This window comes from Shewanella sp. TB7-MNA-CIBAN-0143 (genome assembly GCF_040310065.1).
In the GTDB taxonomy this organism is placed as follows: Bacteria; Pseudomonadota; Gammaproteobacteria; order Enterobacterales; family Shewanellaceae; genus Shewanella.
Window position 1 is genome coordinate 1 of sequence record NZ_JBEOPL010000021.1, and the last position, 57,671, is coordinate 57,671.

Sequence of the window (57,671 nt, forward strand, 5' to 3'; positions counted from 1 at the left end):
AACTGCGTCACGAGAAAACGGTTTGCGGATTATTGTTGCATGCTGAGCGTAGAGTGCTCAACGTCTGGAGATTAAAAGCCTAGGTACTAGAACGCTTCGCGGCTAGAGACTATAACTGCGTCACGAGAAAACGGTTTGCGGATTATTGTTGCATGCTGAGCGTAGAGTGCTCAACGTCTGGAGATTAAAAACCTAGGTACTAGAACGCTTCGCGGCTAGAGACTATACCTGCAGTTATCCAGTTTAACTCTACCTAACTGAAACTAGCCAACGACTTTCCCAATAACCCGCTCTTATAGCCGCGTAGCGAACTAGTAGGACGAAGTCCGCCCTAGCATCTAGGCTCGTTCGCTCTTATCGCCCTCACCTTCTTTTGCGTTTGTTGCCCTTAAAGACCAAATTCCAGACGTAAAAAAGCCCCAACATAAGTTGAGGCTTTTTTACACCACTCTCGATTGCTAGAGATTATAATGGTACCCGAGGCCAGACTATTCTTGATAAAAAGAGTGGCACGCTTGATGTTCAACAAGAGCGCGAGAGATTTTATTTTTCGATGTTATTTATTAAATTTTAGACGTAAAAAAGCCCCAACATAAGTTGAGGCTTTTTACACCACTCTCTATTGCTAGAGATTATAATGGTACCCGAGGCCAGACTTGAACTGGCACGCTTATTCAGCGAGGGATTTTAAATCCCTTGTGTCTACCGATTCCACCACTCGGGCAAACTGAGCGTGTCTTGATAACAAACATCAAATCACTTAATTCATATTTGCATAAGATAAACAGGGTTACTTTCGCGTCCCGCTTAACTTGATCAACACTTTACTGTTTTTTTTTGGCCAAGCAACTAAAATATTCATCACATCGAACTGAACGCTTCAAAAAACGTCAATCCGATGTAAAATCCAACAAAACAAGATGCTTAGCACAAAAATGATTAATTAGCTCTAACAGGGGTTAACCCTTTACTGCGATTGGTGACAGCTTCCTCAATTTCAAAACCTGCTTCGCTCCACACTTGTGCTTCTTCAACATTAAACGATTCTTTAGCCCAAATGGTCGCAGTATCTAAATTGAAGTTGGCTTTTATCCAACCATCAGATTCTGTAGGGCCAAAACCTCTTACGCGCCAATTTTGCGCTTGGGTTGAATCAAAGCCTATCGCTTTCCATTGGCTGATCTCACGTTCAGACATTCCTTGCCAGCTAGGAGCTGACGCGCATGCTACCAATAACGATACTAACAAACCTAACAATAATTTTTTCATACAGTCCTAATAACCAATGTAAATGCTGCGGCGCATAAATCGTCGAAAAACAGCACAATAAGTCGTAAATTTTGAGAATCATATCTGAGAAAAAACTTTTGACAAGTAGGTGAGCAATAATTAATTTTCATCGAAAAAAACTAACAAAAAAGGCCGCATCCGCGACCTTCTATAAAGTAACCTAAATATCAATATTAGCTACGCTGACGAGTTGGTTTACCGTGATTACCAACCACTTTATGCTTATGAACTGCACGGCGGATTTTAGCACTTTTAACTTTAGAACGAGCAACACTGTGTTTATCCGAACCTAAAACAGATCGTGTTTCAGCTTCTAAACCAGCAAGTTGGCGTAAATAGTTAACTTGGTCCATTGGCAACTCAATCCAACCACCACGCGGTAATGTTTTTGGTAACTCAACTTTGCCATAACGTACGCGGATTAAACGGCTGACCTGCACGTCTTGTGATTCCCACAAACGACGAACTTCACGATTACGTCCTTCGCGAAGAGTGACATGCCACCACTGGTTTATGCCTTCGCCACCAGCAGCTTTAATGGTATCAAACTGTGCTGGACCATCTTCTAAAGTCACGCCGGTACGTAAACGCTGTACAGCTGCTTCTGGCACTTCACCAAATGTACGCACAGCATATTCACGCTCTACTTCATTTGAAGGATGCATTAAACGGTTAGCTAATTCACCATCACAGGTAAATAACAGCAACCCTGAAGTATTAATATCTAAACGCCCTACCGCAACCCAGCGAGCATCGCGCACTTTAGGTAAACGTTCAAACACGGTAGTACGGCCTTCAGGATCTTTGCGCGAGCAAATCTCACCTTCAGGTTTATGGTATGCCAGTACACGACAAATAATGTCGTCAGCTGATTTTAATGAAATAGCACGGCCATCAATACGTATTTTGGCGTCAACCTCTACACGATCACCTAAACCAGAAATTTCACCGTCAACACTAACTCGGCCTGCAGCAATCCATGCCTCCATCTCACGACGGGAGCCATGGCCTGCACGGGCCAAGACTTTCTGCAATTTTTCACTCATTAGCGGGGACTCTTTAAAGAAATTTTATAAAAAACAAAAGGTTAATTACTCTTGCTTTATTGTCTTTTTAGGATTGTACCCGCCAATGGCGCATACAATTAGAAAAGTGCGTAGATTATACGCTGAATGGGGCTTGTGAGCAAAAAATACCATCACTAAGCTTAACTCAGGATAACAGATGCCATAAACGCTTAGAAATCAGGCTGTTTAACCTGAACTCGATGTATGGACTCCTTTTGTTTTAGACTCCACCAATCTACGACCGTAGAGTGGTGGAGTCCATACATTGAGTTACGATTGCTTAATACTTTTATCAGCCTGCCTAACCCAAGCTAATAGATTTATTCAGCCCATAAAAAAAGCTGCTAACATTATCCGTCAGCAGCCTTAATCACTTAATAAACAACTCGATATTACGATTAAATATAAAACGTAGCGCTTAGCGAGTCACGTTAAGGTTAAACACAAGACTATACATTACCGGCAACACCACTAAGGTGAGTAGAGAAGCAAAGCCCAAACCAAAAATGATGGTGATGGCCATAGAACCAAAGAAAGCATCGCTGATTAATGGGATCATGCCTAACATAGTGGTAATAGCCGCCATCATCACCGGGCGAACACGGCTCACACACGAATCAACCAGTGCGAATCCAGGTTCTTTACCTTCTTCAAGTTCGAGATTGATTTGGTCCACTAATACAATGCCATTTTTAATCACCATTCCAGAAAGACTCAATAATCCAAGTAGCGCCATAAAGCTGAATGGGGCATCGAACAACAGTAATCCCGCAGAAACACCGATGACCGCTAATGGTACAGTGAACCAAATAACTAAAGGCTGCCTAACTGAATTGAACAGAAATACCGTGATTAAAAACATGGCTAAATAACCCATTGGGATCGAGCTAAAGACAGCGGTTTGAGCTTCTCCTGCTGATTCAAACTCCCCGCCCCACTCTAAGCGATAACCTGCCGGCAGCTGAATGTCCTCCACTTTACTTCTGACTTTTTTATGTACCGAGTCTGCGGTTTCATTAGATCCCAATTTGGGATCGCCCAATACTGCCAACATACGAATTCGGTCACGGCGCATCACGAGAGGGTTTTCCCATTCAGTGCTGAACTCACTAACAACTTGTGTTGCGGGTACAAATATATTGTTCTCTGTGCTCCATATTTGCATTTTCCACAAGCTATCAGCTTGAAGACGTTCGGCTGCAGGTGCACGAGCAACAATCGGTAACAGATGGCTAGTTTCACGATACAAGCCAATTTGTTTACCACTAAAATTAACCAGCAAGGCATTATCTAAATCTTGCTTACTGATGCCAGTTTCACGCGCTTGAGCATTTTGCAGTTGCGGGCGAATGAGTGGCACTTGATTGCGCCAATTATGGCGAACACCATCCATTGTCGACTCATTTCTAAAAACGATTTCAGCTTGTGCGGCTAAATTGCGCAGCACTTGAGGATCTTCGCCATAAAAACGGGCTTCAATTTTAGCCGCTGGAGACGGACCATTTTCCATATTTTTTAAGCGATATTGTGCTTGGGGGAAATGGCTATTTAACAGCTGTTCAACTTGCGGCATATAAGCCTTAACGGCTGCTAAATCACGCATTTCGACGATAAGCTGAGCAAAAGCTGGATAGCCTTTTTCAGGCTGATAAGGTAATACAAAGCGCTGGGCACCCTGGCCGATGACAGATGTCAGGTGCACTAAACCTGTGTCATTAAGCTCATTTTCTTGCAGTAGCTTTTTCTCTATTTCGCCGGTAAAACGTTCAGTTGCTTTAATGTCTGTCCCTTCTGGCATCCATACATCAACAAAAAATATTGGCGTATTAGATGCGGGGAAAAATACGTTTTTAATATGACCAAAGCCTATCACTGCTGTGACTAACATCGCCAACACCACTGACAATGTAACGAGGCGAAAGCGCAATACAAAGTACAGAAAACTGCGATAAGTGGTAAATAACCAGCCTTTATAAGGATCTACCTGCTCAGCTTGTGGCGAGGTCTCTTTGAATAGCAAATTACAGAAAAACGGTGTTAAGGTGATTGCCGTTATCCAACTGATAAACAGTGAAATCATCAACACTTGGAACAATGAACGACAAAATTCACCGGCAGCATTTTGTGACAAACCAATGGGTGCAAAAGCAATAATGGCAATCACAGTGGCACCTAACAATGGCCACTGCGTTTGCGATACCACTTGCTTGGCCGCTTCAAGACGGGTTTTACCCCGTTGTAAGCCAATCAAAATACCTTCGGTCACCACAATGGCGTTGTCGACCAACATGCCTAAGGCAATGATCAGCGCGCCTAGAGAAATAAGCTGCAATTCAATGTCTAATACTTTCATCACAATGAAAGTACCTAGAATCGTTAGCAACAGAATTAAGCCCATCAATAACCCAGAACGAAGGCCCATAAACAATAACAATACCGCGATAACAATCGCAATCGACTCTAAAAGGTTAATCAAAAAACCTTGTACAGTATTATCGACAGCTGAGCTTTGGTTATAAACGGTATCAAGGCTCATACCTAACGGTCGTTGTGATTCAAGCTCAACTAAGCGTTCACTAACACGTTGACCCACATCGACTACGTTTACGCCGCCAGAAAACGCAATACCTAACGATAACGCCGCCTCACCACTATTGTGATAAAGCACATTGGGAGTGTCGTCATAGTCTTTTTCAATGTTGGCAATATCCCCGAGATAAATAAGCTCAGTGCTGCCAGGTGAGCTCACCACTAAACGAGACAATTCCTCTACCGAACTAAACTCACCGGTAGGATGTAAACGGATACGATTATCACCAATGACGATACTGCCAGCATTAGACACCACGTTCTGATTGTTGACTAATCCATAGATGTAATTTTGATCTAAGCCTAGCGCTGACAATTTTTGTTGTGAAATCTCAATCACCACTTGCTCTGTCACATCACCCACCACAGAGACTTTTTTTACCCCGGGAACAAGCACCAGTTCGCGGCGTAAATAATCTGAATAGTTGCTCAGTTCTCGGTTACTAAAATCGTTACCTGACAAGTTAAGTAAAATACCGTAGACATCACCAAAATCATCAATCACTTGTGGCTTTGCGGTACCGGGTGGTAAACGCCCTGTAGTGTCATTAACTTTTCGACGCACCTCATCCCACACTTGTGGTAATCGATGTTTGTCATAACTGTCTTTAATCTCAACCTGAATTTGTGATAATCCAGCACTATTGATAGAGGTGATATGTTTAATACCATCAAGCTGCTGTAAAGCATCTTCAAGCGGTAATGTCACCTCTTCTTCTACTTGTTCAGGCGACGCACCAGGGTAAGCGGTGATCACCAAGGCTTGCTTAATGGTAAATTCGGGGAATTCTAATTGTCCTAAACCAGTAAACGCCACACTGCCGCCAATAAGCAGTAAAAACGCAAACATCCAGCTAATGACTTTGTGATGAATGGAATACTCAGCAACATTCATCAATTACACTCCTCGTTGCCAGCGTAGAGGCTTCACTTTCATGCCTTCAGATAATTGCGATAATCCTGCTGCAACAATAGCATCGCCTTTTTGGAGTCCAGTTAACACTTCGACACCGTCAGTACTCACCCGCCCGAGAGTCACTTTTACCGGACTAACATCTCCACTATCTGGCTGATAACGCCATACGGTTACATCACCATTTTGGTCTTGTTTGTCTACGGCTGAAATAGGCACTATGGTACTAAAGCCTTTTTGGGAGTCATTTAGCGTCGCTAAAGTTAATTCGGCACTCATGCCTGGCAATAGTTGTACATTGTCAGGTTGTGGTAATGAAAACACTACTTCGTAAGCTTGTGTGCCTGGCGTCACTTGAGTTGAGTATTCTTTAAATTTTGCATCAAACACCATGTCATCTAATGCGCTAAAACGAACTTTTGCAGCTAAACCATTGGCAATATCTTGAGTTAATACTGCCGCCATTGCTTCAGGTACCTGAATGCTGACATCAAGTAACTGATTATTTTGCAAGGTCATCACACCTTGGTTTGCTTGAACAATTTGGTGGTTATCTACCAAACGTTTTGCAATGGTGCCGCTAAATGGCGCTTCTAAACGGGTATAACTGACTTGATCATTGGCAGCAGCTAACGCTGCTTTAGCCGATTTAAGTTGGGCTTTACTGCTGTCAAATAGCGCTTGCGAAATTAATTTACGTTCTAATAAGGTTTGATTACGGCTAAAGTCTGCGAGCAACAAGTCATACTCGGCCTCACGAGTCATTAAATTATTATGCGCATCGCGATCGTCTAATTGAGCCAGTAAAAAACCTTGTTTAACATGTTGGCCTTCAACAAGATCCAGTCTAACAAGTTGGCCTGAAATCCTAAATGATAATTCTGCACGGCTATTTGCTTCGACTCTTGCAGGAAACTGACGAATGGTATTGCCTGATGACTGTGTCACATCAAACAATTTTACTGGGCGCACCAGTACATCTTGTACGGCGCTTTCAACAGGCGTACAACCGACTAAAATAAGAGAAATAAGCAATGCCAACGGCAACGTTGAGTGATATTTCATCGACTATGATCCTTGGGAACTAAGCGTTAAAAAGACGTGGTGACAACAATATTTCCCTTTTCAGGGATAACAGTTAATTCACAATTGGGCCGAACAATACCCTGAATTATAGTTGCAATAAATGGGTTTATTTGGGAACATCAATCCCATTATTTGAGTTTGACTTATTTGCCATAATCAGAGCAATCCACATGAAAACCGAAGACATTGCATTATTTCATCGAATTGTCGAAACCGGCAGCATACTTGAAGCCGCTAATTTGTTGAATTTACCTAAATCGACGGTCAGCAGACGCTTACAATCGTTAGAAGAGTCATTAAATTTAAAGTTGTTTCATCGTCAAAGTCGCGCAATAACACTGACCTCTGCAGGCAGTCATTTCTACGAAAAAACCTTGGTGATGTTAGCTGACTTAGATCGAACTCTTGCAGATATTACCGACAACAAAGCAGAGTTGACTGGCCACTTACGGATTTTGATATTTCCTATCCCGCAGATAATGGATATCGTGAGTAAAATATTTGCCTTTATGGATGAAAATCCTAAGTTTTCGCTTGAGATCATTACCAGTACCGAGCCCTTAGACATGGTGCGTAACAATATTGATATCGCATTTATGGTGAATGAAACGTTTAGTGAGCTCGACATGGTGGCAAAACCGGTTATCAGTGAAGATATGTGTTTCTTTGCCAGCCCAGAATACTTAGCCAAAGCTGGCATGCCTGTCACCTTGAGTGATATTGAACAACACAACTCAATTTTATTTCGCTTCCCAAATGGTAAAACCTTCAGTGAAGTGCCACTCGCCAATGACGCTATGCAGGCCGTAAAAGGCAATTTATGCACCAATAGCATTCAACTGGCTTATGAAGCCACAAAATTAGGCCGAGGGATTGGTTATTTACCCAAAAAATTATGTCAGGATGACGTAGAGCAAGGGGCGTTAGTGCGTTTATTTAATGATTTAGCGCCTTATACTGGCGTGGTATTTCTAGTGTATCCGTCAAGACGATTTTTAAGCCTAACGGGTCAGCGCTTACTCGATTACATGCTCGCCCAGCTCCCTGTTCAAACTAGCGACAAAGGGGCGGCAAACAATACTAAAGTGTGGATTTAATGGGTTAGATTTTGGCTGTTTTTAACAATATCGACCGTTTCGTCGTCTACATCATCAAGTTCATTTGTGGTTGTATCACTGCTGTTTTCGCTATCGTTTTGCTCGTCATTGACTTGTTGACCATCGTCTTGGTGATCATCGTCTTGGTCATCAATATTACTGGCATCATCTGTAGGCTCATCGAGAGCAACTTGCACTTTATCAAATAACCCTTGCAGTGATGCGGCATCGGTTAATGCAGGTAAATCGGCAAGTTTTGTTAAATTAAAATAATCCAGAAATGCAGGGGTGGTCGCATACAATGCTGGTTTACCAGGTACTTCCTTATGGCCAACCACTTTAATCCACTGCCGATCCGCTAAGCTTTTTATGATATTACTGCTAATCGCAACGCCTCTAATATATTCAATATCACCACGCGTTACTGGTTGCCGATATGCAATCACCGCCAACGTTTCAAGCGTTGCACGAGAGTACTTAGGGGATTTGTCTTGCCACAGAGGTTGTAAATAAGGGCTGAGTATTTCTTGAGTTTGAAAACGATAACCACTAGCGACTTTAACTAGCTGTACGCCCCGCTCTTGATAATCTTGCTGTAATTCATCAAGCGTTTCCTGAATGCGCGTGCGCGATACACTAAAATCAGCTAACACCGTTTCTTTAATGGCTTTTACCGACAACGGCTTAGCTAAGACAAACAAACTGGCTTCAATAAGCTGTTTTAACTGAATAGGATTAATGGGCTTCATGGATCTCTTCGAATATCGTTAATTAATACGCTTTTACATAGATGGGTGAAAACGGTTCATTTTGCACTAACTCAACGAGTAACTCTTTAACCAGCTCCATGAGTGCCAAAAAACTCACCACTACACCAGCTCGACCTTCACTGACATCAAACAAACACTCAAAACCAATGTATTCTGTACTGGATAATTTAGCTAAAATTTGGCTCATGCGTTCACGGGTAGATAAATGTTCACGCTTTACATGATGATCTTCGTTGGCATCAATGCGTTTTAGCACTTCGCCAAACGCACGAGCTATATCCACCAGCGAAACATCTGGCGGTACCGTCACCGGTTTAATGTCTGGGGCTGCGCTAACAGATGCTTGAAACACATCTCGTTCAATCCGCGGTAACGTATCAATATCCACAGCAGCTTGTTTGATCACTTCATAGGCTTTTAATTGCCGTATAAGCACCACGCGAGGATCTTCTTCCTCATCATCTTCACTGGCCATTTTAGGTAACAATAATCGGGATTTAATCTCCGCTAATGTTGCCGCCATCACAAGGTAGTCGGCAGCCAGTTCAATGCGCGCTTCAGTGAGAATTTCAATATAGAGTAAATATTGTTGGGTGATTTGTTGAATAGGCAAATCAACCACATCTAATTTTTGTTTGCGGATTAAATATAATAATAAATCTAATGGGCCTTCAAAGGTTTCAAGAAACACTTCTAAGGCCTCAGGCGGAATAAACAAGTCTAGGGGCATGCTATTAAGCGCTTGGCCACGAACCATTGCTAATGGCAGGCTTTGCTGACTGCCTGGCATGTTTATCTTAGATGATTCGTCTGCGGGTATCACGTTGGTTTATTCAAATGCACTGGTATCGCCAGCACCATGACGTAATATCACCATCTCATCTTCAGACATATCAATCACTGTCGTTTGATTTTCAGGTAAATAACCACCGTGAATAATACCGTCTACCAAGTTATCGAGTATATCGCGAATATGTTCAGGGTCAGATTCAGCAAATTGCTCATTTGGCATCACTAAACTGGTTGTCATCATTGGTTCACCCAATGCTTCGAGTAACGCGAGTGCAATGACATTATTAGGCACGCGAATGCCAATGGTGCGCTTTTTGTCACACTGTAAACGACGTGGCACTTCTTTAGTGGCTTTGAAAATAAACGTATATGGACCAGGCATACAGCTTTTTAATAAACGATATGCTTGGTTATCAACGCGGGCAAAATTGGCCAGCTCAGAGAGATCACGACACATTAATGAAAAATTAGTGTCATTTTCAATCTGGCGAATGCGCGCCATACGCGTCATGGCATTTTTTTCGCCAATCATACAACCCAATGCATAACCTGAGTCAGTGGGATAAACAATGACTCCACCTTGTTTAAGAATCGCCACAGCTTGGTTAATTAATCGTGCCTGTGGGTTCTCATCATGAATATACCAAAATTGACTCATGCTCTTTTCGTCCAATGTTGTGATTGCCAAACCCATTCCACACCTTGTGGTTGGAATAAGTTTTTACCTAACTCGATCCAATTACTCGGGAAGTGAAAATCGCTCCCCACAGAAGCAAGTAGGTTATTTTGCTTACTTAATGCGATAAGGTTATTACGGTCGTCTAATGTTTGCTGGCCTAAAATAACTTCCATCGCATCGCCACCGGCCTCTGCAAATTCACGCACTAAGCGCTTAAGCCATTTGGCCGATAATTTATAACCGCTAGGGTGAGCTAATACTGCAACACCACCGGCTTGATGAATATGCTCTATCGCATTGGCCATATCGCCCCAATTATTGGGTACATAACCTGTTTTGCCACGAGCTAAAAAGCGTTTAAATACACTAGGCATATCAGTCGCATGACCATTATCGGCTAACCATCTAGCATAATGGCCACGACTCAGCGCTGCATCGCCGGCAATAGCTTTAGCACCGTCATAGGCACCCTCTATCCCCGCTTTAGCTAAACGTTCACCAATTTCTTGGGCTCGGATTTCACGCAACTCACGTTGATGAGTTAAAAAATCCAATAATCCCGTGTGAGCGATATCCAAGTTTAATCCGACGATATGAATATCAAAACTGTTCCAACGAGTCGAAATCTCACAACCATTAATTAATACTAATGGCGTGGCATGGTTTTGATTAGCAAGATGCGCTTCCGCTAACCCTCCAACAGTATCATGGTCAGTAATAGCAAACATCTCAACGCCTTTTTCAATAGCGCGAGTTAATAATTCTGTTGGTGTTAATTGACCGTCTGATGCGGTCGTGTGGCTGTGAAGATCGGCCAAGAGAGTCTCTGTAATCATGTGGTTATTGTACTAGAGTGGCGATTAAAATACTGCTTGGATTTATGAATAAATGATGGCAATTGATGAATTATTTATGCATAAGTTAGTTAGAGGGCTTAATAAGTAGACTAGATTTGTCCATATTGCCACTTTTTGTTAGCTTTTGAGAAATATTCAATTGACATTAATCTCCAGCTGGGTTTTCCTATAGGCATTAAACACAGACACAACATAGCGATTAACAATGACACACTCTTTAGCTTCATTACACATTACTTGGTGGTGGCACTTCCCAAATTAACGGGTGGTGTGAAGCGTTGTGCTCATTTTTAAGAGACAAGATTTTACCAAAAAGCCCGCAGAGATGTGGGCTTTCTTGTTATTTGGCCCACTCACTTTAGTCACTCGGGTTACATAATATTAAAGGCCAACAGATGATAAACAAACATGATACAAGGAGCGGCGACATAGTGATGACAACAGTGACCACACCAAACCAACTCGCTCAGGTTACCACGCAAAAGCAGGCATTAACCTACCATACTGATCCACTAAAATTGTATCAGCAAGTGACTAATAATGCGCCGCATACCATGCTGTTAGAATCAGCAGAGGTCGAAAGTAAAGACCATTTAAAAAGCATCGTACTCACTCATGCGGCAATGATGATACGTTGCGACGGTTATCAGCTCAGCTTCAGCGCATTAACTCAAAATGGTGCAGCGTTATTAACGCCAATAGCCAACTTCTTCAGCGATACACAGCAACAACGAGATAATAATACTCTCATCGTGACGCTGCAAAAGGCCACCGAGTTACAAGATGAAGATGCACGTTTAAAGTCAACATCTCCTCTTGATGGCTTAAGAATGTTTATTAAACACATTCAAACCAATAATCCGCTTAAATTTGAAGATTTATTTTTAGGTGGTGTATTAGCCTATGACTTAATTGATACTGTCGAGCCACTCCCTGCAGCGCCCAACGCTCACAATGATTGCCCAGATTATTTATTCTATCTTGCTGAAACACTTATTTTAATTGACCATCAAACTCAGCAAGCCGAGATTGTTAGCCACCAATTCGGTCAAGATGAAATGATTGCACAACAATTAGTTCAGCAACTGCAACACGTTATCGAACAATGTGCCGATCTAGGTGATATTGCTCAATTAACACCAGTGACAACCGACGAAGAAGTTAACATCACCGACGAGCAATTTAAGCAAACCGTGATTGATTTAAAAGAACACATTGTCGCCGGCGATATTTTCCAAGTAGTGCCATCTCGTTGTTTCAGCTTACCTTGCCCAAATACGCTCGGGGCATATCGGGCTTTGCGCTTAACCAACCCTAGTCCGTATATGTTCTATTTTAGAGGTCCTGATTTCACCTTATTTGGTGCGTCGCCAGAAAGTGCCCTGAAATACGATGCGGCCAGTAACCAAGTTGAAGTGTATCCCATTGCTGGCACGCGTAAGCGCGGTAAAAATGCTCAAGGTGAGATTGATTTTGACCTAGACAGCCGTATAGAGCTCGAGCTGCGTTTAGATAAGAAAGAATTGTCAGAACATTTAATGCTGGTCGATTTAGCCCGTAACGACATTGCTCGCATCAGCCAAAGCGGTAGCCGTAAAGTGGCCGAACTGCTAAAAGTTGATCGTTACTCGCACGTGATGCATTTAGTCAGTCGCGTCACTGGTCAATTACGTTTAGATTTAGATGCCCTGCACGCTTATCAAGCTTGCATGAACATGGGAACCTTAGTGGGTGCGCCAAAAGTGCGTGCATCGCAATTAGTTCGCCAAGCGGAGCAAGCTCGTCGCGGCAGTTATGGTGGCGCAGTGGGTTACCTCAATGGTCTCGGCGACATGGATACCTGCATTGTTATCCGTTCAGCGTTTGTTAAAAATGATGTTGCTCATATACAAGCAGGTGCTGGAGTAGTGTTTGACTCAGATCCACAAGCCGAAGCAGATGAAACACGTCAAAAAGCCCAAGCGGTCATTTCTGCGATAAAAATGGGAGGTGGGCTATGAGCACCGCAACCACACAAAACGATCAACGGATGAAAATATACTTACTCGATAACTTCGATTCGTTTACTTACAATCTAGTCGATCAATTCCGCAGCCTTGGCTGTGAAGTTGTCATTTATCGTAATGATGTCAGTGCCGATTATGTTGCTGAAAAACTCATGAATGAAACGGGTAAAAAGGCATTAGTGCTATCACCCGGACCTGGAGCTCCTCACGAGGCTGGCTGCATGATGGAACTCATTGGCAAAGTGGCTGGTAAAGTCCCGATGCTTGGCATTTGTTTAGGTCATCAAGCCATGGTTGAATATTATGGCGGCAAAGTAGAGCGAGCGCCGTTTGTTGTCCACGGTAAAGCCAGCCCGACCTTCCATAATGGTCAAGGCGTATTTGCAAACTTACCCTCACCATTACCGGTGGCCCGTTATCACAGCTTAGTTGCGACTAAGGTACCTGACTGCTTAGACGTTATTGCCACCACAGATGACATGCCAATGGCAATATTACATCCACAACATCAAGCTATGGGCTTTCAATTTCATCCAGAATCAATTTTAACCACCCTAGGCAGCCAGTTACTCACGCAGACATTAGCGTATTTAACCCAAGACCATGCCTTTACTGGAGGAGAATAATGGATAATCTGCAAACGTTATTCGACCATCTGTATCAAGGTAAGCCATTAACTCGTGAACAAATGGCACAAGTGTTTAGCGCTATTATTCAAGGTGATATGCAACCTGCAACCATGGCGGGTATGTTAGTGGCGCTAAAAATGCGTGGCGAAACCATTGATGAAATAGCCGGAGCGGCTGACGCATTGCGCCAAGCAGCTAAACCCTTTCCACGAAGTGATGCCTCAAAGCAAACTGGCATTGTTGATATTGTCGGTACTGGCGGCGATGGCCATAACACCATCAACATTTCTACTACTGCCGCTTTTGTTGCAGCAGCAGCAGGCGCAAAAGTAGCTAAACACGGTAACCGCAGCGTCTCAAGCAAGTCTGGCTCTTCTGACTTACTGTCACATTGCGGTATCGCGCTCACCATGGCGCCAGACGCAGCAAGCCAGTGTTTAGATAAGCTTGGCTTATGTTTTCTATTTGCGCCGCATTACCATGGCGGGGTGAAACATGCTGTGCCTGTAAGACAAGCGTTAAAAACCCGTACTATTTTTAATGTGTTAGGCCCATTAATTAACCCTGCAAGCCCAGAATTTATGCTGTTGGGCGTATATACACTTGAACTCATCGAACCTATTGCACAAGTGTTACATGCCCTTGGCGTTAAACGCGCAATGGTGGTGTATGGCAGTGGCTTAGATGAAGTGGCGCTTCATGATAATACTCATGTGGCAGAACTAAAAGACGGTGTGGTGCGTACTTACCAACTGAGCCCTGAAGATCTCGGCGTTAACCGTGCAGACATATCGCAGTTAACGGGTGGAGAACCAGCTGATAATGCCTTAATCACCCAAGCCATTTTACAAGGTAAAGGTCTACCAGCACATAGAGATGCGGTGGCGATTAATGCAGGTTGTGCTTTGTATATCAGTGGTATTTGCGACTCAGTTCAAGCCGGTACTCAGCTAGCGCTCACGACACTCGCCAGCGGTACAGCTTTTACCTTATTAACCGATTTAGCTGCCGCGAGCCAAGCTGGAGAACACCATGAGTAAGCCAGAAAGTAATGTATTAACCCGTATCGTTGATACTAAAGTGGCACATATCGCCGCGCTAAAACTGCGTTTCCCTGAAGCCAGTCTACAGCCTAAAATATCTGACCGTAGCTTATACGATGCCCTGAAAGCACCTAATGCTCAGTTTATTTTTGAATGTAAAAAGGCCAGTCCTTCTAAAGGGCTTATTCGCCCTGTATTTGATGTTAAAGCCATCGCAGATATTTATGTCAATTACGCTGCAGGCATCTCTGTACTCACCGATGAACAATTTTTCCAAGGTGACATGGACTACATTCCAAAAGTCCGCGCCAGAGTGACTCAGCCCATTATCTGTAAAGACTTTTTTGTCGACCCGTATCAAGTGAAATTGGCGGCCCATCAAGGTGCTGATGCTATTTTACTCATGTTGTCAGTGCTTGATGATGAGCAATATCGTTTATTAGCCAGCGAAGCGGCTAAGTATCAATTAGATACCTTAACTGAAGTGAGTAACCAAGAAGAATTGATCCGAGCGATTGATCTCCTTGCCCCAATAATTGGTATTAACAATCGTAATTTACGCGACTTAAGTACTAATTTGGCGACAACTGAGTTATTAGCGCCACAGATCCCCGCAGACAGAGTCGTTATTAGCGAATCAGGTATTTATAACCATCAACAAGTTTGCCGCCTAAATCCATTGGTTGACGGTTATCTTGTTGGCAGTTCAATTATGGCGCAAGACGATATTGATTTAGCGTGCAGACAACTTATTTTTGGAAACAATAAAGTCTGTGGTTTGACTCGAATTGACGATATTGAGGCGGTGGCAACTGCTGGGGCGGTATTTGGTGGGCTAATTTTTCATCCCAAATCACCTAGAGCCGTAACACCAGCACAAGCAAGTGAATTAGTCGCCCAAATGCAGCAACGTAATATTGGCTTAAATATGGTGGGTGTGTTTGTTAATCACCCCGTTGCAGATATCGCTTCATTGGCCCAAACACTGAATCTTTTTGCAGTGCAATTACACGGCAATGAAACTGAACTTGAAATCACCGAATTAAAAGCGTTATTGAATCAACAGCAGCTAAAAACCGAGATTTGGAAAGCCGTTGCAATTGACAGCAACAGCGACGAAGTGAGTCAACAACCTGCTGGCGCCGATCGTTATTTATACGACAGCAAATCAGCACAACAATTTGGCGGCACCGGAAAAACATTCAACTGGCAAGCCAATATTGATGATAAACAAGATGCGATGTTGGCCGGTGGATTAACCCCTGACAATGTTTATCTAGCAAGCCAACAAGGATTTTATGGGGTCGACTTAAATTCAGGAGTAGAATCTACCCCTGGCCATAAAGACCATCAAAAACTGATTGCTGCATTTACTCAATTACGCCGTAATTAATTTTCTATTTACGACACCATTTTTAGTTAAAAACATGATTACTCGAAGGGAATATTTATGACCGAGCTCAAGCTTAACCCTTATTTCGGCGAATACGGTGGGATGTACGTACCGCAGATTTTAGTGCCTGCATTAAAACAACTCGAAACGGCCTTTGTTGAAGCACAACAAGATGAAAGCTTTATCGCTGAATTTACCGACCTGCTAAAGAACTATGCTGGCCGCCCAACAGCGCTAACACTGACCCGTAATTTAAGTCCAAATCCGTTGGTAAAAATTTACCTAAAACGTGAAGACTTACTTCATGGCGGCGCCCATAAAACCAACCAGGTATTGGGACAAGCGTTGTTAGCCAGACGCATGGGTAAAAAAGAAATCATCGCTGAAACCGGTGCTGGTCAACACGGCGTAGCTACTGCTCTAGCCTGTGCGCTTTTAGGCTTAAAATGTAGAGTCTACATGGGCGCTAAAGACATTGAACGTCAATCGCCAAATGTGTTCCGCATGAAATTAATGGGCGCTGAAGTTATACCGGTTACCTCAGGTTCATCAACCCTAAAAGATGCCTGTAACGAAGCCATGCGCGACTGGTCGGGCAGCTATGATAAAGCGCATTACTTATTAGGCACCGCAGCTGGACCGCACCCATTCCCGACAATTGTGCGCGAGTTTCAGCGCATTATTGGTGAAGAAACTAAAAAACAAATTCTTGAAAAAGAAGGCCGTTTACCCGACGCCGTTATTGCCTGTGTTGGCGGAGGCTCAAATGCTATTGGTATGTTTGCTGACTTTATTGACGAAGCATCGGTTGAGTTGATTGGCGTTGAACCTGCAGGTAAAGGCCTTGATACGGCAATGCACGGCGCGCCGCTTAAACACGGTAAAACAGGTATATTCTTTGGCATGAAATCACCGTTAATGCAAAACAGTGACGGACAAATTGAAGAATCGTATTCAGTTTCTGCCGGACTTGATTTCCCATCGGTAGGCCCACAACATGCACATTTAAACGCTATTGGTCGTGCTCGTTATGAGTCTGCAACCGATGATGAAGCACTTGAAATGTTCCAAACACTCGCTCGTTGTGAAGGCATTATTCCTGCATTAGAATCAGCCCACGCACTTGCTTACGCCGTTCGCATGGCAAAGGAAGCCACTAAAGAAACCATTTTAGTGGTTAATTTATCAGGTCGTGGTGACAAAGATATTTTCACAGTGGCAGATATTTTAGAGGCCAAACAAAAACAACAGGAGAGCGGCAATGAGTAACCGTTATCAAGCAAAATTTGCTGCACTGAAAGCACAACATCAAGGCGCATTTGTTCCCTTTGTGACCATTGGCGATCCAAGTCCTGAATTATCGATGAAAATCATTCAGACCTTAGTTGATAATGGCGCTGATGCACTTGAATTAGGTTTTCCTTTTTCAGATCCATTAGCCGATGGCCCGGTGATACAAGGTGCTAACCTGCGCTCATTAGCGGCAGGCACTAAACAAAGTGATTGCTTTGACATTATCGCTAAAATACGTGCGCAATATCCTGAGCTGCCTATCGGATTATTGCTATATGCCAACTTAGTATTTGCTAATGGTATCGATTCATTTTATGCCAAAGCACAAGCTGCTGGTGTTGATTCTGTATTGATTGCCGATGTGCCTGTAGAAGAATCAAAACCCTTTAGTTTGGCTGCAAAAGCACATGGTATCGCGCCTATCTTTATTGCACCGCCTAATGCTGATGCTGACACCTTAAAACTGGTTAGTGAACAAGGTGAAGGTTATACCTACCTATTATCTCGTGCCGGCGTAACGGGCACAGAATCCAAAGCGGGTGAGCCAATTGAGAATATTCTGGCGCAACTGGTCGAATTTAATGCCCCACCGCCACTATTAGGTTTTGGTATTGCTGAACCGGAGCAAGTACGCGCCGCCATCAAGGCTGGAGCAGCGGGTGCTATTTCAGGTTCTGCCGTGGTTAAAATCATTGAAGCGCATCAACATGATGAAGTGACATTATTGGCCAAACTCGCCGAATTTACCGCAGCAATGAAAGCGGCTACATAACGACCACTTTCAGGTTGAAAAAGGAGCGATTTTATTGCTCCTTTTTTTATGTCCGTTATACTAGGATAAATATCAACCAATTCGGTATTATATGAAAAGTTCGTTAATAGGGATTTTAACGATTGCCATCCTATCTGTTATCTGCAGTTTTAAAACTGTGGCGACGTCTGAACAACCTAAAATTATTGTCACTTATAATGCTGCAATTCAAGGCACTGATCCAAAACAGGCATATTTTGTGTCGTTACTTGAACTTGCGTTAGAGAAAAGTCGCGATAAATATGGCGACTTTCAAATGAATGCCGCCATGATCCAAATGCCGCAGGGTCGAGCACTTAAAATGGTGGCTGATAACACGATTATTGATGTTGTCTGGACCATGACCAGCATTGAACGAGAAGATCAATTACAAGCTATTTATGTGCCATTACTTAAAGGACTAATGGGTTACCGAATTGGGCTAATCCGTAAAAATGATCAAGCTAAATTTGACAACATAAACGCCATAGAAGACATCAAAAAGACCTTAATTGGCCAAGGCGCTGATTGGCCAGATGTACCTATTTTGCACAGTAATGGTTTTACCGTCACATCTGGCAGTGATAGTCGTTTAATAGCCATGTTACTGAAAGGTCGCTTTGACTACTATCCCCGCTCAATACACGAACCATGGCGAGACTTGGACCGTTATCCAGACCTAGCACTTGAACAAAAAATCTTATTAAAGTATCCCGCGCCCATTTATTTTTTTGTCAGTAAAGACAACACATCCTTAGCTCAGCGCATCGAATACGGCCTCAGAAAAGCTATCGATGACGGTAGCTTCGATGACTTATTCTATAACCACCCAATCACTCAAGGTATGCTCAGTAAATCCGAATTAGATAACCGCACCGAATTTGTGCTGCATAATCCCTTTTTATCTAAAAAAAGTGCTGATCTACTAAGTGAAACTCAGTTATGGCTCACCTTAAAACAACAATGATCACTAAGGTTGCAATTGCACAACTGCTTATGGTTCATAAACACTATCTCATCATGTTACAATCGGCGTATATTGTCGTAGTGACAGCTGTTTGTTGTCCTTTTTCTGCAAGAGATTTTTATGAAACAACTGTTAGACTTTTTACCACTTGTCATTTTTTTTGCCGTTTACAAATTCTATGATATCTACGCCGCAACAGGAGTATTGATTGCTGCCACGGCTATTCAACTCATCATTACGTATCTGATTTATAAACATATTGAAAAAATGCATTTAGCCACCTTCGCCATGGTGACTGTATTTGGTTCACTCACCCTATTTTTCCACGATGATGCTTTTATCAAATGGAAAGTCAGTATTGTTTATGCCTTGTTTGCTATAGGGTTAATTGCCTCACAAATCATGGGGAAATCAGCGCTTAAGAGCATGTTAGGCAAAGAAATGAAAGTAGACGATAGAATATGGACTCAAGTCACATGGTATTGGGTTGGATTTTTTGTATTATGTAGTTTCGCCAATATTTATATTGCGTTTAATTTACCTTTAGAAACCTGGGTTAACTTCAAAGTATTTGGCTTAACCGCCCTTACCTTAATTAACACAGTGATAACGGTAGTGTATCTGTATAAAAATATGCAAGATGACAACTCGCAACCTACTGATAACCAATAATTGTTTATGTAAAATCAAATAAAGGAAGCAGCTATATGTGGTATATGATTTCATCTCAAGATATTGAAAACAGTTTAGAAAAACGTTTATCTGTTCGTGCTGAACATTTAGCCCGTTTACAAGTTTTAGCCGATGAAGGCCGTTTATTAACCGCTGGACCACATCCTGCTATTGATAATGAAAATCCTGGTGAAGCGGGTTTCACAGGGTCATTAGTGGTTGCTGATTTCCCTTCATTAGAAGATGCACAAGCTTGGGCAGATGTGGATCCTTATATTGGTGCTGGCGTGTACAAAAGCGTTATCGTTAAGCCATTTAAACGAGTGCTTCCTTAATGAAAATAGTTTCTTTTAATATCAATGGTATTCGTGCTCGTTTGCATCAACTGCAAGCTCTCATCGACAGTCATTCACCCGATATAATTGGCTTACAAGAAACCAAAGTACATGACGAAGCTTTTCCTGTTGCTGACGTTGAGGCTATGGGGTACAAAGTCCATTATCATGGTGGCAAAGCACATTACGGTGTCGCTATGCTGTCAAAAGCAGAACCTCTTGAAATCATTAAAGGGTATGAAACCGATGATGAAGACGCGCAACGCCGTCTTATTATTGGTCAGTTCACACAAGATAATGGCCGTATATTAACGGTTTTCAATGGTTACTTCCCACAAGGTGAAAGTATCCATAACGAAACGAAATATCCAGCTAAGCGCAAGTTTTATCAAGACTTAATGCTGCATTTAGATAAACATCACAATCCAAGTGAAGACATCGCGATTATTGGCGACATTAATATTTCGCCAACCGATTTAGACATCGGTATTGGTGAGGTTAACGCCAAACGTTGGTTAAAAACCGGTAAATGTAGTTTCCAACCAGAAGAACGTGAATGGTTAGCACGTTTACAGCAATGGGGCTTTATCGACAGTTTCCGTCAATTACACCCTACTCGCACTGAACGTTATTCATGGTTTGATTATCGTAGTAAAGGTTTTGATGATAACCGTGGACTTCGAATTGACGTCATTCTGGTCACAGAGTCAATGTTGCCACGTTTAGTTGAGTCAGATGTAGATTACGAATTACGTGGTATTGATAAACCATCAGACCATGCGCCAATTTGGAGCACATTTAGTTAATCTAAGTGGATGTTAACTGACCCTTAGATTAAACGACATGATGCTTGAACAAAAAACGCTATGCCTAACAGCATAGCGTTTTTTTATGATTGTTGACTCTGCATTAGCCATTAGCCCATGCTTGTAGTTAACCCATATTAGCCGTTAACTAACCTAAACTTGGAATAATAAACACCTTTCAAACTGCTCCCTATCTTGCTAACTTTGTCTTGCTAACTTTATTGAATTAACTTGCAGTAGGCTTAACTAAAAAAAGTAACGGCTAGACACTTGCCATTGTTGCTCAAGCAGTTCGACCGATTCATTAAGATACGCTCTAGCAGGACGAGTTGAATCAACAGCATTGTATTCAAATTGGATAAACCACGGTCTATCGAGTTGATATTGATACGCAAGGGTCAATGATTGGCCATCTTCATTATTATTATCTTCAGGAGTAAGATCATTATCGGTAACAGAAAAGTCTTCAACTCTTAAACTTAATCTGTGCTTGTCCCAACGTTTACTCAATAACACGTAACCCGATTGAAAATCATTATCGACCACAGGATAACCATCAGTGTTGGTCATTAAGGTGGTTCCTTGCATAAATTGACTGATTAAACTGACACCAAAAGGCAAACGCCATTTTGCGCCAACATGACCAAACTGGGTCAACCACACATATTGACCTTGCTTAACAATATGCGTATTGGCGTTATTATCATAGTAACCCGCTTGAATACTGCCTTTATTACGCCAAGTCCACTTTGCGAGTACATGCCCACCGATACGGTCGTCAAGTTCAGTAAAAGGGTCTGAGTTAGCGGCTTGGGCCTCTAACATACCCCCCTCTTCCATTGCAGGAATGGCAGCGATGGGAATGGTTTCTTGCACTAATGTTTGTCTTGAGGTTTGAGTCCAACCGTGCCAAGCCAGCATCGCGCCGGTGGTATCGTTAAACATAAAGGCTTCTGCAGTTAACGAAAAATCATGCTCTGATTGCCGATATTTCCCTAATGATTCAACCGTTGTCGACAGGCCAATATGCCTAACCTCTTCGGCCAGCCAACTATTCATGGTTGAATAGTTTAAGGTGAAAGGTGATGCCCATGCGGTAGCAACATTTTCTAACGATATTTGCGGATACATCAAGCCAAACTGAACATCAAACCGAATACCTTGCTCACTCGGAATATCCCGATAACGTAAAATGGCTTCAGTGATACCTAACCCATTATTGATACCATCAACATATCCATTCGCCACAATACGACTCGACCAGGCATCGCCCCATTGGCTGTGATAACTTAACCCCAGTTGTGATAAGGCTAAGTGCGCGCCATTATTAACGCCAAACTTGCCCAATCCACCATCCAAATAAGAATCGATGCTATCGGCATAACCAACACGGACATCTATCACGCCACTGAAATCATGCTCAACATCTGCATGACCAATCACGTCATTATCCAATGGTTCGGCATAAATACTGCTACTCACACACAGTAAGCAACACACTATCCTTGTACGTAAGCCGCAAATAATCAATTCTCCTACAGGTAATCAGATTGCCCTAACCAGTCATTAAACTGCTGTTCAGGCAATGGTCGCGACAAATAAAAGCCTTGGCCCATTTCGCAGTTTAGATTGGTTAACCATTCTAAAGTAGCCTTATCTTCAATGCCTTCGGCAACCACTTTAAGGCCTAAATTATGAGCTAATTGTAACGTCGATTGCACAATGATTTGGTCTGCTTCATTTTCAAGTAACTTTTGCACAAACGACTTATCAATTTTAAGTTCATCGACCGGCAGCTGTTTCAATTGTGCCAATGAAGAATAGCCAGTGCCATAGTCATCTATTGATAACGTGAGTCCATTTTGACGCAATAACGTGAGCTGTTTTATTGCCAGCTCGGGATCAGATACCACCGCATCTTCAGTTATTTCTAACGTCATCGCGGTAACAGGTACATTATGCTCAGCGAGGGCATTAATGACCCAGTGGCAAAACTGCTCGTCTTTTAAATTTTCAGCCGAAATATTTACTGCTATACACATATCAAGGCCCAGTAATTGCCAACGATGATATTGAGCCATCGCTTCGGTAATCACCCAGCGGGTCAATGCATCCATTTGCATGGTTTTTTCAGCGATAGGAATAAACGTATCCGGTGGAATAATGCCTCTAGCGGGATGATCCCAACGAACTAACGCTTCAACATGGGTAATTTTTTGTTTGGCTAAGTTTAATTTTGGTTGGTAATAAAGCACTAACTGATTTTGCTCAATCGCCACTTTAAGCTCGTTAATGAGTTGAAAACGTTCAATGCTATTTTTATCGATATTGGCATCGTAGATTTGATAATCACGCTTATTTATTTTAGCGTGCTGCAAAGCCGTGTCAGCTTGTCTTAGCAGGGTAACAATATCTACGTTTGGCTGATAAAAACTGACACCAGCAGTAAACTGCAAATGTAACATTACATCTTGATAGTGATAATCTTGGCCAATCTGATCTTGGAGCTTTTTGAGAAGCACATCAAACGATTGATGTTCACAATGCTTAAATGCTAAAACAAACTCATCACCCGACAATCGATAAGCTAAGGCATCGGGATTAACCTCACATAAACGTTTAGCCACTTCTTTAATTACTTCATCACCTACAGCGTGACCTAAGGTGACATTAATTTCAGTCATACGGCGAATATTAATTAAACACAGCCCCATGGTTGACCCCGATACTAACCAAGGTTCAATCATGCGCTGTAATTCATTACGATTGCCTAAATTGGTTAATGGGTCATGATAGGCTTGATGAGCAATGGCTTTTTCTCGTTGTAGAATAGCTTGCTGCATCGAGGTAAATTCATTGGCTAATTGCTGTAGCTCAATACTGGAATCGACACTCACATTAGAATCATAATTACCTTGTGCGATAAAACGTGCCTGGGCAATTAACTGTGTAATAGGTCGAGTGATACTGCCCGATATCCAAAACGCCAACAGTAAGGACACCGGTAACATCATGACTAACACCGCAACTTGTTGTAACCACTGAGACTCTATTGATGCCAATAAATCAGAGCGGGATTTATACATATAGGCATGTAGAGACTGACCATCGACTTCACCTAAAGATTGCTTCCAGAGAATATAATCGTGGTTGGTTTTCTCTTCAATGATATAACGCGATAATAATGAGCTTTCATCTTCAGGCAACGACAGACCTGAATGACCAATTTCAATGACTTTACTTTCAGTTGTTAACATAAAACCGCTGTTTAAGCCGGTGAGCTTCTGCAACGAATTAGCTAAGGTATCATCGATAAGAAACCCAAAACCCACCCAACCGATAACGCTATTACCGCCACTAGTGAGTGGTGAAAACTTAATTTGATACAGTTTATTATCTAATAAATAGAATGGACTTAGTGTTTCAAATTCAGAACCTAACTTGTATCGAAACACCTCGTTCTGCTCCGAGCCCAGAGCAACGGCTTCACGACCTAATTCACCTTGTGAAGCCACCAGCTGGCCAATAACTTTACCTTCAGCAGACACCGCCATTGCTAAAGATGCATTAATCCGACTGCGATGATTATTTAACGCCACTAGAAAACTACGATTATCGCCATCAATAAAGATATCTTTTAAACCAAAATCCTTTGCGGCCGTCGCGGCAAATGCAGCCAAATAATAATTTCGGTTATCATATTGCGACTCGAAAACTAAACTCGCTACTTCAAGTTGATTGGCCACATACTGTTGCTCTAACCTTTGATTAGATTGATACGTTAACCAAAAAGACAAACTCAGTACGGCAATGATTAGCAATACAAAAAAAGCAAAAATCCGAGTTTGCAACCGATTAAAAAATAGCAATACTAGTATCCTTCTAAAAATTCAAATTCATCTAAACTTTGCTGGCTGGGAATATTATCAAATTCTGCCTGTAAGGTGATAGTCAAAGCGTTATCTCTAGGGAAATGAACAGTTTTCACTTGCTGATTATCAGGCATTTTTAGCTGTGGATGCCACACAACCAGCTTGAAGTCATCAGCAGGTAAATCCGCAAATGTTACTATCCCTTCTAAATTGGTCACAGCATAATACGGGGTGTCGACCACCAATAAATGTCCAGACATCCAGTCATGAACATTGCAGCCCATAGACACATGCCCTGTTTGCTCAAATCTCAATATTTGCTGTTGTTGCTGATGACGAAGTTTGAATGAAAAACGCTTCGGCCCTAATGCAGAAAAAATATGATGAGTAATATCATCTTCATTGACAAAAGCCACATCATTGCCTTTTTGTACAACAGTAATATAGGGAGAAAACTGCTTATCTTTTTGATGAACTTCAGCTTTTGGCGGAGCAACGGTGGTAACAATATTGGCAGGGTCGCTGGGGAGTAAATACACCACCATGTTTTGTGCTGGTTGGCCTTGGGCATTTAACACCGCAATACTCTGCGGTGCTGCGATCGCGGCAGAGGTACTCAATAATACACAGCTTAAGGTCAGCGCTATAACAACGCGCGTAGAGATAATAATCATTGATACTCCTAATGATGTTTGCCGAATAACACAATAAAGCGCCGCAATAAGGTGGCGATGACACATACACCATGCTATTCACAGATATCTAATAGTATAATGCGACTAACTCAAGTGGTGTTCGACGACTAAATTAGAGTCAATACACTTAAACCACCACTTAACAACTTAGTAACAGACCAGATACCTTAGTACTTTATTTCAAGCTAATCAAAAATATATCAACGATCTCCTCTTTAATGATAAGGCTGTAAGCGCTAGATTTTATATTGACTTAAAATCGCAGCTAAACCTTTAGACGATTGATTCAAATCTTTAGCTAATACACCAGCTTGTTTGGAAGTACTGCGAATCGTTTCCGATTGATGACGAATTTGATTAAGTTGTGAGGCGATATCCCTCGCAGACATGCTTTGTTGTTCCGCGGATGCGGCTATTTGGCTGCTCATATCGAACACCGCATTAATAGACTCAGCCATATGAGTAATATCATCACCGACCGCCTTAATGCTCGCACTCCCTTGGTCTGCTTCAGCAACAATCACATTGGTAATACTGGTCAGTTTTTTAGAACCTTGTTGCAACCCTTCAATCATGTTTTGAATTTCTACGGTGGCTTTTTGGGTACGCCCCGCAAGGGTTCGCACTTCGTCCGCCACCACAGCAAAACCACGACCTTGCTCCCCGGCACGCGCCGCTTCAATGGCAGCATTTAATGCCAATAAATTGGTTTGTTCAGAAATACTATCAATGGTAGTAACAGCATCATTAATTTGGGTGGCATCGCGGGAGAGCTGCTCGACAGATGAAAACGCTTCAGCGATACGCTCAGACAAATAGCTAATACGTTTGACGGCATCGTTAATCTTACTTTGGCTTTGATCCATTTGCGTTGCATTTTGCTTAGTATTTAATGATGTATCACTCGCGTGATGTGACACATCGGCTATGGCGGCCGTCATTTGATCCATGGCGTGTGCCACTGAGTCTAAAAAGTGATGTTGCTGATCAATCAGCTCGTCGTTGGTACTGGCTTGATGATTAAACTCGTTAGCGGCAACAGCCAAGGTTTCAGCATTACTGCGGATAGCACTGACCATTTCACTCATATTATCGGCGCAACGATCAATATCTTTGGCGATTAAACTGAAGTCGTCTGTACCAAAAAAATTTAACCTCATGGTTAAATCACCGTCAGCTAGACGCTTGATTGCCATGTACATTTCCCATAAACCTCCCCCTAATGAGGTTGAGATCCAGTAACTCAACTGAAATAAGGGTAATAAACCCACCAATGCGATTATTAACATAAAACTAGTTTGGCTTAACGGCTCTTGTTCCGACGGTTGTACATTTTGACTCATCGTTAAAAATTGGTTGCCCACACTCGCCGATGCCGTCACTACATCGCCGCTGCGTAACGTATTGTCACGCCCAGATAGCTGCAATTGATTTTCTTGGGCAAATTGCTTGAGGGCATCATTTGCTAAACCTTGATTATTAGCAACCGAAGCATAACTTTCAATACTTGCTTTAACACGTTGTAACGATGTTTGTTCAATTAAGTCGTTTGTTTGTTGGTAATTCATTAGCGCTACAACACTGGTGATCAATGCCACAAGTGAACACACCACCCAAAATTTTCCATTTAGGCTGAATTTAATCAAGATTGCATCAATTTTTCTAAACTGGATTTGCTTCATATAAGCTTCCTAAGGCAATTGGCCATTATCTCAACAGTGAGAACAAAACGACATAAACGAATAACACCCACACAAACGCCAATTAATATTATAGAAGAGTCTGATTATTCAGATTCAATTACTATTCAATAACCAACATTTTTAAATTTTTTGTTTGCACACAATAATAATGCCTAAGTGCGCATACACTTAGGCATTTGGCTTATTTATTATCGGCTTAAGATAATAAAACTTAAGTGCTATAGCTCACGAAAATGGCTAGATCGATAAAAACTTATTAAGCGGTAAATCGCGATATCTGATCCCCGTGGCCGCAAAAATTGCATTGGTTAAACTCGGTGCAACAGGCGGTACGCCTGGCTCACCAACACCGGCAGGTTTTGCCGTAGACTCAATAATATAGGTCTCAATATCAGGGCATTGCGGTAAACGCAATAACGGATAATCATGGAAGTTAGATTGTTCAACCTTGCCATCTTTAAAGCTGATTTCGCCCATCATGGCTAAACTTAACCCAAAAATGATTGCGCCTTCTAGTTGTGATTTAACCCGATCAGGATTAACCACTCTACCGGCGTCAATCACCGCTATGGATTTCAATACTTTAAGCTGTTTATCAACTACTTCAACTAATGTCGCTACCGCAACATAGCTAACAAAACTGCGATGAACAGCCATACCCCAACCTTGGTTTTCAGCCGCTGTAGGCGCATCTGCCATTACCGCTTCTAACTTATCTAACACCTTATGATAACGGCCCACATCAACGGGATGATCCGCTAACTCCTCACCGTAATTACCATAAGTAAAAGCTTGATTTTCAAACGGCTCAATTCGAGACGGACCTAATAAATCACGCCACATTTGCACACAGGGTTTGTTAGCATTTACCGCTATTTCGTCGACAAAACTGCCAATACCAAAAGCATGTTGAATATTACATACTGACCGCATCCAACCTATACGAGTGTGTGCAGGAGCTTTAACGGCTTCAAGTTGGATATTTTTAAGGGCTAGCGGTACATCGCTAAAGCCTAAATCAAGTTCGCCAGCTGAAGGATATTCAACACCTTCGGCAAATGTTGAACTAATTGAAGGGAAACCCGTACGCGCTAATAATGCTGTCGGCATCTTATTGCTGTCTAATGCAACTTGATACATCTGTGCACTGATCGCATGGTAATAACCGTTTTGAATTTCGTCTTCTCGACTCCAGCAGACTTTGATCGGCTTATTGAGTTTTTGCGATAAAATAGCAGCTTCAACACTAAAGTCCGGCTTAGATTTACGTCCAAAACCACCGCCCAACAAAGTCACATTAACCGTAACTTGCTCTTCTTTAAGCCCTAACGCACCTGCCACATTTTGCTGGGTACTTTGTGGTGTTTGGCTCGAAGCCCACAACTCGCAACCTTCAGCCGTCACATTCGCCGTTGCTACTGGCGGCTCCATCATTGCATGAGTTAAATACGGAACGGTATAAACGGCCTTAACCGTAGAAGCTTGTGGCCAATCAGTAACAGACTCACCTAATTGACGCATCACTTTACCCGGTTGGTTAACTCGCTCAACCAAGCCTTGCAAATATGTCTCTGAGTCATGACTATCATTAATCGATTTAGACCAGGTAATGGTTAACGCTTTACGTGCTTCAATTGCACTCCAGCTGTTTGTTGCAATCACGGCAACCCCACCTAGAGCTTGGAATAATGGCGCACCTTTAGGCACTGGCAAAGTAATAATATCAACCACCCCAGCAATCTTACGGGCTTTTGCATCATCAACACTAACCACATCACTGCCTAATACTGGCGGACGAGTGATACTGGCATACAACATTCCATCGAGTTTAATATCATATCCGTATATTGCTTTACCCGTTAGCATCGCATCCATGTCGACAATGGTGTGGGATTGACCGATATGAGTGAATTCACTTTCGGGCTTGAGCACAACCGAATCTAACTCTGGCATCGCTAATGTCGCTGCAACTAGTGCTAACTCACCGTAAGTAATACTCTTTTGACTGCCTTTGTGATGGACTTTATGAGCTTTAGCGTACACTTCAGTCACTGGAACTTGCCATATTTGTGCTGCGGCTTGTTCAAGCATGGTTCTGGCGGTTGCGCCCATTTGGCGCATACGTTGATAATGCTTACGGATACTGCGGCTACCATCGGTATTTTGGCTGCCGTAACGTTTATCTGCTAAACCTTGAACCACGACAACCTTATCCCAATCAGCTTCCAATTCATCAGCTAAAATTTGTGGTATGCCCGTTCGGATCCCTTGTCCCATCTCAGAGCGATGACAAGTCAAATACACCTTATTATCTTCCCCAATAGCCACAAACAAGTTCATCATTGCTTGCTTGTCTTGAGCTAACGCCATTGGGCTCCAACTTAGGCCTGTTGCGCCTAACGCTAATCCACCACCGACTGCACCAAATATCTTTAATACATTACGACGACTAATATTTTCAACTGCTGTGAATGTGGTCATGATCACGCCTCCGAAGCCGATTGAATAGCGGCTTTTATCCGTGGATAAGTCCCACAACGACAAATATTACCCGACATGGCATCGGCTATTTGTGTTTCAGTAGGTTTGGGCGTCGAGGTTAATAACGCAGCAGCAGACATTAACTGCCCCGCCTGACAATAACCACATTGCGGTACATTATGTTCTAACCAAGCTTGCTTTAACTTTTCAGCCTCAAGACCTTCAATAGTGGTAACTTGCTTGCCTTGTACTTGTTTTAAACTGGTTAAACACCCGCGCATAGGACTACCGTCAACATGAATAGTGCATGCCCCACAGAGCCCTGCGCCACAACCAAATTTGGTGCCAGTTAGGCCTAATATGTCACGCAATGCCCAAAGAACGGGCATATTAGGGTCTGCATCGAGGGTGAAATCCTTTCCATTTACCATCAGTTTTTGTGTTGGGGTTGTCATAATTAATCCTTATTATCTAACCAACGAGCTAAGTCAGCTGGTGTATCAATATCAAATTGCGCTTGTTCCATCTGAACAACGTTCAAGCTATTATTTTTATCATGTTGTTTTAAAATGCTTTTAGCACCTTTATCGCCATCAATCGACATCAAAACATTAATATCTTCAGCTAAAAAAATAGCTGGAACACCCACATTTTGCAGGTAAAAAGCGCAAGTAGTTAAGTTATTACGAATATAGGCTTCTATCAATTGCAAATACTCTGTTTCTTGCAAAGCCACTTGGTCGGCTAATACGATTAACATTGCATCTGCTTGTTGGCTTTGAGCATAACGCCCTGCAAGTTTTACCGAGCTTGATAAGCCTAACTGCCAATTATCATTGATGAGCCGATGATGATCCGCAGTGATCGCCAATACTTCATCCGTTTGATGTGCACCTAACATTACCACCGCTGGGGTGATACCCACTGCGGTGGTGACGCGATCGAGAGTCTGCAGGCAATGCTCAAGTAAGCTTAGTTCGCCTTGCACTTTGGCGACAATTTTAGCACCGTTAAAACGGCTGCTAGCGCCAGCGGCTAAGATTACAGTAACAATTTTAGGCTTCATGAATGCATGTACTCTGAGAGTTTATGACAACATCACCGTATCAAGGCTGGTTAACTGACTTTGATACAGCACTCCATGGCATTGAGATAATATACTGAGCCCAACCGAACCAGGCAGCTCGCCGCCTAATGCTAACCCTGCAGGTGCCGAAAAATAGCCACTAAAATCATCGACACTGAGTTCAGCCATGCTCAACACCTTGTCACGACGATGGGTAGGACCCAATAACGAAATATAAGCCAAAGGTATGGTTTGGAGTACCTGTAATGTTTTAGCATCAATTTGTAAATTATGGCTCATCACAAAGGCGGCATCTAAACTAGCCAAAAGTGTTGTAGACACTTCTGCTGTTGGTTTCTTGATGATCTGACATCCAGGAAAATCATAAGTACGCGCATAAGCAGTACGTTCATCAAACACACTGACTTTCCAACCAAGTGTTTGCGCCATTTGTGCAATAGGTTGTGCATCTAAGCCACCACCAAAAATACCAATGTGTACTGGTGGTCTAACTGGAATATGCAACACAGTAGTATCTTGATCGACTACTGCGCGAGTTTTACTATTGAGAGTGACAGATGTTGATAGCTCGGCGCCTTGTTCGACAAAGTGACCACTTAGTTTATTGACCGGCGTGCCATCTGCAACAACATCAATTTGATACACACCTGCATGACCACGCATTAAGGCGTCATGGACACTCACCAAACCAAGATAATTGTTCGATTTATTTAACGACACCATCATGATATTAACAATACCACCACAGCCCAGCTGATAACTGGTATCAGACTCATCGGTTGCGTCATAGGTTAACTGAATAACTTGCTGAGTTTGAATCGCACGTTGGGCGTGACGACGTAAATCCGCCTCAAGACAACCACCACTTAACATCCCTAGGCTTTTACCCATTGGATGAAATAGCATTATGGCGCCAGGTTTGCGGTAAGAAGACCCTTGTACTTGGGTAAGAACGGCGAGTACCCAGTCTTCTTGATAAGAAGGTAACCAGGTATCGAGTAAATCAACGAGGTGTTGAACCATGTTGGCTGTCCATCATTTGTAAACGCATTATCTTAAGCTAACAGACTGCGTTTACAATGCAAAGAATCAATGGTTTCAACTTATTAATAAATAACCTCAATGACCTGATCACATAACAAATTGTTAATCAAATAACTGATCGGCAACAAAAGGGTTATGTTGTCGCTCATCAGCGAACGTCGACATAGGCCCATGGCCGGGAATAAAACTGACATTGAGCCCTAATGGCCATAATTTGGTGGTAATGGAGTGAAGTAAATCTTGATGATTAGATTGCGGAAAATCAGTTCGACCAATTGAGCCTCTAAAAAGCACATCGCCAACCCAAGCTAAATCAGCCATTTTATCGTAAAAAACAATGTGTCCGGGTGTATGCCCTGGACAATGCAACACCTGTAAATGTTGTTCTCCTACACTCACTTCATCACCTTCATTAAGGTACTGATTCGGCTCAAAAGCTTCAGCGCGTGGAAAACCAAAGTTTTGACTTTGTTTAACTAAGTTTTCTAACCAAAATTTATCCGCTATGTGCGGACCAATAATCGGCACCGCTAATTTTTTGGCTAATTCAGCTGCACCACCGACATGATCAATATGACCATGGGTTAATAATATTTTTTCAACACTTAACCCTAACTTAGCCACCTCAGCTAAAATTCGGTCAATATTGCCACCAGGATCAACAACCGCAGCCTTTAAGGTCTTTTCGCACCATATAACACTACAATTTTGCTGAAAAGGCGTTACGGGGATGATTTGATACTTCATCGACAACCTCGTTCTTTATGATCATTCGGTTAATTATCAGTTAATTTTACCTAGGCAGATTTGATCTAGATACCTATTTAATGTGATTTCCATCGAGTTACCGATTGTTAATCGTTAAGATGGCTCATAAAATAGTATCATTCGCGCCTAAATAAGTGCCCAAACACCGTATGAGTCAAACCATATAGATGCGCCTCTAACACCAAAAAATAGCACCGGTACATCAGAGTTTGAAAAAATTTGCTGTCCCATTAATCAACACTGAATAGGCATTATATGCACACAGAACTCACCTTAGCAGACATTGTTGCTCGTAAGCACTTTTTCTCTGTGCCGTTAGACTATCAACAAAGTCCAAGTAAACAGATTACAGTTTTCGCTCGGGAAATTGTCAGCGTTGAGAACCAACATAAAAAGTTGCCTTATTTAGTGTTTTTTCAAGGTGGGCCAGGATTTGGTGCCGTCAGACCGATCAGCAATAACGGTTGGATAAAACGTGCGTTAACTGAATATAGAGTGTTATTACTCGACCAACGAGGCACCGGACTATCAAGCCCAGTTAATGCCACCAGCTTAAGCTACATGAGTTCAACAGACCAAGCGGACTACCTAAGCTTTTTTCGTGCAGACAATATTGTTCGAGATGCGGAGTATATTCGCGCAAAATTATCGCCAGACCAACCTTGGAGTATTTTAGGCCAAAGTTTTGGTGGATTTTGTGTATTGCATTATTTGTCTGCTGCGCCAGAAGGCCTAAAAGAGGCATACATTACTGGTGGTATTCCTTCACTAGACCGCCCTGCCGAAGAGGTTTATCAAGCCACTTATCAACGTGTCATCGCTAAAAACAATGACTTTTTCAAGCGCTTTAGTGATGCACGCACCTTAGTCGATGACTTAGCAAAATACCTTTACGAAAACAAAGTCTACTTAGCCACTGGCGAGCAACTCACAGTTGAAATGTTGCAGTTGTTAGGCATTAATATCGGTATGGAACAAGGCCCTGAAGCGGTTTACTATCTGCTTGAGCAAGCCTTAATTGAAACGCCGCATGGTATCGACATTAATCCACTGTTTTTACATCAGTTCAGTCAATTTCTCGACTATAACACCAACCCTATTTTTGCATTAATGCATGAGTCTATTTATTGTCAGCAACAAGCATCAACTTGGGCCGCACACAGAGTACGAGCACAATACAGCCAATTTAACTATCGTCCTGACAAACCATTATTGTTCACTGGCGAAATGGTCTATCCGTGGATGTTTGCCCAATTTGAACAACTCATTCCACTGCAACAAGCCGCTGAACTTATCGCAGCGAAAAAAGACTGGCCTGCGTTATATGACCTAGAGAAACTGGCTAATAATAAAGTCCCGGTTGCAGCCGCGATATACAGCGAAGATATGTTTGTCGAAATGCAATACAGTTTAGAAACCACAAAAAAAGTGGCGAACCTTAAGTATTGGCTCACATCAGAATATGAGCACAATGGTATTCGTATGGACGGCGAACGCGTACTCGATAAATTGATCAGCCTCAATCGTGGCCACTGTTTGCGCTAGTGACTCAATACTGGTCAACGTGTTCAGCTTCAGTAACTTAAAAAAGGGGGCATAAGATTACTCTTATGCCCCCTTTTTCATTAATATCAGTCGCGTAAATAGCGACGGATCAATTATAAAACCTGTAATACTTGCTCAATGTTTAAACGAGATTTTGGTAACTTGGCGTTGTAGTCTTCATCTGAATGATGATAACCAAATGCTAATGCAACTTCACACACATAACCGTCCAACTCTTTAGCAAATATTTGGCCTAGCATTTCACTATCAACACCTTCCATTGGCGTAGAGTCGATACCAAGACGCGCTAGCGTATGCATAGTGTTACCTAATGCTAAATAGGTTTGTGACTTAGTCCAAGCCGCATTGTTACCCGCTTCATCAGTGTTTAAGTCAACAAATGCGTATCCACCAAATGCAGCTTCGCGATCTTCAGGCTTAGTACGGCCATCAATAATGCCTTGATCTACCACTTTGGCATAATCTTCACGGGTATACTTAGGGTTATATGCAAACAATATAGTATGTGAAGCCGTTTTAGCATGCGGTTGATTAAACTGAAACTTATTAGCATAAGAGTCATGTAAACGTTGCTTGGCCTCGTCACTTTCAATCACGATAAACTTCCATGGTTGAGAGTTAATTGATGACGGCGATAACACCATAGCATCATAAATCACGGCTAAATCTTCTTTAGGCACGCGTTGAGTCGCATCATAGCGTTTGGCAGTGTAACGTTTTTCTAAATCAGCAATAATGGCATTGGTCATGTGATATCTCGATGTTAACAATCATTAAAAGGACTGGCAGTTAACGACATTGATTAATGCTGTTGATTAATATCATCGAGTAACTAACCTTGTTAGTCACAACCATTGGTCGTAAATAACATCTAAAACTCAAACTAAACTCAAAAAAAAAAATACAAATTAACAATAAATACAATTAGTTAACAACACAGTTAACTTAAAAATTTCTTTGCATTATTATTGTGCTTAAAAACAATTTTTCAAGGTTTATAGCTCATTAAATTTATAGCTAACTAAAATGGCTTATCGCCATTTAATAGAGCAACCCATGCTGGCTGTTTGTTGTTTAGGCCCTTTGCCTATTGCAGCAATCATTTGCATGGCTTGTAGTAGTTCAGGTTCTCTGTTCGGCGCATCTTGCAAACGCGCATCATCTAACCTGCCACGATATTGCAATTCACCGAAATGATTAAAACCAAAAAAGTCTGGAGTGCACACTGCACCATATTGCTTAGCCACTTGCTGATCTTCGTCCACTAAATAAGCAAATTCAAAACCATGTTGCTTGGCAAAACGCAGCATATTTTGTGGCGAGTCGGCCTCAACATCATGATAATCATTAGACATAACCGCTAACACATTGATGCCTTCAGCCATTAATTGCTTTGTATCCGCAGCTAAACGCGTCGCAACGGCTTTAACATAAGGACAATGATTACAAATAAACATAATTAATAAGCCCTTTTCTCCTAAGTGCTCACTCATGGTAAAAGCATTACCATTGGCATCTTTCAAGGTGAAATCTGGGGCTTTCCAGCCATAATCGCAAATGGGTGTATCAAGTAGCATCAGTTTCCTTAAGCGTGTCGCTGTATATCTATAGCCCTATTACAGCTCAATTCACTCAATATTCAAGGCTATCGGCGTTAATGTGGTTATGATATACAAAAGTTTAATCGCCATATAGAGCATAATAATTGAAACATTATCAATTATTATTAGAAAATAAACTCACAAACAAAAATAGCCAACCTAAGTTAGCTATTTAGAGACTCTTTAAACACGATGGAATTACCCCTGAGAAACCACCGCCCGATAACCATTTTGGTTTTCATCTTGCACAAACTCAATATAATGCTGAATACTGTCTAGGCTATCTTCTTGATAATGCGAGACATACAACAATTGACTTAAGTGTTCTTTGGCAATGAGTTCAAGGGCATTTTTAATCAGTCGGCGTCCCAAATAATCCAAACCTTGATAAGGCTCATCGAGGATCAATAAGGTGGGTTGTTTCACTATGGCGCGAGCAATGAGTAATAAGCGTTGTTGGCCATATTCTAATTGTCGAAAAGCGGTTTTACTTAAATGGCCCATGTGTAAAATGGCCAACCATTCTGTAGCGACAGATATTTGTTGTGCCGTCGGTTTTTGGTACAAACCAATAGAATCATAAAAACCAGAAACAATCACATCCAGTGCGCTACAGTTAACCCGATATTGCTGATGTAATGCCGAAGACACCATACCTATATGCTGTTTAATTTCCCAAATGCTCTCGCCAGACCCTCTTTTTTTGCCAAAAATATCAATGTCGTTGCTGTAACATTGTGGATGGTCACCAAAAATAAGCCCAAGCAAAGTACTCTTACCGCAACCATTTGGCCCTTTGACCTGCCAATGCACGCCATTATCAATACGCCAGTTCACACCCGAGAAAATCACTTTATCGCTGTAAGCCACTCGTCCATTGTTTAACTGAAAAACCGGGTTAGCAAATAATGGTTTATGTCTGTGACGACGAATAAGCGCTAACATATCATCGCTTTGTTGACCCGCTTGCGCCGTTAACTGGGCAATTACAGGATGGTTGTCCCACTGTGATTTGGTCATCATACTGTCTAATTTACCATGACTAAACATAGCAACATGTTCAATCCAATCTGGCATATCTTCTTCACGCGAAACCACGACCAGTATTTGTTTGGTTTGAGATAATTGTTGTAAATATTCCGTCAGGGTCTGTCTGTGCGCAACATCAAGGCCTGCATAAGGTTCGTCGAGCACTAAAAAAGGCACTTGGGTTGCTACTGCACGGGCAAGCATTACTCTGCGCCCTTCACCGGTAGACAATTGAGCAAAAGGACTTAAGCTTAAATGCGTTAAATCTAATTGCTGCAGCAATTGATGGGTTAAGTCATTGTCATGGCATTGATTAAAAACAACCCCAAACACGGTCGTTTTAGGATCGGTATATCCCAGTGACTCGCTGTCATCTTGCTCTAAAATAGCTTCAAGCAGTGATTGTTGCTCAAGCAATGACACTAATGCCACACAAGCTGGCGTGACACCGGTAATATCGCCACTATACGTTAAGGTTTGTGCATCAACTTGCTGGGTTAATAACTGACCAAGTAATGCACCGACATCACCTTCGGTGCTAAATACCCCCCAAGATTGTTGTGATTCAATCACCCAATCATCAATATCGACAGTGACACTCGATGAACAACACTGCAACTGCGTAAATCTGATTTCCATCTTGCCACTTATCCTAATATTTAACCTGAACTAGGTTTAATCAAGTCGATTTATCACTTGAGTGTCTCATAAGAGACTAAAAAAAATCGACAAAAAAGCAGAACATTTTATGTTCTGCTTTTGGATGTCATTCAATTGAATCGCCAACTTGAATAAAACTAGTCGATAACGGTCATTTCATTCAACGTAAATTCATCAACAGCGCCTTGAGTTGCAGCCACAAAATCGGCTAAATGCTGATTTTCCATATGCACACGCCATAATTCACGGGTCTGCCAAGTCTCATAAAACATAAAGTGAGCAGAGTTATCATTGTCTCGGTGTAATTCATAGCTAATACACCCTTGTTCAGCGCGTGTAACGTCAATCAGCTTCAGTAACTCAGTTTTCACCAATTCAATTTTGTCCGCTTTGGCTTTAATATTGGCTACAATCGTTAAATGTGACATGTTGATTCCTGTTCGATAATATAAGTGTTCGGTAATATAAGTATTTAACATTACTCAATAATATAATTTAAGGTCTTAATTAAAACCCTTCTAACACAATTTTACCAATCGCACGGCCAGCTTCTAACGCCTCATGTGCAGCACGAAGATTTGCAGCATTTATTGCGCCCATGTGCTGGCCTAACGTAGTTTGAATAAAACCTTGGTCGACAAGATCCGCTACTCGGTTAAGTAAACGTCCCTGCTCATCCATATCGACTGCGTTAAACATCGAACGAGCAAACATAAACTCCCAATGTAATGACAAACTCTTTAGCTTTAATTTAGTCACATCAAGCGCAACTGGATCGTCAATCATCGCAATCTTACCAAACGGTGCTAATAACTCTGTGTAACTATCAAAATAAGTATCGGTGCTGTTTAGACTCGCAACATGAGTAACAGGGCCAATGTTTAATGCCGCTATTTGCGCAACAAGCGGTTTAGTGTGGTCGACAACATAGTCCGCACCCAATTTCTTAACCCACTCACTTGAACTGGCACGTGATGCGGTACCAATAATGGTTGCACCCGTAATGGCTTTAGCCAATTGTACAAATATAGAACCCACACCACCCGCTGCGCCAACAACCAAAATCACTTCGTTTGATTTCTCTACAGCGCCAGGGCTTTGCTGCTTAATCGATAAATGTTCAAACAACAATTCCCATGCTGTTATCGCCGTTAAAGGTAGTGCAGCAGCTTCTGCATTCGATAAACTCTTAGGCTTCATGCCCACTAAGCGTTCATCTACTAACTGATATTCAGCGTTACTTCCTGTGCGAGTAATATCACCAGCATAGTACACCACATCACCCGGTTTAAATTGACTTGACTTATCACCCGTTGCAATGACTTCGCCAACCGCGTCCCAACCAATCACTTTTACTTCACCGTCTGCCGGTGGCATGTTTAAGCGCACTTTATAATCGGCAGGGTTAACAGCGATGGCATTAACTTTAATCAATAAATCACGGCCTGTTGCAATTGGTTGATCCAATGTCACATCGATTAATGATTCTGGGTTCGAAATTTCAAGAGACTGTTTATATCCAATAGCTTTCATAAGATTGTTCCTGTGATATATAAAATAAGGTTGCTCAAACTTGATGAAGCTATATTAGCGCTTGTTTTATCTCCCATAAACAGCATAATAATTGAAACATTATCAATTAAAAATGGATAATCATGTTATTAGAAGACCTTTATGTGGTGCTTAAAGTCGCAGAGTTTCGCAGCATAACTGCCGCGGCAACCAATCTAGACATGCGCACCGCCACCGCTAGTGCTGCATTAAAACGCGTTGAAGCCAGTTTAGGCGTTGAACTTTTTATTCGCACCACCCGGCAACTTCGTTTATCGAGCGCTGGCGAAAAGTATATACCGCAGTGTGAGCAAGCCATGTTAATGCTGGAGCAAGCAAAGCAAAACATGAAAGGTGAGCTGGACATTATTGATGGTGACTTACGCTTAGCCATATCATCGGATCTGGGGCGTAATATTGTAATCCCTTGGCTTGATGAATTTATGGATACTCATTCAAAAGTGAGTTTGAGAGTCAGCATTAGTGATGCCAACGTTGACTTTTATCGCGACGCTGTCGATTTAGCTTTACGTTATGGTTCACCTAATGATGCTAATTTATACGGCTTTAAAATTTGTAATGTGCCAAGGCTAATTTGTGCATCACAAACTTACCTTGATAAATTTGGCACCCCAACACATCCACAAGAATTGGCAGAACATAATGCCCTGCTATATCAATTACAAAACTTAACTCACGACATCTGGGAGTTCACCCAAGCTGACAACAGTATTAAAGTAAAAGTATCCGGTGACCGGGTTGCCAATGATGCAGACTTAGTTAGACGTTGGTGCGTTAATGGCAAAGGAATATCAGCTAAGTCATGCTTAGACATGTCACATGACTTACTGACCAATAACCTAGTGAGGATAATGGCGGACTATCCCGTTAAATCCACTGAACTCTGGTTGGTATTTCCTAGCAGACAATCTATTACACCCGCAGCGCGATTACTGCGTGACATGCTTAAAGACAAAACTCGCAGTATTTTGTTGCAACTAATAGAGAAAGGAATACTCGATAAAAGCGTGTTGGATTAAATGCTCGTTTTAAATGTTCAAACGCATACGGGTAAAATAGAATCCCGTGATGTTAATCCGGACTGAATAGAATCAATACATTATTGATAAGTTATCTGTATCATAATTAGCGGACAATAAATTAGCGCTAAATAAACTTCATTACTGTTGCACTTCATCAAGAATAGCTTTTAGTCGCGGGGCTATGTTGTAAACAGGAGTCAAACATAAGCTAAACATAGCCACTATCAATCGAACTCACAGGAGTTCGATTGAAAACCAATAAATTAATGTGTCGCTTTATCTCCCCAAATATCTTTTAACCTTTGGTCTCTGCCACAATTCCAGCGATAAGCATTATAGCGAATGGGGTTGTTCTTATAGTAATCCTGATGATAACTTTCATCGCCTTTGATAGGATAAAATGTAGACGCATTTAAAATAGGCGTCACAACTTTACTATTCGGAAACTGCTTTTCTACTTTGTTTTTAGACTGTTGGGCAATTTTTCGCTCGGTGTCGTTTGCCACAAAAACAGCACTTAAATAGCTAGAACCTTTATCGCAAAATTGTCCGCTTGCATCAAAAGGGTCAATGTTGACCCAGTAATGTTCTAACAGCTCTGTATAGCTCACTTTGCTAGGATCGTATGTTATTTCAACCGCTTCATAATGACCACTGTGGTTACCATTATAGGTAGGGTCTTTGATGTTTCCGCCAGTAAATCCTGAGACCACATCGGTTACGCCATCAAGTTTTTCAAAATCTGACTCCATACACCAAAAACATCCACCAGCTAAAATGGTTTTATCTGCTGTGGCATTAGATGCATAAGACAATAAACTTGCTGCAAATATCGTTAACACTAGTGTGCTTTTCATAACACTCTCCTTTATTTTCCTAGGTTATTAGTATGTTTGTCTGTAAATATCTACTATATGAACTTAATGGTTTAAAAGTTCACAATGACATTTACAAAGTTCCTAATGGTGAGTTAACACAGTTATATTCCCGAAATACCTAGACTGTAATGCAAGTAACTCTTGCCAATTTAGCTTTTCACTTTAGCCTTCTTTTTATACGATTTCTTAAAACTTCGTTTCGGTGCAGTACTGGCGACACCTTGTAATGCTGAGGGTAACTGGCTCGATGCTTGAGTGATGAGGCCATCTAATTGGCTCAACAATGGCTGCATAAAAGCATCATACTTTAAACGTTTTTGGCTGATAGCATCCAAGCTATTTTCCCATAATGCGGTCATGTCGGGCGTGGTTGCTGATTCGGGTAAACTGCGTATTAAGCCAACTCCCACAGGCGTCGCTTTAATGGCTTTACCCTGGCGAACCAAATATCCGCGTTTAAACAATAATTCAATAATGCCGGCCCGGGTGGCCTCTGTGCCTAAGCCATCGGTTTCTTTAAGGATTTTTTTAATCTCGCTGTTTGTCACATAACGGCTAATGCCGGTCATTGCACCTAATAAAGTGGCATCGGTAAAATGCTTCGGCGCTTGGGTCATTTTCTGTAGTAATTCACCACGCTGACAATGCAAAATTTGACCTTTAACCAGTGGAGGCAAAGACTGTACCGCGTCTTCATTGTCCTCGTCACTGCTAGTTGAATTAGAACTAGCTTGATTTGCAGTGGCAGAACGTTTAAACAGTTGTTTCCAGCCTAAGGTTTTATCTTGACGTGCTTTAGTGGTAAATAAGCCACCAGCAATGGTCACTTCAACTGCGGTTTCTGCATAGATATAAGCGGGATAGAACTGGGCTAAATATTGCCTTGCCACGTGTTGATATAACTTAGCTTCGTTACTTGATAATGCCGATAAATTAGCCACCTTTTCAGTTGGCACAATCGCATGGTGAGCATCTACTTTAGTGTCATCCCACGCTTTAGATTTAAGTTTGCTATTAGGAGACTCACAACCATCAATTAAGCCTGAAGCGCCTTTGAGCACGGCGTCCAATACTTTTGTTGCCAAAGCATGCTGTTCTTTAGGTAAATAGCGACTGTCTGAGCGCGGATAAGTAATCAATTTGTGGCGCTCATACAAACTTTGGCAAGTATCCAGTACCTCTTTCGCTGACAGACCAAAACGTTTAGCTGCATCTATTTGCAGTGCCGATAAGCTGTAAGGTAATGGTGGGTTTTGGCGCTTATCTTTAGCTTCAATTTTAGTGACTTCCGCTGGTTTCCCATTGATACGGGCAACGACATTTTCGGCTAAACCTTTAGCTAATACTCGTCCGTCTTCATCCATATATGGCTGACATGCTTCGCTAGGTTGCCATTTTGCGGTGAATGCTTGTTGTTGGTCTGTCAATAAATGGGCTAATACTTCGTAAAATGCTTTAGGGGTAAAATCAGCGATTTCATCATCGCGGCGTACCACTAACCCGAGTAACGGTGTTTGTACTCGACCAACCGACAACACGCCTTGATAGCCGACTTTACGGCCTTGAATCGTGTAGGCTCGGGTCATGTTCATGCCATATAGCCAATCAGCACGGCTGCGGGCCAATGCAGAGGTCGATAATGGAATAAACTCTCGGTTACTGCGTAATTGCCCTAATGCACGTTTTACCGCTTGTGGGTTTAAGTCACTGATTAACAAGCGCTGAACTTGACTCAGCTTGTCTCCTTTTACACCCAGATAAGAAATCACTTCATCGACCAGCAACTGCCCTTCGCGGTCTGGATCGCCAGCATTAATGATCGATGATGCTTGCTTGACCAATTTTCGTAACACCGTAAGTTGGCTGCGCGTTTTAGGTTTTGGCTGCAGTTTCCACGTTTGCGGCACGATGGGAAGGTGTTCGAGTTTCCATGACTTAAATGCATCGTCATAGGCGTCCGGTTCTGCTTGTTCGAGCAAATGGCCAATACACCATGAGACGCAATCACCATTAGCGGCTGTGATAAAACCATCACCTTTTTTATGTGGTTTTGGCAGAACATCGGCAATAGCACGACCTAGACTGGGTTTTTCAGCAATATATAAAATCATAATCCACTGGTGGGTCGCTAATATTCAATGAAATGAACCGCGCCACTTAACTGTATAAATTTACAGTATAGATTAGCGTTAAATACGCCAAGCTGCAAATATGAAATAATTAACCACTTAGTCACTTAAATCATTACAATGCGCAAGTTCACTTCCAAACTTGATAAATAGATGAAACTCGGCCACCGCTTAGCACATATCAACATGATGATCCCCAATGGTTACACTCATATTTGGGATTGCTGTTGCGACCATGGATTACTCGGCGCCGCGTTGCTAGACAGACATGCTGCTATAATCCATTTTGTCGACATTGTGCCAGCATTGATGCAGCAGTTAACCGCCAAGCTCGAACGTTTTTACCCACAGCAAAACCCACCAAAATGGCAAGTACATTGTGTTGATGTGTCAGCGATCCCTTTGGATCAAGATGAGCATACACCCTTAGTGATTGTTGCCGGAGTGGGTGGAGATTTGATGATCGAGTTTGTTAGGTCACTTTGCCAGCAATATTCGAACCGAAAAATCGATTTTATCTTGTGTCCAGTTCATCATCAATATGAGTTACGCCAACAACTTATCAAGCTTAATTGTGAATTAATTGACGAAAAACTGATTGAAGAAAACCGTCGTTTCTACGAAATCCTTTATATCAGACGTGATCCCAAACTCCCCACGAATGTTGCTAATGATTCGCTTACAGACATGGACCCTATAGGCAGTGTAATTTGGCAAGCGAGTGATGCTGTACAGCAAGACATTGCTATGCGTTATTTAGCTAAAACGATTGCGCACTACAGTCGCATCAATCAATCTCGTTCAGGAAACACCTCTCAAGCACTAAAAGAGTATCAACAGGTAAACATCGCTTTAAAATAATGCCTAAAACGCTTCAATTGGCAGTCCATTTCTGGGCATATAAAGTATCAAGGACGCTATGCCGCAAATGACAAGGACGGACTTCGTCCTGCAATAAAGAGCTGGATTCCCGATCAGCTGCATCTCAGGAATGACGTAATTGCAGTATGACTACCCATGTAGTTTTCTATGTAAAATATCGTACTTTGGTTTTTTAGTAGAAGGCCGTGGATAGGTGTCATCATTTAAGGTTAACGTTGCTTCACCAAGGCTTATTGGGCCACCATTAAGCTGACTTTTCCATCTAACAAGATACTTAGCTGGAGGTAACTTAGGAAGATTAAAATAAAAAATAGTCCCAGGATCTTTTGGCACTTGAACATCTAAGTTAAGTAAATAACCATCATTATTTCTAATGACTATTGAATGCAAAGTCACACTACTTTCAAACGTTACCTTCAAAGATCGCGTAGGCTCGATAGTAAACTCAATCGTCACATCGCTATTCTTCGCAGAAAGCTCACTAGCATATATATTATTTGGTACCAGCAAAGCGAAAAAGATCATGGTTAGGCAACGATAAACTCTCATTTCAATATCCTTTCTTATAACTAAATTTAATGAGTTGACCGCATGGTCCAAACACAGCAACTATTTCCTTTATCGACTTAGTACTTTTCTTTTGCGGCTAGCACAAAGTGCCTGTATGAATAATGGGTGTAATCCAATATCGACACGGATTCTGTTTACAAACCGCAGACAAGGCACCTAATAACGCATCTTGATGATCCACAGGATGCATAATTTCAAACTTACAAAATTCCCTGTAGCCTTCAACTTGCTCTTTGATATTAAAATGGCTGTGTTCGCGGCTAAAACCGCAAATATTACCTAGGCTAAAACCAGATAAAAACTCAAGCTCAATCAAGGTATCAACGATGTCGTCCTTAATATCATTTTGGGCGATCAGCACTAACAATTGCTCCGTGATCATTGACGTTTCTCCAGCCAGTAATAAAGGATTGGTAACAAATAAAGGGTTGTAATGGTTGATGTCAGCAAACCGCCAATAACAACAATGGCCAATGGCTTTTGGATTTCAGCACCAGGGCCCGATGCAAACACCAATGGCATCAAGCCAAACATGGCTGTCGTGGCGGTCATCAAAATAGGCCGTAAACGTCTTGCTGCACCTTGTTCGACTCGCGCCAATAAACTGCTAAAGACATGTTTGGTCTGCTCGTAATAACTCACCATCACCACACCGTTAAGTACCGCGACGCCGAGTAATGCAATAAAACCAACCGAAGCAGGCACAGATAAATACTCGCCCGAAACATACAAGCTCACGATCCCGCCCATCATAGCAAAGGGGACGTTAGCCAAAATCAAGCCCGCTTTAGCAAGCGAACCAAAAGTGGTAAACAAAATGAGAGTAATAAGCGCAATGGCGACGGGAATAACCAGTAATAAGTTATTAGTGGCACGTTGTTGATTTTCAAACTCGCCACCAAAACTGACACTGTAACCGCTAGGTAACTTAACCTCAGCGTCAATTTTCGCGTTGAGTTCTTCAACAAAACTGACTATGTCTCGGCCTTGCACGTTAGTCGTAATCACCGAAAAACGATCACCTTGTTCGCGTTCAATTAAAATAGGGCCTTCTTTGTAGGTTAATTTAGCGATATCGGTAAGACGTTTTAATGAATGATCAGGCATCACCAACAATTGATTCTGCAGCTCATTAATACTACTCAACCCGCCTTGATTATTGGCGATCAATACTGGGGTACGCTTTTTACCTTGCAGCACTTCGGTCACAACAACACCTTCAAGTTGGCTTTTTAAATACCGCGAAAACTCCATGGTGCTCATGCCAAAGCCACGTGCCAGCTCATTATCTAGGGTTAAGTTAATAAATGGACTGCCCTCAATCATGGCCATTTTTACATCGATACTGCCACTGGTGTCACTGACAAGCTGCTCAATTTGGGCCGTTAATTGCCCAAGTGTATCAATATCGGTACCAAAGACTTTGATGGCCACATCACCAATACTGCCAGTAAGCATTTCAGAGACGCGCATCTGAATAGGTTGAGTAAAATTAAAATTTACTCCAGGAAAATTAAGCAGTTCAGTGCGAATAGCATCAATCAGTTGCGTCTTGTCAGCAAAGCGCCACTCGTCTCGCGGTGCGAGTTCCAAAAATACATCGGTTTCATTTAGCCCCATAGGATCTAAACCAATTTCATCAGAACCGGTCCGCGCAACCATTTGTTTAATTTCTGGCACCTTATCAAGCAAGGTAATTTGAATTTGCTTGTCGATAGCAATCGACGCTTCAAGCGAAATAGAAGGTGATTTTTCTAGCTGTAAAATAATATCGCCTTCATCCAATGTCGGCATAAAGGTTTTACCCACAAGACTAAATAGCCCTAAACTCACCACTAACAGCGTAAACGACACGATGATAAACGGCTTTTTATAGGTAAACGTCTTTTTTAAACTGCTCAAATAAGCCGCTTTTAGTTTCTCTATCGCTTTAGGCTCTTGTGCAGACTTTTCGTTAACCAGATAAGATGCAATGACTGGAATAACCGTAAGCGACAACACCAATGCCGATAACATGGCAAAGACAATCGTGACAGCCACGGGCGTAAATAATTTGCCCTCTAAGCCGGTTAATGTCAGTAAGGGAGAAAATACAATCATCACAATGACAGTGCCAGATACAACTGGAATAGCCACATCTTTAGTCGCACGATAAATAAGGTGTAAACGCGGCAAACGTTGCTTAGTCGCAATAAGATTGACCATGTTCTCAACCACTACCACAGATGAATCAACCAACATACCAATCGCGATGACTAAGCCACCTAGACTCATTAAATTTGCTGACAGATTAAATAAATCCATCATCAAAAACGTCATTAATGCCGCAAGAGGCAAAGACAATGACACAACTAAAGCGGCCCTGACATTACCTAAAAACAGCGCTAGTAATACAATCACTAACAACACGGCTTCAAATAACGCACTTGAAATGGTATCAATCGCGGTATTAATTAAATTAGCACGATCATAAAAAACGTTAAGCTCGCTGCCTTCGGGCAACGAAGTATTAATTTGCGCTAACTTTGCTTTAATATTGGTGACTACTTGGGCAGTATTGGCATCTTTAAGTGCAATAATTAAGGCTTCAGCCGCCTCTTCACCGTCTTTTGATACCGCGCCATAGCGGGCTAAATGGCCAATCTGTACGTCAGCTAAATCTATCAAGCGATAAACTTGCGCATCATCCGCCTTAATCACTAACTGTTTTAGTTCATCTATATCATCGACTCGCCCTTCTGAACGCACAATAATGGTATCAGTACCAATGGTTAATTTACCGGCACCTTCATTATGATTATTGTCCGTAATCGCCTGTTGCAAATCTGCAAAACTGACGCCAGCGGCAGCCATGGCAGAAGGATTAGGACTAACACTAAAACTTTTGGCATAGCCGCCTAAAATATTCACATCAGCCACACCAGCAACGGTACGCAGCAAGGGTCTGACTTCCCATTCCAGCAACTGTCGACGTTCCATTAACGATAAGTTAGGGTTTTCAAGTGTAAACATAAAGATTTCACTTAACGGCGTACTCATCGGTGCCACACCACCAGAGACACCTTCAGGAAAACTGTCCCATACCGCCGCTAGTCGCTCGCTGACCTGCTGCCTAGCCCAATAGATATCAGTTCCTTCAGTAAAATCTAAGGTAATATCACTAATGGCATACTTAGTAGTGGAGCGTAAAATGTCTTGATTTGGGATCCCTAAAAGCTCTGTTTCAACCGGTACAGTAATTTGCGCTTCAATTTCTTCAGGCGTCATGCCCGGCGCTTTTAAAATAATCTTCACTTGCGTAGGCGAAATATCAGGAAAGGCATCAAGAGGAATATTAAACCAGGCACGAGTACCCGCTAACATTAAAATCAACGCTACGATCAGCACAAACAAGCGCTGAGTTAGCGAAAAACGAATCACAGAAGCGAGCATATTATTCGCCTCCTAAACCAAGCAGTATACCTTTCACTGCCGCGACAGATTGAGACAAGACTTTAATTTGACTCAAATCTTGATCACTCGCGACAATATAATCATCTGCAGTAGAGCCTAATACATCGATACTCAATGAAGACAATGTTTGGTCTTTTTGGGTAAAAATCTGGCTATCTTGTTGCCAAGTGAATACACTAATTTTAGGCACCAAATACACGGCTTTTTGATATTCAGGTATCACAGTAATTTGTTGCCCTAAGAGTAAATTGCACGTTTGTGGTACAGGGGTAGACCAAGCTGTTAAAAATACCCCATCAGCAATTGCAGACACTTCATCAATGGCAATATGACATTGATTAATGTTCACCGCAGATAACGAGGTTGACTGACTCATAGGCACACTGACTTTCACCCGAATACTCTCGGTAGGAATAAGCGAGAATAATTGCACCCCAGCACTGTAGGGGCTATTGAGATAATTAAGATTAACAATGCCCGCCACAGGAGCCATGACCACCAGCGATTCAGTATCTGCATCAATGCTTTGCACCATCTCCATAAAGTGCTGCATGTGTTCGTATTCAAGGTGAGCGCTAAAGTAATCTTGGCTGATCTCGCGCCACTTATCTGAGCCAATGCTGCCATTTTTTAATAAAGGCAGATTACGGTCATAACGCTGTTTAGCTAGATCGTATAGGCTTTTGGCCGCCTCTATTTGAGCTAAAAAATGAAACACTTCCGGTCCAGTTAATCTGACAATGGCTTGGTCTTTGGTGACAACTTGCCCCTGTCCCACTAAAAACGTGACTTGCTGAATATTTTCAGGCGTCATAACCCAATAATCGTTACCGGGTAAACGGGCTATTTGTGCAGGAAGAGGACTACCTTCATAACTGGCCACTTTTTTAGGCGACATATAACTCACGTCTAAGTGACCTAACTCGCTAAGAGATATGGTTTCAGCACGAACAAACGCCGATGATAAACCGATTGTGATACATAAAAGGCTGGTGCCAAATTTGGCCATCATAACGAAATCCCTAAAGCTTGCAGTTGCTGAGAATGAAGTTGTTGCTGGGCCACTTGGTTAAGTGCTAAACGTGATTCAGTATCCAATGCATCCATGTAGCGGCGTAACCAAATTTCATAACCCATTTGGTTTTGGTCTTTTACCTTGGCCAAATCTTCAGTGATGGTGCGACTCAGTGATACCCCTCGTTGTAACAAGGCCTGCTGTTTTCTGAGATTATGCTGCTGTAATAACAGCTTTTGTGATTGATTTTTGAGTTCCAGATAAAGTCTTTCGCTATTGATGCGTTGATCTTGATAATCTTTCTGCCAAACCGACAGCTCACGTTGAGATAAAGCAGAGCCAAAACCGAGTGGAATACTGATCCCAACACCTAAATGTTGGTCGTTAGAGAGATCACCAGCCGTTTCCTTTGCGGTTAATGACACAGTCCACGGATCTTGTTCACCCGCTTGCTGGCTTGTCATCATGACGTCTTGAAACTGTTGTTGCAGCGACTGTAATTGCCACAAAGGATGCTGCATCAATACCACATCAGCACCATGAATAGATTGCACGTCTAATTCAGCCATATTATGGCCACTTTCTTCTATATTTTCGGGGATCTCACTCAAACCAGTGAGTGATTGAAATAATGCCATTGCTTCATCTTGTTGCTGTTTTAGTTCAATCTGCGCTAAATCAATATCCACGCGTTCACGATCTAATAGCAATAAATTGACTTTAGGAAACTCACCCGCTGCAGACAGTTGTTTTTGCTGCACATGTAACTGTTCTAATAGTGATGCTTTACGTTGCAGTTGGTTAGACTTAACTAAAGCGATGCGAAAATCCCACATGCTTTGTCTAAGCAAACCAGATAAATATAATTTTTGAAGTGCCACCTGTTGCTCAAGCAGAGAGCTTGTTAACCGTTTTAATTTGTTATCGCTTTGGTGCAAACTAAAAGATTTAATGGGTAAGTTAAGTGATACTTCTTGTTCATAAATGTTACTATTATCCAGATCGCCTAGGTAACTTAAACTAATGCTCGGTAAGCCTGTCAACCAAGTCGAACTGCTCAATTGTACTGAGCGGTTATCGTTGAGTGGCATGGCATTAAAGGTGGTCTTGTTTAATCGCGTTTGACTTAACTGCAACAGTGGTGACAGGTCATTGCTTGTAGCGCCATAGCTATAAGAGCTAATCGCTAGCGCAATAATAAGACATATTTTGATACTAAACTTCACGGCAGACATATGTGATTTCACTAACCCAAAAGATATAGTTAGACTATTATCTTTAGGTAGAGAACACATGGGGAGTATGTATCATAAATGTCGCTATGGTACATATGTACCATAATGTAAACTCATGATTTTAATGCGTAATCACTTACCCTTTTTAGTTTTATTTACGTAACACACTCATTTTTGGACCGCTGTCATGAGAAAAGATGTATTCATTATTATACTGCTACTGCTAATCACCTTGTTTAAGTTGTTCGACATATTTGCCGATTTTCAACTGGACATTCCCGCTTGGCACATTGCCCAAGAAGCCATGCTGGTATTGTTAACGATTGCAGCGAGTATTTTTTTAGGTTATGACCTGATCCGCAGTTCTCGCCAAGTCAAAGCACTCAAATCGAAACTTAAAAAAGCGGATAAAGAAATCGATCACATGTCAGCACAAATGCGATCTGCAAGACAAGAATATAGCATAACAATCGCAACACAATTCGATGCATGGCAGTTTACAAAAAGTGAACAACAAGTCGCTTTATTACTGTTGAAAGGCCTCAGCTTTAAAGAAATTGCCGAGGTACGACTCACCAAAGAAAAAACGGTCCGCCAACAAGCATCAACAATTTACAGCAAAGCACAAGTTGACGGCCGCCACACTCTATGCGCCTGGTTTATGGAAGATTTTATTCAAGAGTAATACTCACTAAGCCAAAAAAATATATAGGTCCCTGCTTAAAAATATTACAGGGTGAATAACGTAGTAGTCAGGATCATTATTTTAGCTTTTGCCCTTAATCTTCATTATCCGCACATGCTTAGATCCCTGCTTAAATGCCTTATTGGGAGGGATCCATTTTTGACTTTTGACTTAATGATTTAATGATTTAATGATTTAAACCCATAAAAAAACCAGCATTTTCATGCTGGTTTTTTGTTGTTAACAAATATTGCTAACAAGGCCGGTTAACTTATGGATGACACTCGTTGTGCATTTCTAAGTTAGTACCAATGTCTTTTGAGCGATTGGCTTTAGCATCATCATTACGTAATTGCGTTAAATGATCCAAGTAAGCTTGGTCAACGTCGTTGGTAATATAATGACCGTCGAACACAGATGTTTCGAAACGCTTAATCTCTGGATTTTCCATTCTTACCGCTTCAATTAAGTCGCTTAAGTCTTGGAAAATAATGCCATCGGCACCAATGATTTTGGCAATTTCGTCAGCATCACGACCATGAGCGATAAGCTCATTAGACGTTGGCATATCAATACCATACACATTCGGGAAACGGATTTCAGGTGCAGCTGAAGCAAAATACACTTTCTTTGCTCCGGCTTCTCGCGCCATTTCAATGATCTGTTCAGACGTAGTACCACGTACAATAGAATCATCAACCAATAATACGTTTTTACCTTTAAACTCGGTATTAATCGCATTCAGTTTACGACGTACTGATTTTTTACGTTCTAGCTGACCAGGCATAATAAATGTACGACCAATATAACGATTTTTCACAAAACCTTGGCGGTACGGTAAATCCATGCAACGTGCAATTTCTAATGCGATATCACACGAGGTCTCAGGAATAGGAATAACAACATCAATGTCGTGATCTTCCCATTCTTTCTTAATTTTTTCGCCTAACTTAGCGCCCATGTTTACACGGCTTGCATAAACAGACACTTTATCAATGCTCGAATCGGGACGTGCAAAATACACGAATTCGAAAATACATGGCGCATAGCTTGGGTCTGCTGCACATTGACGGGTAAACAATTGTCCATCAAGTGAAATATAAACAGCCTCACCAGGTGCTACGTCACGCATCACTTCAAAACCAACAGCGTCTAAAGCAACACTTTCAGAAGCAACCATGTACTCAGTACCCGTTGCAGTTTCGTGTTTACCCAATACCAAAGGACGAATACCAAATGGGTCGCGAAATGCCACTAAACCTTGGCCAATAATCATCGCAACTACCGCGTAAGCACCACGAGTTTGCGCATGCACTTTAGCAACTGCATCAAACACTTCATCGGCACTTAAGGTTAAACTGCGCGTTTCTTGTAACTCATCGGCTAACAGATTTAACAAGATTTCTGAGTCTGAGGTGGTGTTAACATGACGACGCTTTGTGACTAAGCTTGCAGCCAGTTCAATCGTATTAGTCAAGTTACCGTTATGTGCTAACGAAATACCAAATGGCGAGTTAACATAAAACGGTTGTGCCTCTGATGCACTCGAGCTGCCAGCGGTAGGATAACGAACATGTCCAATACCGGCATTGCCTTGTAAACGCTGCATATGTTTAGGTTCAAACACATCTTTGACTAAGCCGTTTGCTTTACGTAAACGAAACGCATTCATGTCAACCGTCACAATACCTGCTGCGTCTTGACCACGATGTTGGAGCACAGTCAGCGCATCATAAATGGTCTGATTAACTGTTGATTTTCCTACTATTCCGACGATACCACACATGGGTAAGGTTCCTCACTGTAAAGTGTTTTATGTTTATATTTTGGGTACAAAGCTAGAGGTATTTTCAAGGTAGTTAAAAAACCACTGAATAACCACGCCAAATTCAGGTACAAGAACAGAGTCCTGCCACCATTTAGTGTCAGGGAATGCCGTAAAAGCATCCATAAAAAACAGTAATGCACTAACGATTAACGCGCCACGAATGGCACCAAAACACAGGCCTAAAACACGGTCTGTGCCCGATAATCCGGTTTTAGCCACTAACTGGCCTAATAAATAATTAACGAGAGCCCCTATGATCAGGGTAATGATAAAAAGAATAGCAATCGCCACACCGTTTCTAACTAACTCGTCCTGCATTTGGGTTAAATGAGCTGCAAGATCAAGATAAAACTGGCTAGCGATAAAGAAAGCGGCAAACCAAACCACAAGAGACATGGCTTCTTTGGCAAATCCGCGGATCAAACTAATAATAGTTGATAACCCGATGACAATAATTATTGCGTAATCAATCCAAACCATGGAGATGGGGATCCGGTATAGGGTTCAAGACGGCGGGATTCTAACAGAGACAGAGATGTTTCTCACCTCTGATTGCACAAATTATTCTTGCGTGATTAAGAACAATCAAATTGTAAATATTAATCACGCACGCAAAAAACCGTCTGAAGAGGTTATTGTTCCTGTGGATTATAGGCTACGATTTTGCCTTTTAATCCGGTTAATTTGAATATAGGTTGCTGACGAGCTTTAAGTTTTTCTTCTGAAACTTCAGGGCCAACAAATACTCGGGTTAGTTTCCCTTCAACGGGTACTTTAGGCAGTGTATAAGCGTTAAACCCCGCTTTTCGCAGTTGAGCAATCAACGCTTTTACATTGGTAATATTATTAAACCCGCCTAACTGCAATGTAAAACCAGCAGTAATAGGTGATTTCACTTTATTTGCAACCTGGGTTTCAGGCTTTTTAACTGCCACTGCTACTGCCACTGGAGCTGGCGGCTTAACGGCTTGGCTGACTTCTTTGGTCGGCTCTTTGTTCGGTTCAGCTCCCCCTAATGCAACGATATCGTTACTGAGATCTTGTGGTTCAGCAATCGTTAACACTTGGAATTCTTCTACTGGTTCAGCGGTATTGTCAGAATTAACTTTATTGGAAGCACTTGGCTGAGTTTGACGTAAAGGAATTTCAGTGAACTCCTCAACCACTTGCGTTTTTTTACCGTCTAATAAGTCGGGTAAAAAAATCACGCCTAAGGCCACTAATACGATGGTACCCACCAAACGATTTTGAAATTGACGATTCAAAGCTAATTCCCTTTTTTAACCAAATGACGTTAATGATGGCTTGTACAACCGACGTCGGACATAAATAGTGTTTATAAAGATTTAAAGCCTGCAACAGTATAAAAAGAACCGAAGACAATAACCACATCATCGGCATTTACCGTAGTTTGTATGGCTTGCCATGCGCTAGCGATGTCAGCAAACTCACTAACATGCTCACGACTACTGTCATTGGGCAATGCTTGACGCAATGCTTGTGCTGATGCGCCGCGTGGATTATCTAAACTCACCAAGTTCCAATGGCTAATTTGTTGATCTAATGTCGCCAATACCGACTTAATGTCTTTATCTTTAAGCATGCCACACAAGGCTACAATACGCCGACCTTGGTACGCCTGTAATTGTTGTGCTAAATATCTGGCTGCATGGGGATTATGAGCAACATCTAATAGTACTAATGGTTGCTGACTCACCTGCTCTAGTCGTCCAGCCAGTTGAGCTTGTTGTAATCCTCGATTAATGTGCTGTTGGCTTATTTGCGGCCAAATATGGCTTAGCAGCGCAACAACACTTGCAGCGTTAGCTAACGGTAACCTTGGCACCGTTAAGCCAGTATATGACTGCTGCGCAGATTCAAAGTGCCATAATGCTGGTTGAGTCTGATCTTTATGGTAATCAAACTCATGCCCAACACGATAAAGAGTTGTCCGGAGTTGATTAGCATATTCAGTGACGCTCAACGGTAAATCTGGCTCACCGATAATAGCAACACAATCTGAGCGAAACACGCCAGCTTTTTCTCTGCCAACCAGTTCGCGGGTATCGCCTAAATATTCTTGATGATCAAGATCGATAGAGGTCAAAATAGTGGCGGCGGAATCGATAATATTGGTTGCATCCAATCGCCCACCTAAACCCACTTCAAGAATGATCACATCGACTTTAGCAGCTTTAAACAAATATAAACCTGCTAAGGTGGCATATTCAAAAAAGGTTAATGAAATATCACCTCGCGCCGTCTCTATCGCACAAAAAGCTTCGATAAGGGAGTCATCACTGGCATCTTGTTGATTTATTTGTACCCGTTCATTGTAATGCAGCAAATGAGGCGAGCTATACACGCCGACAGACAAATCAGCTTGATGTAAAATCGAAGCCAGCATAGCGCAGGTTGTGCCTTTGCCATTGGTACCGGCTACGGTAATGACTTTAGCTGGCGCTAAATCAAGCACATTTAATTTCTCGGCAACTACGCTGACTCGAGTTAAGCCCATGTCAATTTCGCTAGGATGAATTGCCAGCAAATAATCCAGCCATTGAGCTAAGCTTGACTGTTGATTGGGTACAGTAATTTCAGACACGATTGACATAATTCAATACCATTTAACTTATTCAAACCTTACTCGGCCTGCGAATACAGAACATTCGTTTTACATTTCAATAAAGATAACTTAGCTAACTTAAATAACATAGATAGCTTAAAGGGCTTAATCGAGCATAAACAATGGACCCAGCGCTAACTTAGGCAATTGATATTGTTCAGGGTAAGTCACATCGACCAAATACAATCCATTCGGTTTAGCAGTAGGTGCCGCTAACTTACGATTTTTCAGAGCAAACAATTCTGTTATCCACTCTATAGGTTGATTACCTAAGCCGATTTGCAGTAATGAACCAACAATATTACGCACCATATGATGTAAAAATGCATTAGCTTGAATATCGACCATCACATACATACCCTGGCGAGTCACATTGACTTGATGCACGTTTCGAAACGGCGTTTTAGATTGACAATGCAATGCTCTAAAACTGGTAAAATCGTGTTCGCCAACAAAAAGCTGTGCCGCTTTATGCATCAAGGTTTCATCAATATCACCGTGATAATGGCTCACTCCGGCACTTAAAATACCCGGGCGCAGTTTATGATTATAAATCACATAGCGGTAACGTCTGGCTGTCGCACTGTAACGAGCATGAAAACTGTCATCGACTTCTTTTGCCCAGCGTATCGCCACACTGTCGGGTAAATTAGCATTAACGCCCTGTGTCCACGCCGTCATTGGACGTTGAACATCGGTGTCAAAATGAACCACCTGCCCGGTACCGTGTACACCAGTATCTGTTCTTCCGGCACACAAAACGGTTATAGGTTCATTAGCCACATAACTTAACGCTTTTTCAATCTGGGCTTGCACTGAATCGACCTCGAGTTGGCGCTGCCACCCACAAAAACCACTACCATCATATTCAACACCTAACGCGACCCGCATGCCTATATCCTCTACTCAATAATGGCGCGCAGTTTATCACAAAAAAACGGCGCATGTATCTGCGCCGTTTGCTTTAATGTGGTTAACATAAGCCTATTTCTTTACCTATGCAGGCAAAAAATTATCGGCTTAACTGACACTTTTTAGTAAATTTTTGGCTTCTAATTGCTGACGTTCATTACCGTCCATTTGCACTTCTTTTAATAACGCTCGGGCACTGTCTTGATCTTCAATCTCAATATACGCCCTGGCTAAATCAAGTTTTGCATTAACGGAGTTTTCTTCATCATCAACATCAACCATATTCGGATTGCCCATTAATGAACTTGCAGAGCCCATATCAACATTAACGTCTTTATACTGATCGGTTTTATCGTCATCTTCATCAGCATCGTTCAACAGTTTATCAATGTCGATATAACCGTTTTCACGCTCAAAACGCATTAAGTCATCGTCACTGGCTTTATATTCTGTTGATTGGCTTCGTTCTTTTTGATCGAGTGCAGCCAATGCTTCATCAACAGTTAAGTTGTCATCGCTAAGGATATACTCATCTTCTGAGGTAAAGTCATCATCGTTGTCATCATTGAGTGATTGTGAAAATGCAGCCAGTAGATCATCGTCACTCACATCTGCTTCATCGACTTCTCTCTCGTCAGCGGCTGACTCGGCAGCTTTAAGTAAATCGCTTTCCCAATCTAAAAGTTCAGGTTTTGGTTTACTTGATTTTAGGTCATTAAAGAAGCCTGAATCTTTATTGATTTTACTTTTCGCACTAGACGAAGCAGCCTCTTCATCATCCATTTGTGCTAACAAGGCATCAAGACCATCATCCGTTTCTGATGTAGGAGCTTGTGCAGCTGTAGTTTCTTGATCAGACTCAACATCATTATTGCTCGTTGACGCTAACGCGGCTTCAAGTTCAGCATCTAACCAGCTGTTATCTTCGTCATCGCTGTCTGCTGCTTTATCAGCATCCGCTTCTGGCTCAATATACTTGTTCGTTTCAATATCAGCGGTATCAACTGTGTTAGTTAAATCGGTATCATTAAGATATTCATCAAACTCATCGAATAATGCGTTATCGTCGATGCTTTCATTGTCAGGCTGAGTGCTGTCAACCTGCGGAGCACTGCCATACTGTGGGTTTTCAGTGTCATTTTCTGATGGAGTATCGTCTTTTATATCTTCTTTAAAGCTTGCCAATAAAGTATTAATGTCATCATCGAGGGACTCATCATCAGATATTGATTCTTCATCGGAAATATCATCATCTAATTCAGCAGCAATCTGTGCTTGGACGGC

At 42.0% G+C, this 57,671-nt stretch carries 49 protein-coding genes, 1 tRNA gene and 1 pseudogene (1 of these 51 running past the window's edge); 15 read left to right on the top strand and 36 right to left on the bottom strand.

The window, feature by feature from the left end; all coding sequences use genetic code 11:
- Positions 1-638: 638 nt before the first annotated feature.
- The 5 genes from AAEY97_RS16295 to AAEY97_RS16315 all read right to left on the bottom strand — a co-directional run bounded on the left by AAEY97_RS16295 (position 639) and on the right by AAEY97_RS16315 (position 6,924).
- Positions 639-724: transfer RNA gene (locus AAEY97_RS16295), tRNA-Leu, on the bottom strand.
- 215 nt (positions 725-939) lie between these two features.
- Positions 940-1,269 carry a hypothetical protein gene (locus AAEY97_RS16300; RefSeq protein ID WP_101086763.1) on the bottom strand — a complete coding sequence of 110 codons (330 nt, stop codon included), beginning with the start codon at positions 1,267-1,269 and terminating at the stop codon, positions 940-942.
- Between the two features lie 194 nt (positions 1,270-1,463).
- Positions 1,464-2,336 carry a 23S rRNA pseudouridine(2605) synthase RluB gene (gene rluB, locus AAEY97_RS16305; RefSeq protein ID WP_101086762.1) on the bottom strand — a complete coding sequence of 291 codons (873 nt, stop codon included), beginning with the start codon at positions 2,334-2,336 and terminating at the stop codon, positions 1,464-1,466.
- A 439-nt stretch (positions 2,337-2,775) separates the two neighbouring features.
- Entirely contained in the window at positions 2,776-5,841 is a 3,066-nt protein-coding gene (locus tag AAEY97_RS16310; protein ID WP_351000159.1) for an efflux RND transporter permease subunit, read from the bottom strand.
- Between the two features lie 3 nt (positions 5,842-5,844).
- Complete coding sequence (locus AAEY97_RS16315) at positions 5,845-6,924, bottom strand: efflux RND transporter periplasmic adaptor subunit (protein ID WP_335691502.1); 1,080 nt, start codon at positions 6,922-6,924, stop codon at positions 5,845-5,847.
- Between the two features lie 191 nt (positions 6,925-7,115).
- Here AAEY97_RS16315 and AAEY97_RS16320 point away from each other — a divergent pair, with 191 nt between their 5' ends.
- Positions 7,116-8,042: a LysR family transcriptional regulator gene (locus AAEY97_RS16320; RefSeq protein WP_242445132.1), complete on the top strand. Its 927-nt coding sequence runs from the start codon at positions 7,116-7,118 to the stop codon at positions 8,040-8,042.
- A gap of 155 nt (positions 8,043-8,197) precedes the next feature.
- On the opposite strand, the pseudogene scpB reads toward AAEY97_RS16320, so the two are convergent.
- The 4 genes and pseudogenes from scpB to rnm all read right to left on the bottom strand — a co-directional run.
- Positions 8,198-8,791: pseudogene (gene scpB, locus AAEY97_RS16325) on the bottom strand (SMC-Scp complex subunit ScpB); the annotation flags it as partial.
- Between the two features lie 22 nt (positions 8,792-8,813).
- Positions 8,814-9,602 carry a segregation and condensation protein A gene (locus AAEY97_RS16330; protein WP_162023413.1) on the bottom strand — a complete coding sequence of 263 codons (789 nt, stop codon included), beginning with the start codon at positions 9,600-9,602 and terminating at the stop codon, positions 8,814-8,816.
- A 39-nt stretch (positions 9,603-9,641) separates the two neighbouring features.
- A complete protein-coding gene (locus AAEY97_RS16335; RefSeq protein WP_101086756.1) occupies positions 9,642-10,262 on the bottom strand; it encodes an L-threonylcarbamoyladenylate synthase in 621 nt (206 codons plus the stop codon).
- On the bottom strand, positions 10,259-11,119 hold the full coding sequence (rnm, locus tag AAEY97_RS16340) for an RNase RNM (RefSeq protein WP_192115190.1): 861 nt from the start codon (positions 11,117-11,119) through the stop codon (positions 10,259-10,261). The genes AAEY97_RS16335 and rnm overlap by 4 nt, the downstream gene beginning before the upstream one ends.
- Before the next feature lie 455 nt (positions 11,120-11,574).
- Between rnm and AAEY97_RS16345 the strand changes: the two genes are divergently transcribed.
- The 10 genes from AAEY97_RS16345 (at position 11,575) to xthA (ending at position 21,074) form a co-directional block, all read left to right on the top strand.
- On the top strand, positions 11,575-13,140 hold the full coding sequence (locus AAEY97_RS16345) for an anthranilate synthase component 1 (protein ID WP_351000162.1): 1,566 nt from the start codon (positions 11,575-11,577) through the stop codon (positions 13,138-13,140).
- Between the two features lie 29 nt (positions 13,141-13,169).
- A complete protein-coding gene (locus tag AAEY97_RS16350; protein ID WP_101087210.1) occupies positions 13,170-13,772 on the top strand; it encodes an aminodeoxychorismate/anthranilate synthase component II in 603 nt (200 codons plus the stop codon).
- Positions 13,772-14,815: an anthranilate phosphoribosyltransferase gene (gene trpD, locus AAEY97_RS16355; RefSeq protein WP_101086753.1), complete on the top strand. Its 1,044-nt coding sequence runs from the start codon at positions 13,772-13,774 to the stop codon at positions 14,813-14,815. Before AAEY97_RS16350 ends, trpD begins: the two co-directional genes overlap by 1 nt.
- The gene (trpCF, locus tag AAEY97_RS16360) at positions 14,808-16,211 is read left to right on the top strand and encodes a bifunctional indole-3-glycerol-phosphate synthase TrpC/phosphoribosylanthranilate isomerase TrpF (RefSeq protein WP_351000031.1); all 1,404 of its coding nucleotides are present in this window, start codon (positions 14,808-14,810) and stop codon (positions 16,209-16,211) included. Before trpD ends, trpCF begins: the two co-directional genes overlap by 8 nt.
- 57 nt (positions 16,212-16,268) lie before the next feature.
- Entirely contained in the window at positions 16,269-17,480 is a 1,212-nt protein-coding gene (trpB, locus tag AAEY97_RS16365; protein ID WP_101086751.1) for a tryptophan synthase subunit beta, read from the top strand.
- On the top strand, positions 17,473-18,276 hold the full coding sequence (trpA, locus tag AAEY97_RS16370) for a tryptophan synthase subunit alpha (RefSeq protein ID WP_162023418.1): 804 nt from the start codon (positions 17,473-17,475) through the stop codon (positions 18,274-18,276). The genes trpB and trpA overlap by 8 nt, the downstream gene beginning before the upstream one ends.
- A 91-nt stretch (positions 18,277-18,367) precedes the next feature.
- Positions 18,368-19,261 carry a substrate-binding periplasmic protein gene (locus tag AAEY97_RS16375; protein WP_162023419.1) on the top strand — a complete coding sequence of 298 codons (894 nt, stop codon included), beginning with the start codon at positions 18,368-18,370 and terminating at the stop codon, positions 19,259-19,261.
- A 120-nt stretch (positions 19,262-19,381) separates the two neighbouring features.
- The gene (locus tag AAEY97_RS16380; protein WP_351000036.1) at positions 19,382-19,933 is read left to right on the top strand and encodes a septation protein A; all 552 of its coding nucleotides are present in this window, start codon (positions 19,382-19,384) and stop codon (positions 19,931-19,933) included.
- A gap of 35 nt (positions 19,934-19,968) precedes the next feature.
- Positions 19,969-20,268 carry a YciI family protein gene (locus AAEY97_RS16385; protein WP_101086747.1) on the top strand — a complete coding sequence of 100 codons (300 nt, stop codon included), beginning with the start codon at positions 19,969-19,971 and terminating at the stop codon, positions 20,266-20,268.
- Entirely contained in the window at positions 20,268-21,074 is an 807-nt protein-coding gene (gene xthA, locus AAEY97_RS16390) for an exodeoxyribonuclease III (protein ID WP_351000039.1), read from the top strand. Before AAEY97_RS16385 ends, xthA begins: the two co-directional genes overlap by 1 nt.
- A gap of 246 nt (positions 21,075-21,320) precedes the next feature.
- Here the strand turns inward: xthA and AAEY97_RS16395 are convergent, their stop codons facing one another.
- The 9 genes from AAEY97_RS16395 to AAEY97_RS16435 all read right to left on the bottom strand — a co-directional run bounded on the left by AAEY97_RS16395 (position 21,321) and on the right by AAEY97_RS16435 (position 32,703).
- The gene (locus AAEY97_RS16395; RefSeq protein ID WP_351000042.1) at positions 21,321-22,556 is read right to left on the bottom strand and encodes a hypothetical protein; all 1,236 of its coding nucleotides are present in this window, start codon (positions 22,554-22,556) and stop codon (positions 21,321-21,323) included.
- Positions 22,557-22,609: 53 nt separating this feature from the next.
- Positions 22,610-24,943 carry an EAL domain-containing protein gene (locus AAEY97_RS16400; protein WP_351000045.1) on the bottom strand — a complete coding sequence of 778 codons (2,334 nt, stop codon included), beginning with the start codon at positions 24,941-24,943 and terminating at the stop codon, positions 22,610-22,612.
- 2 nt (positions 24,944-24,945) lie between these two features.
- Complete coding sequence (locus tag AAEY97_RS16405; RefSeq protein ID WP_351000048.1) at positions 24,946-25,620, bottom strand: cupredoxin domain-containing protein; 675 nt, start codon at positions 25,618-25,620, stop codon at positions 24,946-24,948.
- A gap of 257 nt (positions 25,621-25,877) precedes the next feature.
- The gene (locus AAEY97_RS16410; protein WP_101086743.1) at positions 25,878-27,323 is read right to left on the bottom strand and encodes a methyl-accepting chemotaxis protein; all 1,446 of its coding nucleotides are present in this window, start codon (positions 27,321-27,323) and stop codon (positions 25,878-25,880) included.
- 258 nt (positions 27,324-27,581) lie between these two features.
- Positions 27,582-29,825 carry a xanthine dehydrogenase family protein molybdopterin-binding subunit gene (locus tag AAEY97_RS16415; protein ID WP_351000051.1) on the bottom strand — a complete coding sequence of 748 codons (2,244 nt, stop codon included), beginning with the start codon at positions 29,823-29,825 and terminating at the stop codon, positions 27,582-27,584.
- A gap of 2 nt (positions 29,826-29,827) precedes the next feature.
- The gene (locus AAEY97_RS16420) at positions 29,828-30,280 is read right to left on the bottom strand and encodes a (2Fe-2S)-binding protein (protein ID WP_101086741.1); all 453 of its coding nucleotides are present in this window, start codon (positions 30,278-30,280) and stop codon (positions 29,828-29,830) included.
- A gap of 2 nt (positions 30,281-30,282) precedes the next feature.
- The gene (locus tag AAEY97_RS16425; RefSeq protein ID WP_351000053.1) at positions 30,283-30,891 is read right to left on the bottom strand and encodes a nucleotidyltransferase family protein; all 609 of its coding nucleotides are present in this window, start codon (positions 30,889-30,891) and stop codon (positions 30,283-30,285) included.
- A 21-nt stretch (positions 30,892-30,912) separates the two neighbouring features.
- The gene (locus tag AAEY97_RS16430; RefSeq protein WP_351000055.1) at positions 30,913-31,935 is read right to left on the bottom strand and encodes an XdhC family protein; all 1,023 of its coding nucleotides are present in this window, start codon (positions 31,933-31,935) and stop codon (positions 30,913-30,915) included.
- A gap of 123 nt (positions 31,936-32,058) precedes the next feature.
- Positions 32,059-32,703: an MBL fold metallo-hydrolase gene (locus tag AAEY97_RS16435; RefSeq protein ID WP_162023426.1), complete on the bottom strand. Its 645-nt coding sequence runs from the start codon at positions 32,701-32,703 to the stop codon at positions 32,059-32,061.
- Positions 32,704-32,979: 276 nt separating this feature from the next.
- On the opposite strand from AAEY97_RS16435, the gene AAEY97_RS16440 reads away from it, so the two are divergent.
- Positions 32,980-34,269: an alpha/beta fold hydrolase gene (locus tag AAEY97_RS16440; RefSeq protein WP_101086737.1), complete on the top strand. Its 1,290-nt coding sequence runs from the start codon at positions 32,980-32,982 to the stop codon at positions 34,267-34,269.
- A 113-nt stretch (positions 34,270-34,382) separates the two neighbouring features.
- On the opposite strand, the gene AAEY97_RS16445 is transcribed toward AAEY97_RS16440, so the two are convergent.
- The 5 genes from AAEY97_RS16445 to AAEY97_RS16465 form a co-directional block, all read right to left on the bottom strand.
- Positions 34,383-35,039, bottom strand: coding sequence for a nitroreductase family protein (locus tag AAEY97_RS16445; RefSeq protein WP_192115198.1), 657 nt, complete (start codon positions 35,037-35,039; stop codon positions 34,383-34,385).
- 282 nt (positions 35,040-35,321) lie between these two features.
- Entirely contained in the window at positions 35,322-35,867 is a 546-nt protein-coding gene (locus tag AAEY97_RS16450; RefSeq protein WP_192115199.1) for a thioredoxin family protein, read from the bottom strand.
- A 222-nt stretch (positions 35,868-36,089) separates the two neighbouring features.
- Positions 36,090-37,559, bottom strand: coding sequence for an ATP-binding cassette domain-containing protein (locus AAEY97_RS16455; protein ID WP_351000059.1), 1,470 nt, complete (start codon positions 37,557-37,559; stop codon positions 36,090-36,092).
- Positions 37,560-37,717: 158 nt separating this feature from the next.
- The gene (locus AAEY97_RS16460) at positions 37,718-38,008 is read right to left on the bottom strand and encodes a putative quinol monooxygenase (protein WP_162023430.1); all 291 of its coding nucleotides are present in this window, start codon (positions 38,006-38,008) and stop codon (positions 37,718-37,720) included.
- A gap of 79 nt (positions 38,009-38,087) precedes the next feature.
- Positions 38,088-39,113, bottom strand: a complete 1,026-nt coding sequence (locus AAEY97_RS16465) for a zinc-binding alcohol dehydrogenase family protein (protein WP_351000061.1) — start codon at positions 39,111-39,113, stop codon at positions 38,088-38,090.
- A gap of 122 nt (positions 39,114-39,235) precedes the next feature.
- On the opposite strand from AAEY97_RS16465, the gene AAEY97_RS16470 reads away from it, so the two are divergent.
- Positions 39,236-40,171 carry a LysR family transcriptional regulator gene (locus AAEY97_RS16470; RefSeq protein WP_182744990.1) on the top strand — a complete coding sequence of 312 codons (936 nt, stop codon included), beginning with the start codon at positions 39,236-39,238 and terminating at the stop codon, positions 40,169-40,171.
- A 266-nt stretch (positions 40,172-40,437) separates the two neighbouring features.
- Here the strand turns inward: AAEY97_RS16470 and msrA are convergent, their stop codons facing one another.
- Together msrA and AAEY97_RS16480 are read right to left on the bottom strand one after the other, a co-directional pair.
- Positions 40,438-41,031 carry a peptide-methionine (S)-S-oxide reductase MsrA gene (msrA, locus tag AAEY97_RS16475; protein ID WP_335691472.1) on the bottom strand — a complete coding sequence of 198 codons (594 nt, stop codon included), beginning with the start codon at positions 41,029-41,031 and terminating at the stop codon, positions 40,438-40,440.
- A 170-nt stretch (positions 41,032-41,201) separates the two neighbouring features.
- Positions 41,202-43,163 carry a DNA topoisomerase III gene (locus AAEY97_RS16480; protein ID WP_351000065.1) on the bottom strand — a complete coding sequence of 654 codons (1,962 nt, stop codon included), beginning with the start codon at positions 43,161-43,163 and terminating at the stop codon, positions 41,202-41,204.
- Positions 43,164-43,334: 171 nt separating this feature from the next.
- Here AAEY97_RS16480 and AAEY97_RS16485 point away from each other — a divergent pair, with 171 nt between their 5' ends.
- Entirely contained in the window at positions 43,335-44,042 is a 708-nt protein-coding gene (locus tag AAEY97_RS16485; RefSeq protein WP_162023436.1) for a tRNA (adenine(22)-N(1))-methyltransferase, read from the top strand.
- Between the two features lie 150 nt (positions 44,043-44,192).
- On the opposite strand, the gene AAEY97_RS16490 is transcribed toward AAEY97_RS16485, so the two are convergent.
- From AAEY97_RS16490 to AAEY97_RS16510, 5 genes are all read right to left on the bottom strand, one after another.
- Positions 44,193-44,612 carry a copper resistance protein CopC gene (locus AAEY97_RS16490; protein WP_162023437.1) on the bottom strand — a complete coding sequence of 140 codons (420 nt, stop codon included), beginning with the start codon at positions 44,610-44,612 and terminating at the stop codon, positions 44,193-44,195.
- 97 nt (positions 44,613-44,709) lie between these two features.
- Entirely contained in the window at positions 44,710-45,015 is a 306-nt protein-coding gene (locus tag AAEY97_RS16495; RefSeq protein WP_351000070.1) for a DUF3240 family protein, read from the bottom strand.
- Positions 45,012-48,065, bottom strand: a complete 3,054-nt coding sequence (locus tag AAEY97_RS16500) for an efflux RND transporter permease subunit (protein ID WP_351000073.1) — start codon at positions 48,063-48,065, stop codon at positions 45,012-45,014. Before AAEY97_RS16500 ends, AAEY97_RS16495 begins: the two co-directional genes overlap by 4 nt.
- A gap of 1 nt (position 48,066) precedes the next feature.
- Complete coding sequence (locus tag AAEY97_RS16505; protein ID WP_101086724.1) at positions 48,067-49,098, bottom strand: efflux RND transporter periplasmic adaptor subunit; 1,032 nt, start codon at positions 49,096-49,098, stop codon at positions 48,067-48,069.
- The gene (locus tag AAEY97_RS16510) at positions 49,095-50,336 is read right to left on the bottom strand and encodes a metal transporter (RefSeq protein ID WP_335691465.1); all 1,242 of its coding nucleotides are present in this window, start codon (positions 50,334-50,336) and stop codon (positions 49,095-49,097) included. Before AAEY97_RS16510 ends, AAEY97_RS16505 begins: the two co-directional genes overlap by 4 nt.
- A 187-nt stretch (positions 50,337-50,523) precedes the next feature.
- Here AAEY97_RS16510 and AAEY97_RS16515 point away from each other — a divergent pair, with 187 nt between their 5' ends.
- Entirely contained in the window at positions 50,524-51,021 is a 498-nt protein-coding gene (locus AAEY97_RS16515) for a helix-turn-helix transcriptional regulator (protein ID WP_101086722.1), read from the top strand.
- A gap of 271 nt (positions 51,022-51,292) precedes the next feature.
- Here the strand turns inward: AAEY97_RS16515 and purF are convergent, their stop codons facing one another.
- The 6 genes from purF to AAEY97_RS16545 all read right to left on the bottom strand — a co-directional run.
- Positions 51,293-52,807, bottom strand: a complete 1,515-nt coding sequence (gene purF, locus AAEY97_RS16520; protein WP_011636872.1) for an amidophosphoribosyltransferase — start codon at positions 52,805-52,807, stop codon at positions 51,293-51,295.
- A gap of 33 nt (positions 52,808-52,840) precedes the next feature.
- Positions 52,841-53,329 carry a CvpA family protein gene (locus tag AAEY97_RS16525; RefSeq protein WP_101086721.1) on the bottom strand — a complete coding sequence of 163 codons (489 nt, stop codon included), beginning with the start codon at positions 53,327-53,329 and terminating at the stop codon, positions 52,841-52,843.
- 152 nt (positions 53,330-53,481) lie between these two features.
- Positions 53,482-54,114 (bottom strand): SPOR domain-containing protein, encoded by a 633-nt coding sequence (locus tag AAEY97_RS16530; RefSeq protein WP_192115208.1) that lies wholly within the window; start codon positions 54,112-54,114, stop codon positions 53,482-53,484.
- Positions 54,115-54,185: 71 nt separating this feature from the next.
- Positions 54,186-55,463, bottom strand: a complete 1,278-nt coding sequence (gene folC / locus AAEY97_RS16535; RefSeq protein WP_351000079.1) for a bifunctional tetrahydrofolate synthase/dihydrofolate synthase — start codon at positions 55,461-55,463, stop codon at positions 54,186-54,188.
- A gap of 117 nt (positions 55,464-55,580) precedes the next feature.
- Positions 55,581-56,366 (bottom strand): tRNA pseudouridine(38-40) synthase TruA, encoded by a 786-nt coding sequence (truA, locus tag AAEY97_RS16540; RefSeq protein WP_101086718.1) that lies wholly within the window; start codon positions 56,364-56,366, stop codon positions 55,581-55,583.
- Positions 56,367-56,495: 129 nt separating this feature from the next.
- A protein-coding gene (locus AAEY97_RS16545; RefSeq protein ID WP_351000083.1) for a FimV/HubP family polar landmark protein crosses the window boundary here: on the bottom strand, positions 56,496-57,671 show its final stretch. The gene runs 2,847 nt beyond the window's last position; the window shows 1,176 of its 4,023 coding nt (coding positions 2,848-4,023); its start codon lies beyond the right edge, outside the window; the stop codon is at positions 56,496-56,498.

Bases quoted from the DNA above. Each gene is read 5' to 3' on its own strand.
- rnm (WP_192115190.1), bottom strand. From the start codon at position 11,119: ATGATTACAGAGACTCTCTTGGCCGATCTTCACAGCCACACGACCGCA.
- AAEY97_RS16415 (WP_351000051.1), bottom strand. From the start codon at position 29,825: ATGACCACATTCACAGCAGTTGAAAATATTAGTCGTCGTAATGTATTA.
- AAEY97_RS16465 (WP_351000061.1), bottom strand. From the start codon at position 39,113: ATGAAAGCTATTGGATATAAACAGTCTCTTGAAATTTCGAACCCAGAA.
- AAEY97_RS16405 (WP_351000048.1), bottom strand. From the start codon at position 25,620: ATGATTATTATCTCTACGCGCGTTGTTATAGCGCTGACCTTAAGCTGT.
- AAEY97_RS16425 (WP_351000053.1), bottom strand. From the start codon at position 30,891: ATGAAGCCTAAAATTGTTACTGTAATCTTAGCCGCTGGCGCTAGCAGC.
- AAEY97_RS16330 (WP_162023413.1), bottom strand. From the start codon at position 9,602: ATGCCAGGCAGTCAGCAAAGCCTGCCATTAGCAATGGTTCGTGGCCAA.
- AAEY97_RS16455 (WP_351000059.1), bottom strand. From the start codon at position 37,559: ATGGAAATCAGATTTACGCAGTTGCAGTGTTGTTCATCGAGTGTCACT.
- xthA (WP_351000039.1), top strand. From the start codon at position 20,268: ATGAAAATAGTTTCTTTTAATATCAATGGTATTCGTGCTCGTTTGCAT.
- AAEY97_RS16485 (WP_162023436.1), top strand. From the start codon at position 43,335: ATGAAACTCGGCCACCGCTTAGCACATATCAACATGATGATCCCCAAT.
- AAEY97_RS16525 (WP_101086721.1), bottom strand. From the start codon at position 53,329: ATGGTTTGGATTGATTACGCAATAATTATTGTCATCGGGTTATCAACT.
- AAEY97_RS16445 (WP_192115198.1), bottom strand. From the start codon at position 35,039: ATGACCAATGCCATTATTGCTGATTTAGAAAAACGTTACACTGCCAAA.
- AAEY97_RS16315 (WP_335691502.1), bottom strand. From the start codon at position 6,924: ATGAAATATCACTCAACGTTGCCGTTGGCATTGCTTATTTCTCTTATT.
- AAEY97_RS16510 (WP_335691465.1), bottom strand. From the start codon at position 50,336: ATGTCTGCCGTGAAGTTTAGTATCAAAATATGTCTTATTATTGCGCTA.
- AAEY97_RS16300 (WP_101086763.1), bottom strand. From the start codon at position 1,269: ATGAAAAAATTATTGTTAGGTTTGTTAGTATCGTTATTGGTAGCATGC.
- AAEY97_RS16515 (WP_101086722.1), top strand. From the start codon at position 50,524: ATGAGAAAAGATGTATTCATTATTATACTGCTACTGCTAATCACCTTG.
- rluB (WP_101086762.1), bottom strand. From the start codon at position 2,336: ATGAGTGAAAAATTGCAGAAAGTCTTGGCCCGTGCAGGCCATGGCTCC.
- AAEY97_RS16385 (WP_101086747.1), top strand. From the start codon at position 19,969: ATGTGGTATATGATTTCATCTCAAGATATTGAAAACAGTTTAGAAAAA.
- trpD (WP_101086753.1), top strand. From the start codon at position 13,772: ATGGATAATCTGCAAACGTTATTCGACCATCTGTATCAAGGTAAGCCA.
- trpA (WP_162023418.1), top strand. From the start codon at position 17,473: ATGAGTAACCGTTATCAAGCAAAATTTGCTGCACTGAAAGCACAACAT.
- AAEY97_RS16480 (WP_351000065.1), bottom strand. From the start codon at position 43,163: ATGATTTTATATATTGCTGAAAAACCCAGTCTAGGTCGTGCTATTGCC.
- trpCF (WP_351000031.1), top strand. From the start codon at position 14,808: ATGAGTAAGCCAGAAAGTAATGTATTAACCCGTATCGTTGATACTAAA.
- AAEY97_RS16435 (WP_162023426.1), bottom strand. From the start codon at position 32,703: ATGAAGTATCAAATCATCCCCGTAACGCCTTTTCAGCAAAATTGTAGT.
- truA (WP_101086718.1), bottom strand. From the start codon at position 56,366: ATGCGGGTCGCGTTAGGTGTTGAATATGATGGTAGTGGTTTTTGTGGG.
- AAEY97_RS16320 (WP_242445132.1), top strand. From the start codon at position 7,116: ATGAAAACCGAAGACATTGCATTATTTCATCGAATTGTCGAAACCGGC.
- msrA (WP_335691472.1), bottom strand. From the start codon at position 41,031: ATGAAAAGCACACTAGTGTTAACGATATTTGCAGCAAGTTTATTGTCT.
- AAEY97_RS16440 (WP_101086737.1), top strand. From the start codon at position 32,980: ATGCACACAGAACTCACCTTAGCAGACATTGTTGCTCGTAAGCACTTT.
- trpB (WP_101086751.1), top strand. From the start codon at position 16,269: ATGACCGAGCTCAAGCTTAACCCTTATTTCGGCGAATACGGTGGGATG.
- AAEY97_RS16505 (WP_101086724.1), bottom strand. From the start codon at position 49,098: ATGATGGCCAAATTTGGCACCAGCCTTTTATGTATCACAATCGGTTTA.
- AAEY97_RS16410 (WP_101086743.1), bottom strand. From the start codon at position 27,323: ATGAAGCAAATCCAGTTTAGAAAAATTGATGCAATCTTGATTAAATTC.
- AAEY97_RS16470 (WP_182744990.1), top strand. From the start codon at position 39,236: ATGTTATTAGAAGACCTTTATGTGGTGCTTAAAGTCGCAGAGTTTCGC.
- AAEY97_RS16460 (WP_162023430.1), bottom strand. From the start codon at position 38,008: ATGTCACATTTAACGATTGTAGCCAATATTAAAGCCAAAGCGGACAAA.
- AAEY97_RS16490 (WP_162023437.1), bottom strand. From the start codon at position 44,612: ATGAGAGTTTATCGTTGCCTAACCATGATCTTTTTCGCTTTGCTGGTA.
- AAEY97_RS16430 (WP_351000055.1), bottom strand. From the start codon at position 31,935: ATGGTTCAACACCTCGTTGATTTACTCGATACCTGGTTACCTTCTTAT.
- folC (WP_351000079.1), bottom strand. From the start codon at position 55,463: ATGTCAATCGTGTCTGAAATTACTGTACCCAATCAACAGTCAAGCTTA.
- AAEY97_RS16450 (WP_192115199.1), bottom strand. From the start codon at position 35,867: ATGCTACTTGATACACCCATTTGCGATTATGGCTGGAAAGCCCCAGAT.
- AAEY97_RS16345 (WP_351000162.1), top strand. From the start codon at position 11,575: ATGACAACAGTGACCACACCAAACCAACTCGCTCAGGTTACCACGCAA.
- AAEY97_RS16500 (WP_351000073.1), bottom strand. From the start codon at position 48,065: ATGCTCGCTTCTGTGATTCGTTTTTCGCTAACTCAGCGCTTGTTTGTG.
- purF (WP_011636872.1), bottom strand. From the start codon at position 52,807: ATGTGTGGTATCGTCGGAATAGTAGGAAAATCAACAGTTAATCAGACC.
- AAEY97_RS16335 (WP_101086756.1), bottom strand. From the start codon at position 10,262: ATGAGTCAATTTTGGTATATTCATGATGAGAACCCACAGGCACGATTA.
- AAEY97_RS16495 (WP_351000070.1), bottom strand. From the start codon at position 45,015: ATGATCACGGAGCAATTGTTAGTGCTGATCGCCCAAAATGATATTAAG.
- AAEY97_RS16380 (WP_351000036.1), top strand. From the start codon at position 19,382: ATGAAACAACTGTTAGACTTTTTACCACTTGTCATTTTTTTTGCCGTT.
- AAEY97_RS16375 (WP_162023419.1), top strand. From the start codon at position 18,368: ATGAAAAGTTCGTTAATAGGGATTTTAACGATTGCCATCCTATCTGTT.
- AAEY97_RS16420 (WP_101086741.1), bottom strand. From the start codon at position 30,280: ATGACAACCCCAACACAAAAACTGATGGTAAATGGAAAGGATTTCACC.
- AAEY97_RS16350 (WP_101087210.1), top strand. From the start codon at position 13,170: ATGAAAATATACTTACTCGATAACTTCGATTCGTTTACTTACAATCTA.
- AAEY97_RS16310 (WP_351000159.1), bottom strand. From the start codon at position 5,841: ATGAATGTTGCTGAGTATTCCATTCATCACAAAGTCATTAGCTGGATG.